This window comes from Streptomyces sp. NPDC086023 (assembly GCF_044540325.1).
In the GTDB taxonomy this organism is placed as follows: Bacteria; Actinomycetota; Actinomycetes; order Streptomycetales; family Streptomycetaceae; genus Streptomyces.
On sequence record NZ_JBITRX010000002.1, the window covers coordinates 340,063 to 397,094 of the forward strand.

The 57,032-nt window shown below is 72.8% G+C and carries 49 protein-coding genes, 3 pseudogenes and 1 riboswitch (2 of these 53 only partly in view); of the genes and pseudogenes, 31 read left to right on the plus strand and 21 right to left on the minus strand.

What is annotated here, in order from left to right:
• A protein-coding gene (locus ACIF6F_RS04855) for an ABC-F family ATP-binding cassette domain-containing protein (protein WP_399941273.1) crosses the window boundary here: on the plus strand, nt 1-713 show its end. The gene continues 925 nt to the left of window position 1, outside the view; the window shows 713 of its 1,638 coding nt (coding positions 926-1,638); the start codon falls outside the window, past its left edge; it ends in the stop codon at nt 711-713.
• A 76-nt stretch (nt 714-789) separates the two neighbouring features.
• Here the strand turns inward: ACIF6F_RS04855 and ACIF6F_RS04860 are convergent, their stop codons facing one another.
• The 5 genes from ACIF6F_RS04860 to ACIF6F_RS04880 form a co-directional block, all read right to left on the minus strand.
• Entirely contained in the window at nt 790-1,563 is a 774-nt protein-coding gene (locus tag ACIF6F_RS04860) for an SDR family NAD(P)-dependent oxidoreductase (protein WP_399941275.1), read from the minus strand.
• Nucleotides 1,560-2,729 carry an MAB_1171c family putative transporter gene (locus ACIF6F_RS04865; RefSeq protein WP_399941277.1) on the minus strand — a complete coding sequence of 390 codons (1,170 nt, stop codon included), beginning with the start codon at nt 2,727-2,729 and terminating at the stop codon, nt 1,560-1,562. The genes ACIF6F_RS04860 and ACIF6F_RS04865 overlap by 4 nt, the downstream gene beginning before the upstream one ends.
• Nucleotides 2,719-3,249, minus strand: coding sequence for a hypothetical protein (locus ACIF6F_RS04870; RefSeq protein ID WP_399941279.1), 531 nt, complete (start codon nt 3,247-3,249; stop codon nt 2,719-2,721). Before ACIF6F_RS04870 ends, ACIF6F_RS04865 begins: the two co-directional genes overlap by 11 nt.
• A gap of 407 nt (nt 3,250-3,656) precedes the next feature.
• Nucleotides 3,657-6,110 carry a Tex family protein gene (locus ACIF6F_RS04875; protein ID WP_399941282.1) on the minus strand — a complete coding sequence of 818 codons (2,454 nt, stop codon included), beginning with the start codon at nt 6,108-6,110 and terminating at the stop codon, nt 3,657-3,659.
• 175 nt (nt 6,111-6,285) lie between these two features.
• Nucleotides 6,286-7,179, minus strand: a complete 894-nt coding sequence (locus ACIF6F_RS04880; RefSeq protein ID WP_399941285.1) for a hypothetical protein — start codon at nt 7,177-7,179, stop codon at nt 6,286-6,288.
• A gap of 714 nt (nt 7,180-7,893) precedes the next feature.
• Here ACIF6F_RS04880 and ACIF6F_RS04885 point away from each other — a divergent pair.
• The 3 genes from ACIF6F_RS04885 to ACIF6F_RS04895 all read left to right on the plus strand — a co-directional run bounded on the left by ACIF6F_RS04885 (nt 7,894) and on the right by ACIF6F_RS04895 (nt 10,801).
• Nucleotides 7,894-8,442, plus strand: coding sequence for a DinB family protein (locus ACIF6F_RS04885; RefSeq protein WP_399942152.1), 549 nt, complete (start codon nt 7,894-7,896; stop codon nt 8,440-8,442).
• 651 nt (nt 8,443-9,093) lie between these two features.
• The gene (locus ACIF6F_RS04890) at nt 9,094-10,068 is read left to right on the plus strand and encodes a GlxA family transcriptional regulator (RefSeq protein ID WP_399941288.1); all 975 of its coding nucleotides are present in this window, start codon (nt 9,094-9,096) and stop codon (nt 10,066-10,068) included.
• Between the two features lie 97 nt (nt 10,069-10,165).
• Complete coding sequence (locus ACIF6F_RS04895) at nt 10,166-10,801, plus strand: DJ-1/PfpI family protein (protein ID WP_399941289.1); 636 nt, start codon at nt 10,166-10,168, stop codon at nt 10,799-10,801.
• A gap of 37 nt (nt 10,802-10,838) precedes the next feature.
• On the opposite strand, the gene ACIF6F_RS04900 is transcribed toward ACIF6F_RS04895, so the two are convergent.
• Nucleotides 10,839-11,633 (minus strand): enoyl-CoA hydratase/isomerase family protein, encoded by a 795-nt coding sequence (locus tag ACIF6F_RS04900; protein ID WP_399941292.1) that lies wholly within the window; start codon nt 11,631-11,633, stop codon nt 10,839-10,841.
• A 75-nt stretch (nt 11,634-11,708) separates the two neighbouring features.
• Between ACIF6F_RS04900 and ACIF6F_RS04905 the strand changes: the two genes are divergently transcribed.
• A complete protein-coding gene (locus tag ACIF6F_RS04905) occupies nt 11,709-12,410 on the plus strand; it encodes an HdeD family acid-resistance protein (RefSeq protein ID WP_399941293.1) in 702 nt (233 codons plus the stop codon).
• A gap of 130 nt (nt 12,411-12,540) precedes the next feature.
• Nucleotides 12,541-12,990 (plus strand): ATP-binding protein, encoded by a 450-nt coding sequence (locus tag ACIF6F_RS04910; protein ID WP_399942155.1) that lies wholly within the window; start codon nt 12,541-12,543, stop codon nt 12,988-12,990.
• Nucleotides 12,991-13,097: 107 nt separating this feature from the next.
• Here the strand turns inward: ACIF6F_RS04910 and idi are convergent, their stop codons facing one another.
• Together idi and ACIF6F_RS04920 are read right to left on the minus strand one after the other, a co-directional pair.
• Nucleotides 13,098-13,694: an isopentenyl-diphosphate Delta-isomerase gene (idi, locus tag ACIF6F_RS04915; RefSeq protein ID WP_399941296.1), complete on the minus strand. Its 597-nt coding sequence runs from the start codon at nt 13,692-13,694 to the stop codon at nt 13,098-13,100.
• A gap of 184 nt (nt 13,695-13,878) precedes the next feature.
• Entirely contained in the window at nt 13,879-15,111 is a 1,233-nt protein-coding gene (locus ACIF6F_RS04920) for a bifunctional class I SAM-dependent methyltransferase/N-acetyltransferase (protein WP_399942158.1), read from the minus strand.
• A gap of 525 nt (nt 15,112-15,636) precedes the next feature.
• Here ACIF6F_RS04920 and ACIF6F_RS04925 point away from each other — a divergent pair.
• The 16 genes from ACIF6F_RS04925 to ACIF6F_RS05000 all read left to right on the plus strand — a co-directional run bounded on the left by ACIF6F_RS04925 (nt 15,637) and on the right by ACIF6F_RS05000 (nt 35,263).
• Nucleotides 15,637-17,406, plus strand: coding sequence for a DUF5941 domain-containing protein (locus tag ACIF6F_RS04925; RefSeq protein WP_399942161.1), 1,770 nt, complete (start codon nt 15,637-15,639; stop codon nt 17,404-17,406).
• Entirely contained in the window at nt 17,403-18,155 is a 753-nt protein-coding gene (locus tag ACIF6F_RS04930) for a sugar phosphate nucleotidyltransferase (RefSeq protein ID WP_399941298.1), read from the plus strand. Before ACIF6F_RS04925 ends, ACIF6F_RS04930 begins: the two co-directional genes overlap by 4 nt.
• Nucleotides 18,143-19,204: an iron-containing alcohol dehydrogenase family protein gene (locus ACIF6F_RS04935; protein WP_399941300.1), complete on the plus strand. Its 1,062-nt coding sequence runs from the start codon at nt 18,143-18,145 to the stop codon at nt 19,202-19,204. Before ACIF6F_RS04930 ends, ACIF6F_RS04935 begins: the two co-directional genes overlap by 13 nt.
• On the plus strand, nt 19,182-19,961 hold the full coding sequence (locus ACIF6F_RS04940; protein WP_399941303.1) for a CDP-alcohol phosphatidyltransferase family protein: 780 nt from the start codon (nt 19,182-19,184) through the stop codon (nt 19,959-19,961). Before ACIF6F_RS04935 ends, ACIF6F_RS04940 begins: the two co-directional genes overlap by 23 nt.
• A gap of 35 nt (nt 19,962-19,996) precedes the next feature.
• Nucleotides 19,997-20,845 (plus strand): glycosyltransferase family 2 protein, encoded by an 849-nt coding sequence (locus tag ACIF6F_RS04945; protein ID WP_399942164.1) that lies wholly within the window; start codon nt 19,997-19,999, stop codon nt 20,843-20,845.
• A 99-nt stretch (nt 20,846-20,944) separates the two neighbouring features.
• Nucleotides 20,945-21,874 (plus strand): ABC transporter permease, encoded by a 930-nt coding sequence (locus ACIF6F_RS04950; RefSeq protein ID WP_399941306.1) that lies wholly within the window; start codon nt 20,945-20,947, stop codon nt 21,872-21,874.
• Nucleotides 21,867-22,652 (plus strand): ABC transporter ATP-binding protein, encoded by a 786-nt coding sequence (locus ACIF6F_RS04955; protein WP_399941309.1) that lies wholly within the window; start codon nt 21,867-21,869, stop codon nt 22,650-22,652. Before ACIF6F_RS04950 ends, ACIF6F_RS04955 begins: the two co-directional genes overlap by 8 nt.
• Nucleotides 22,653-23,022: 370 nt before the next feature.
• Nucleotides 23,023-23,943 carry a squalene synthase HpnC gene (hpnC, locus tag ACIF6F_RS04960; protein ID WP_399941312.1) on the plus strand — a complete coding sequence of 307 codons (921 nt, stop codon included), beginning with the start codon at nt 23,023-23,025 and terminating at the stop codon, nt 23,941-23,943.
• A complete protein-coding gene (hpnD, locus tag ACIF6F_RS04965) occupies nt 23,940-24,890 on the plus strand; it encodes a presqualene diphosphate synthase HpnD (RefSeq protein ID WP_399941315.1) in 951 nt (316 codons plus the stop codon). The genes hpnC and hpnD overlap by 4 nt, the downstream gene beginning before the upstream one ends.
• Nucleotides 24,891-25,098: 208 nt before the next feature.
• Nucleotides 25,099-26,523: a hydroxysqualene dehydroxylase HpnE gene (hpnE, locus tag ACIF6F_RS04970; protein WP_399941318.1), complete on the plus strand. Its 1,425-nt coding sequence runs from the start codon at nt 25,099-25,101 to the stop codon at nt 26,521-26,523.
• A gap of 47 nt (nt 26,524-26,570) precedes the next feature.
• Entirely contained in the window at nt 26,571-27,653 is a 1,083-nt protein-coding gene (locus ACIF6F_RS04975) for a polyprenyl synthetase family protein (protein ID WP_399941321.1), read from the plus strand.
• Nucleotides 27,654-27,765: 112 nt separating this feature from the next.
• Nucleotides 27,766-30,129 (plus strand): squalene--hopene cyclase, encoded by a 2,364-nt coding sequence (gene shc / locus ACIF6F_RS04980; protein WP_399941324.1) that lies wholly within the window; start codon nt 27,766-27,768, stop codon nt 30,127-30,129.
• Complete coding sequence (locus ACIF6F_RS04985; protein WP_399941327.1) at nt 30,129-30,863, plus strand: 1-hydroxy-2-methyl-2-butenyl 4-diphosphate reductase; 735 nt, start codon at nt 30,129-30,131, stop codon at nt 30,861-30,863. Before shc ends, ACIF6F_RS04985 begins: the two co-directional genes overlap by 1 nt.
• Nucleotides 30,864-30,868: 5 nt before the next feature.
• Nucleotides 30,869-31,891 (plus strand): adenosyl-hopene transferase HpnH, encoded by a 1,023-nt coding sequence (gene hpnH, locus ACIF6F_RS04990; protein WP_399941329.1) that lies wholly within the window; start codon nt 30,869-30,871, stop codon nt 31,889-31,891.
• A 31-nt stretch (nt 31,892-31,922) separates the two neighbouring features.
• Nucleotides 31,923-33,860, plus strand: a complete 1,938-nt coding sequence (gene dxs, locus ACIF6F_RS04995) for a 1-deoxy-D-xylulose-5-phosphate synthase (RefSeq protein WP_399941332.1) — start codon at nt 31,923-31,925, stop codon at nt 33,858-33,860.
• Nucleotides 33,857-35,263, plus strand: coding sequence for an aspartate aminotransferase family protein (locus ACIF6F_RS05000; protein WP_399941334.1), 1,407 nt, complete (start codon nt 33,857-33,859; stop codon nt 35,261-35,263). The genes dxs and ACIF6F_RS05000 overlap by 4 nt, the downstream gene beginning before the upstream one ends.
• A 112-nt stretch (nt 35,264-35,375) precedes the next feature.
• Here the strand turns inward: ACIF6F_RS05000 and ACIF6F_RS05005 are convergent, their stop codons facing one another.
• Complete coding sequence (locus ACIF6F_RS05005) at nt 35,376-36,182, minus strand: tyrosine-protein phosphatase (RefSeq protein ID WP_399941337.1); 807 nt, start codon at nt 36,180-36,182, stop codon at nt 35,376-35,378.
• Nucleotides 36,183-36,495: 313 nt separating this feature from the next.
• A riboswitch (cyclic di-AMP (ydaO/yuaA leader) is annotated at nt 36,496-36,653 on the plus strand.
• Between the two features lie 4 nt (nt 36,654-36,657).
• Here ACIF6F_RS05005 and ACIF6F_RS05010 point away from each other — a divergent pair.
• From ACIF6F_RS05010 to ACIF6F_RS05020, 3 genes are all read left to right on the plus strand, one after another.
• Complete coding sequence (locus ACIF6F_RS05010) at nt 36,658-37,641, plus strand: peptidoglycan DD-metalloendopeptidase family protein (protein ID WP_399941340.1); 984 nt, start codon at nt 36,658-36,660, stop codon at nt 37,639-37,641.
• Nucleotides 37,642-37,827: 186 nt separating this feature from the next.
• Nucleotides 37,828-38,637, plus strand: a complete 810-nt coding sequence (locus tag ACIF6F_RS05015; RefSeq protein WP_399941342.1) for an SGNH/GDSL hydrolase family protein — start codon at nt 37,828-37,830, stop codon at nt 38,635-38,637.
• Between the two features lie 285 nt (nt 38,638-38,922).
• Nucleotides 38,923-40,104 (plus strand): MBL fold metallo-hydrolase, encoded by a 1,182-nt coding sequence (locus ACIF6F_RS05020; RefSeq protein WP_399941344.1) that lies wholly within the window; start codon nt 38,923-38,925, stop codon nt 40,102-40,104.
• 77 nt (nt 40,105-40,181) lie between these two features.
• Here ACIF6F_RS05020 and ACIF6F_RS05025 read toward each other — a convergent pair whose 3' ends face one another.
• The 4 genes from ACIF6F_RS05025 to ACIF6F_RS05040 all read right to left on the minus strand — a co-directional run bounded on the left by ACIF6F_RS05025 (nt 40,182) and on the right by ACIF6F_RS05040 (nt 44,517).
• A complete protein-coding gene (locus ACIF6F_RS05025; RefSeq protein ID WP_399941347.1) occupies nt 40,182-40,445 on the minus strand; it encodes a phosphopantetheine-binding protein in 264 nt (87 codons plus the stop codon).
• Nucleotides 40,446-40,506: 61 nt separating this feature from the next.
• Nucleotides 40,507-41,505, minus strand: coding sequence for a beta-ketoacyl-ACP synthase III (locus ACIF6F_RS05030; RefSeq protein WP_399941348.1), 999 nt, complete (start codon nt 41,503-41,505; stop codon nt 40,507-40,509).
• 115 nt (nt 41,506-41,620) lie between these two features.
• Nucleotides 41,621-42,658, minus strand: a complete 1,038-nt coding sequence (locus ACIF6F_RS05035) for a 3-oxoacyl-ACP synthase III family protein (protein ID WP_399941350.1) — start codon at nt 42,656-42,658, stop codon at nt 41,621-41,623.
• Entirely contained in the window at nt 42,655-44,517 is a 1,863-nt protein-coding gene (locus ACIF6F_RS05040; RefSeq protein WP_399941353.1) for a ThiF family adenylyltransferase, read from the minus strand. The genes ACIF6F_RS05035 and ACIF6F_RS05040 overlap by 4 nt, the downstream gene beginning before the upstream one ends.
• A gap of 528 nt (nt 44,518-45,045) precedes the next feature.
• Between ACIF6F_RS05040 and ACIF6F_RS05045 the strand changes: the two genes are divergently transcribed.
• The 3 genes and pseudogenes from ACIF6F_RS05045 to ACIF6F_RS05055 all read left to right on the plus strand — a co-directional run bounded on the left by ACIF6F_RS05045 (nt 45,046) and on the right by ACIF6F_RS05055 (nt 46,504).
• Nucleotides 45,046-45,555 (plus strand): hypothetical protein, encoded by a 510-nt coding sequence (locus ACIF6F_RS05045; protein WP_399941355.1) that lies wholly within the window; start codon nt 45,046-45,048, stop codon nt 45,553-45,555.
• An 86-nt stretch (nt 45,556-45,641) separates the two neighbouring features.
• A pseudogene (locus tag ACIF6F_RS05050) lies at nt 45,642-46,129 on the plus strand (SPFH domain-containing protein); the annotation flags it as partial.
• A complete protein-coding gene (locus tag ACIF6F_RS05055; protein WP_399942216.1) occupies nt 46,130-46,504 on the plus strand; it encodes a hypothetical protein in 375 nt (124 codons plus the stop codon).
• Nucleotides 46,505-46,889: 385 nt separating this feature from the next.
• Here ACIF6F_RS05055 and ACIF6F_RS05060 read toward each other — a convergent pair whose 3' ends face one another.
• From ACIF6F_RS05060 to ACIF6F_RS05080, 5 genes and pseudogenes are all read right to left on the minus strand, one after another.
• Nucleotides 46,890-47,168, minus strand: a complete 279-nt coding sequence (locus ACIF6F_RS05060; protein ID WP_399942166.1) for an Imm1 family immunity protein — start codon at nt 47,166-47,168, stop codon at nt 46,890-46,892.
• Nucleotides 47,050-47,391, minus strand: a complete 342-nt coding sequence (locus ACIF6F_RS05065; protein ID WP_399941358.1) for a hypothetical protein — start codon at nt 47,389-47,391, stop codon at nt 47,050-47,052. Before ACIF6F_RS05065 ends, ACIF6F_RS05060 begins: the two co-directional genes overlap by 119 nt.
• A 45-nt stretch (nt 47,392-47,436) precedes the next feature.
• The gene (locus ACIF6F_RS05070) at nt 47,437-47,922 is read right to left on the minus strand and encodes an Imm1 family immunity protein (RefSeq protein ID WP_399941360.1); all 486 of its coding nucleotides are present in this window, start codon (nt 47,920-47,922) and stop codon (nt 47,437-47,439) included.
• Nucleotides 47,919-49,703 (minus strand): DddA-like double-stranded DNA deaminase toxin, encoded by a 1,785-nt coding sequence (locus ACIF6F_RS05075; RefSeq protein ID WP_399941363.1) that lies wholly within the window; start codon nt 49,701-49,703, stop codon nt 47,919-47,921. The genes ACIF6F_RS05070 and ACIF6F_RS05075 overlap by 4 nt, the downstream gene beginning before the upstream one ends.
• 280 nt (nt 49,704-49,983) lie before the next feature.
• Nucleotides 49,984-50,463: pseudogene (locus ACIF6F_RS05080) on the minus strand (tyrosine-type recombinase/integrase); the annotation flags it as partial.
• A 17-nt stretch (nt 50,464-50,480) separates the two neighbouring features.
• On the opposite strand from ACIF6F_RS05080, the pseudogene ACIF6F_RS05085 reads away from it, so the two are divergent.
• Both ACIF6F_RS05085 and ACIF6F_RS05090 read left to right on the plus strand, forming a co-directional pair.
• A pseudogene (locus tag ACIF6F_RS05085) lies at nt 50,481-51,063 on the plus strand (flotillin domain-containing protein); the annotation flags it as partial.
• 397 nt (nt 51,064-51,460) lie between these two features.
• Nucleotides 51,461-54,130, plus strand: a complete 2,670-nt coding sequence (locus ACIF6F_RS05090; protein ID WP_399941366.1) for an FAD/NAD(P)-binding protein — start codon at nt 51,461-51,463, stop codon at nt 54,128-54,130.
• A 72-nt stretch (nt 54,131-54,202) separates the two neighbouring features.
• On the opposite strand, the gene ACIF6F_RS05095 is transcribed toward ACIF6F_RS05090, so the two are convergent.
• The 3 genes from ACIF6F_RS05095 to ACIF6F_RS05105 form a co-directional block, all read right to left on the minus strand.
• Nucleotides 54,203-54,622, minus strand: coding sequence for a VOC family protein (locus ACIF6F_RS05095; RefSeq protein WP_399941369.1), 420 nt, complete (start codon nt 54,620-54,622; stop codon nt 54,203-54,205).
• 125 nt (nt 54,623-54,747) lie between these two features.
• Nucleotides 54,748-55,986 carry an RNA polymerase sigma factor gene (locus tag ACIF6F_RS05100; protein ID WP_399941372.1) on the minus strand — a complete coding sequence of 413 codons (1,239 nt, stop codon included), beginning with the start codon at nt 55,984-55,986 and terminating at the stop codon, nt 54,748-54,750.
• Complete coding sequence (locus ACIF6F_RS05105; RefSeq protein WP_399941375.1) at nt 55,983-56,417, minus strand: YciI family protein; 435 nt, start codon at nt 56,415-56,417, stop codon at nt 55,983-55,985. The genes ACIF6F_RS05100 and ACIF6F_RS05105 overlap by 4 nt, the downstream gene beginning before the upstream one ends.
• Before the next feature lie 394 nt (nt 56,418-56,811).
• On the opposite strand from ACIF6F_RS05105, the gene ACIF6F_RS05110 reads away from it, so the two are divergent.
• Nucleotides 56,812-57,032, plus strand: partial view of an ABC-F family ATP-binding cassette domain-containing protein gene (locus tag ACIF6F_RS05110; RefSeq protein ID WP_399941378.1) — the beginning only. It continues 1,693 nt past the right edge of the window; 221 of the gene's 1,914 nt are visible here — the first part of the coding sequence; the start codon lies at nt 56,812-56,814; the stop codon falls past the right edge of the window.

Consider the following 57,032-nt stretch of genomic DNA (forward strand, 5'->3'; position numbering starts at 1 on the left):
AGCAGGCCGCCAAGGCCCGCCAGACCCAGCGCGCCATCGAGCGCCTGGAGGTCGTGGACGAGCCCCGCAAGGAGTGGGAGCTGCGGATGGAGATCGCCGCGGCCCCGCGCTCCGGCTCCGTCGTCGCCGTCCTCCGCGAGGCCGAGGTGCGCCGCGGCGACTTCACCTTCGGACCGGTCAGCCTCCAGCTCGACTGGGCCGACCGCGTCGCCATCACCGGAGCCAACGGCGCCGGCAAGTCCACCCTGCTCGGCGCGCTCCTCGGCCGCCTGCCGCTCGACTCCGGCACGGCCACCCTCGGCTCCGGCGTGCTCGTCGGCGAGGTCGACCAGGCCCGCGGGCTCTTCCTCGGCGACGACTCGCTCCTGGACGCCTTCTGCGCGGCCGTCCCCGACATGGAGCCGGCCGACGTCAGGACGCTGCTCGCCAAGTTCGGCCTGAAGGCGGTGCACGTCCTGCGCCCCGCCGCCACCCTCTCGCCCGGCGAGCGCACCCGCGCCGCCCTCGCCCTGCTCCAGGGGCGCGGGGTGAACCTGCTGGTGCTGGACGAGCCGACGAACCACCTCGACCTGCCGGCCATCGAGCAGCTGGAGTCCGCGCTGGCGGTATACGAGGGCACGCTCCTGCTGGTCACCCACGACCGCCGGATGCTGGACGCCGTCCACACCACCCGCCGCCTGGAGGTCGCGGACGGCAAGGTGACCGAGCTGTAGGCCTCTCGGGGTACGCCGAGGACCCCGGGGCCGCCCGGGCCGTCGCAGGCCCGGGCGGAACAGGGGCGCCCGCCCCTCAGACCCCCGCCGGGGGCCTCCGCGTACGGGCCATCCGCCGCGCCACCAGGTTCCGCGGCAGATGCCGCACCGCCTGCGCGTACACCCGGTACCGCCAGCCCGTGATGCTCAGCGGCCGCCGCAGGGCCAGGTCGCGCAGCGCCCGGGCCACCACCGCGTCGGCCTCCAGCCACACCGCGTCCCGTAGCGCGCTCACGTCCATCCCGGCCCGCTCCTGGAACTCGGTCCGCGTGAAGCCCGGCACCACGGCCAGCACCCGCACCCCGTACGGCTCCAGGTCCACCCGCAGCGATTCGCTGAAGGCCGTCACCCAGGCCTTGGCCGCGCCGTACGTCCCCGTCGGCAGCAGCCCCGCCACCGAGGCCACGTTCAGCACCGCACCCCGGCGCCGCTCCCGCAGCCCCGGCACCACCGCGTGCGTCAGCCGCAGCGGCACCCGGACCAGCAGGTCCAGCATCCGCTCCTCGTCCTCGACCGGGCTGTACGGGAACGGCGCCGGCAGCCCGAAGCCCGCGTTGTTGACCAGCACGTCCACCGGCCGCCCGGCATCCGCCAGCCGCACCTCGACGGCCTCCCGGGCCACCGGGTCCAGCAGGTCCGCCGGCAGCACCTCCACGGACACCCCGAAGCCGTCCCGCAGCTCCCCGGCCACGGACTCCAGGCGCGCCTTGTCCCGGGCGACCAGCACCAGGTCGCAGCCCTTGGCGGCGAATCCGCGCGCGAAGGCCGCGCCGAGGCCGGCGCTGGCCCCGGTGATCAGAACGGTGGTCACGACACTTCCACTTCCGGTGCGAAGGACAGGGTGGCCGGGCCGGCGTAGGCATCGGCCACGTCGACGAGGAAACGTTTCTCGCTCTCAAGGTCGCTGCCGTCGATCGCCGCCGCGGTGAACGTGGAGGCGCCCGGCTGCAGCCCCTCGGCCTTCGCCCGCCGCGCCTCCTTGATCACACAGGCCAGCACGGCCGCCTCGCGGCGCGGGTGCGGGACGCCGGCCGCGGCGACGTGCTCGCGGGCCAGCTCCGGGACGCCCGGGGCCACGTACTCGTTCAGCATCAGCACCGCGTCCCGCGTCTCGATCACCTTGCGGTAGACCAGCAGGTCGCGGGCGACCGGCGGCCACACCAGCTCCAGCAGCCGGGACGCCCGCGGCTTGTGCAGCGCCACGTGCGGCACCGCCTCCACCAGGTCCCGCCACAGCGGCCACAGCTGCCAGGCCGTGGACACGTCACCCGCGGTGCGGCGCAGCACGTACAGCGTCGGTACGAAGATGGCCGCGGCCCGCAGCAGGCCGTGCACGTTCATCAGCAGCGGCAGCGCAGGCAGGGCCCAGGTGGACCCGAGCGTGGCCTTCAGCAGGTACACGAACCAGAACAGCCCCGCCAGCGCCGTGCCCAGCCCGAACAGCCGCAGCCCCGCCGCCAGTCCGGGGCTGTCGGTGCGCCGCCCGTACCGCCAGCACACGAACACGCAGACCGTGTTGGCCAGCAGGTGCGCGAACATCAGCGTCAGCCAGTACGCCAGCGACGGCACCGGGTCCCCGCCGGGCGGCATGCCGTGCACCGTGTGCGGCGGTGCCAGCAGGTCGAGGGCCACCATCGTGCCCAGCAGCGCCACCGTCATCACGCACGAGGCGAGCTGGAGGTTCCGCCCCCGGGTGGTCGTGGCCACGAAGTACAGCACCGCGCCCGCCGACAGAACACCCGTCAGGTTCCGCGTGAGGCCCACCGCGTGGGCGTAGTCCGGGTACTGCGCGGCCGCTTCGAGCACGGCCGGCAGGTTCAGCGTCATCGCGGCCGCGGCCGTGGCCACCGCCAGCCACAGCCCGCGCTGCAAGGGGTCGCGCACGGCCGAGGGGGCGCGCAGCAGCACGGCCGCCCACAGGACCACCACGCTCGGTACGGCGAGCCAGTCGCCGATCGCGGTCAGCTCATCCGCCATGGGACAGCCTCACCGCGACCGGGGAGAGCCGCATGCCGCTCTGGGGCGCCCGTACCCCCATCGCCGACTCCAGCTTCTCCAGCGTCCCCTGGGGCGCGGCGGCCGGGGCGAGCCCGGACTGGATGCGGATCATGCTCGCGAGCATCTCCGCCTCCTGCTCCTGCCGGGTCGTGTAGTTGGTACGGCCCAGGATCACCGGCGCGTCGCCGGCGACGTCCTCACCCTCCAGGGAGTTGTGGCCGAACAGGATGTGGCCCAGCTCGTGGAGCACGATGTGCTCCTGGTGCAGGCGCGAGGTCTGGGCCTCGTAGAAGACGTAGTCCACGGTGGCCGTCCCGACCCAGAGACCGCACACCCCCGACTCGGCCGCCTCCTTGGGCAGCGGGTGCAGCTTGATGGGACGGCCGCGGCGGTCGGCCACGCGGGCGCACAGGCCGTCGAGGGAGAACGGATGCGAGAGGTCGAGCTGGCCGAGAATCGCCTCGCATCGTTTGCGCAGTTTGAGTTGCCCGTATGGCATGTGTTCCCTCTTCGGACCCTTCCTCGGGCAGCGTCGATAGGCATGTGGGGAGAGTGTCATGACGTCCTGAGCCTTCAAGGCGGCCTCTGGGAGTGTGGTCCTCAGGGGAGTACGGGGTGCCGTCCCCCGACCATTGCGGACGGTCTCACCGTCATCCCTACAGATCTTGCTGCCCAGTTGGCAAGACCCACCCGAAGCCGACGGTTTCGTTCCAGCCACCTGTTCCGGTGGGGGACGGGTGTGCGGGCGCGCCGCGTTGCCCGGGAGGCAAAACGACGGGCCGGGGCACGGAACCCGCAGGTCCCGTGCCCCGGCCCGGACAGGGCTCGTACGTCAGCCCGTACGCCGTCACGGCGGGCCCGGGCACGCGGGGGCGGGCCCGAGCCCGCCCACGTGCCCGGCCCCGCTCAGCGCCGGCCGCGGCCCTCCTGGTCGCCCGTGAGGCCCGCGCGGCGCAGGGCGTCCGCCATCGCGCTGTTCGACGGCGCGGGAGCGGAGTCCCGGCGCGCACCGCCCCGGCCGCCGGCCCCGCCGCCACCGCGCTGCTGCGGCGGACGGCCGCCCTGGCCGCCGCGGTCACCACCGCGGCCGCCCCGGTCGCCGCCCCGGTCGCCGCCGCGCGCACCCCGGTCGCCCCGCTCGCCGCGGCCGGGGGCGCCGCCGGACTGGTCCGCGCCGGCCTCGTCGTCCAGCCGCAGCGTCAGCGAGATGCGCTTGCGCGGGATGTCCACGTCCATGACCTTCACCCGCACGATGTCGCCCGGCTTCACCACGTCCCGCGGGTCCTTCACGAACGTCTTCGACATCGCCGAGACGTGCACCAGACCGTCCTGGTGGACGCCGATGTCCACGAACGCGCCGAAGGCCGCCACGTTCGTCACCACGCCCTCCAGCACCATCCCGGCCGCCAGGTCGCCGATCTTCTCCACACCCTCCTTGAAGGTGGCCGTCTTGAACGCCGGACGCGGGTCGCGCCCCGGCTTCTCCAGCTCGCGCAGGATGTCCGTGACCGTCGGCAGCCCGAAGGCCTCCGTCACGAACTCGTCCGGCCGCAGCGACCGCAGCACCGAGGTGTTCCCGATCAGCGCGGCCACCTCGCCGCCCGCCTTCTTCCCCATCGCCCGCACCACCGGGTACGCCTCGGGGTGCACGCTGGAGGCGTCCAGCGGGTCCTCGCCGTCGCGGATCCGCAGGAAGCCCGCACACTGCTCGTACGCCTTCGGGCCCAGCCGCGCCACGTCCTTCAGCGACTTCCGGCTGCGGAACGGCCCGTTCGCGTCGCGGTGGGCCACGATGTTCTCCGCCAGGCCGCCGCTGATGCCCGACACCCGGGCGAGCAGCGGGGCGGAGGCGGTGTTGACGTCCACGCCCACGCCGTTCACGCAGTCCTCGACCACCGCGTCGAGGGAGCGCGACAGCTTCACCTCGGACAGGTCGTGCTGGTACTGGCCGACACCGATCGACTTCGGGTCGATCTTGACCAGTTCGGCCAGGGGGTCCTGCAGCCGGCGGGCGATGGACACCGCGCCGCGCAGCGAGACGTCCAGACCGGGCAGCTCCTGCGAGGCGAAGGCGGAGGCCGAGTACACCGACGCGCCCGCCTCCGAGACCATCACCTTCGTGAGCTTCAGCTCCGGGTGCCGGGTGATCAGGTCGGCGGCCAGCTTGTCGGTCTCCCGTGAGGCCGTGCCGTTGCCGATCGCGACCAGCTCGACCGCGTGCTCCTTCGCCAGCCGCGTCAGCTTCGCGAGGGACTCGTCCCACTTGTTGGCCGGTACGTGCGGGTACACGGTGTCCGTCGCCACCACCTTGCCGGTGGCGTCGACCACGGCCACCTTCACACCCGTGCGGTAGCCCGGGTCCAGGCCGAGCGTGGCGCGCGTACCGGCCGGGGCGGCCAGCAGCAGGTCGCGCAGGTTCGCCGCGAAGACCCGCACCGCCTCGTCCTCCGCCGCCTGCCGCAGCCGCAGCCGCAGGTCGATGCCCAGGTGCACCAGGATCTTGGTGCGCCAGGCCCACCGCACCGTGTCCGCCAGCCACTTGTCGCCGGGACGGCCCCGGTCCACGATCCCGAAGCGGTGCGCGACCAGTCCCTCGTACGAGGACGGGCCGGGCGTCTCGGACGGCTCCTCCGGCTCCAGCGTGAGGTCGAGGACCTCCTCCTTCTCGCCGCGCAGCATGGCGAGCACCCGGTGCGAGGGCAGCGCCGTGAACGGCTCGGCGAAGTCGAAGTAGTCGGCGAACTTCGCGCCCGCCTCCTCCTTGCCGTCCCGCACCTTCGCCGACAGCCGCCCGCGCGTCCACATCCGCTCGCGCAGCTCGCCGATCAGGTCGGCGTCCTCGCCGAAGCGCTCGGTGAGGATGGCCCGCGCCCCTTCGAGGGCGGCGGCCGGGTCGGCCACGCCCTTGTCCGCGTCCACGAACGCGGCCGCCGCGGCGGCCGGTTCCACCGACGGGTCGGCGAGCAGGCCCTCGGCCAACGGCTCCAGACCGGCCTCGCGCGCGATCTGCGCCTTGGTGCGCCGCTTGGGCTTGAAGGGCAGGTAGATGTCCTCCAGGCGGGCCTTGGTGTCGGCCGCCAGGATCCGGGCCTCCAGCTCGGCGTCGAGCTTGCCCTGCTCCCGCACCGAGTCGAGGATCGCCCTGCGCCGGTCCTCCAGCTCCCGCAGGTACCGCAGTCGCTCCTCCAGCGTGCGCAGCTGGGCGTCGTCGAGCATCTCGGTCGCTTCCTTGCGGTAGCGAGCGATGAACGGCACCGTCGAGCCGCCGTCGAGCAGCTCGACGGCGGCCTTCACCTGCCGCTCCCGTACGCCGAGCTCCTCGGCGATCCGGCCTTCGATGGACTGGGTGGCTGCCGTCACGTTCCGTTACCGCCTTCTCGCTGAACTTGAGGGCAGCATTGTGGCAGGTGCGGTGCAGGGGAGGGGTAAGGCGGGCGGGGGAGGTTGGCCCTTGCCGGGGGGCGGGGGCCGGGGGCTGGGGGCCGGGGAGCCGGGCACCTGGGGAGCTGGAGAGCTGGAGAGCCTGGGGTCGTGGTCAGTCCTTGCCGAGCAGACCGGCGGGGAAGGCCCCGGCCGTCACCAGCCTGAGGGCGAAGCCCTGGCCGAGCTCCGTGAGACGGGCCACGCCCTCGGCGCCGAGGTGTGCGTACGGGGCGAGGTCGAGCTCGTCGGTACGGTCCTCAAGCTCCGCGCGCAGCCGGACGCCCGCCTCGGTCAACTCCCCTTCGGGGCCGAGCAGTCCGCGCCCGCGCAGCCGCGCGGCGGCCGCGTCCAGGTCGTCCTGGCTCCAGCCGCGCGTGCTGAGCAGCCAGCGCGTCGACATGCCCTTGCCGGTCGCGGTGTGGCTGACCAGAGCCTCCACCGGGTCCAGACCCGCGGCGAGCAGGGCCGCGAGGTGCCCGTCGCCCCGGTGCTCGCGCAGCAGGGTCGCGGCGTGCCAGTACGCGAGGTGCGGCTCCTCGGGGACCGGGAGGTCGGCGTGCGCCGCGTACAGGGTGCGGGCGTGCCGGGTGCAGCCCTCGGCGGCGCGCAGCGCCAGCCCGGCGGCCTCGGCCAGCTCCGGCGAGGCGATCACCTCGTCGCCGAGCAGCCGCCGCAAGGTGGTGTCGGCGACCCGCAGCCGGGTTGCCAGCACCTGGTCGGGGGAGGCCACGGTCCAGGCGGCGGGCAGGTGCCGACTGATCATGCCGTGGCTGAAGTTGTAGAAGGCCGCCGCCACGGCGCCGGCTCCCACGGCCCCCATCGCCGCGGCCCGGCCCACGAGGTAGGCCGCGTTGTGGTCCTCGAACCCGAGCGCCGCGAATTGCTGGGCGTAGTCGGGTGAGAAGTAGTGCGCCGAGTGGAACGGGTTGACGGCGGAGTGATGACACCGCCGCGCGTCGCGGGTGGTGGGGGTGGTGGGGGTGGGGGGCGCGGAGGGTGTGGTCATGGAGGCACGTTACCGACTGGTTGGTATGTGGGGAAGGGGGCGTGGGCGGCTTCGGGTGTCTGAGGAGTGCGGGGGTGTGGGGGTGGGCCGAGCCGGGGGCATCCCACGCACGCACCCGGCGCAGGGGTGGGCCGGGGGCATCCGCAGGGGGCCTCTCTCGGGATGGGTCCTGGAGCCACCCGCCACTTGAGGGTGTTTCCGGGGCGGGGCGGGGTGTCAAGGGCGCTCCGCTGCGCTCCGCGTCGCCTGCGGCGATTCCACTTCGTTCCACCCTTGACACCCCGCCCCGCCCCGGGCGGACTACGAGTGGCGGGAGGCTCCAGGGGGGACGGTCAGGGGGCAACGAGACAAGGGACCGGTGGCGGCGGGAGCGTCCCCGGTGGCTCCGCCACCCGGCGGACGGCCGGGAGCCCGGTGTCGGCACCCGGGCCCGGAAGCGGGGCGGGCCCCCGCCCCACGGGGCGGACGCGTCCCCGTCCGTAGGCCCCCCACTCGCATAGCGGCTTCCGGGCCGTCTGCGCCCCTTCATAAGCCGCCGACGATCGCTACGCGCTTCTCACGTCTCAGCGGCTGGAGGGCCATGGGTGGTGAGGGCAGCCGCCCATGACCGGTAGGCGGACATCGGTGGGAAATGCGCGGTGGCGAGCGGGATGGGATGGCAGAGTCGGGGATCGGCTCTCCACGGAGTCGATTTGTGTGAACCGGGGGAAGGCGATGGGCGTGGCAGGCGGTGATTGGCAGGGATTGGCTCTGGGCCTCTTCCGGCGAGTTCGGATGGAACTGACGCGGTCAGTGGAGGGCTTGGGGGAAGAGGCACTCAACTGGCGGCCGTCGTCCGACAGCAACAGCACGGCCTGGCTCGTCTGGCACATCGCGCGAGGTCAAGACCGCAACCTGTCGGAGGTCATCGGCCGACCGCAACTCTGGTTGTCGGACGGGTGGGCTGACCGATTCGGCCGGCCTGCGGACCCGTCGGACACGGGATTCGGTCACTCGACCGACGAGATGAACGCCTTCCTCAACCCGGGCGGCCCTCTCCTGCTCTCATATCTCGATTCTGTGCACCAACTGGCAGAGAACTACTTGGCGTCCGCCCCTGCGGAGGACCTCCACCGCATTGCGCCCAGTCCCACGCTCGGCACCGCCGACACCGTCGAGCTCCGTCTCCAGGGCCAGATCGCGGACTCCTTCGCCCACCTGGGCCAGATCGGCACCCTCCGCGGCCTGATGCCCAAGTCCCACGAGTCGGCCAACAGCCGCTGAGATCTCCGCAGGGCGTAGCGATCGCTGGCGGCATCTCCCAGCCCGAGACGGCCGGCCGCCGCCAGACGACAGAAGCGCGTAGCGGTCGCTGGCGGCCTATGTCCGGCCCAAGACGGCCGTGTGTCGCCGTGGGGCAGGAGCGCGTAGCGATCGTTGGCGGCTTATGAAGGGGCACAGACGGCCCTGAGGTCGCTGAAATCCGCCGGTGGGCCTATGGACGCTGTCGCGTCCGCCCCTTGGGGCGTGGCCGGGCCCCGGTGCCGGGGGCACGCACTCGGTACCGGAATACATGAGGAGTGGCCAGGGCGTCTTTCCTGGGGTTGTCCGCCGAGGTCTTTGCCTTCCGGGCCGGGGTGGCCTGTCAAGGGTGGAACGAAGTGGAATCGCCGCAGGCGACGCGACGAAGGAGCGCCCTTGACAGGGTGCCCCGGCCCGGAAACCCTCGGTCGGCGGACGGCCCCAGATACGTCCGGTTCGCTGAGACCGGCCCAGGGGATACTGCCCTGCCTGCCCCCGCCCACCTCCCCGCTCCGGCCCGGGAGGTACCCCCGTACTCCCGCCCGCCTCACCCCGTGCCCCGCGGGAACGCTTGGCAGGAAAGGTGGGAAGCGCGTCGTTGCGGCCATCTCGTCACCACCCCACGATGGAGACATGGCGAAGCGAACCGTGCTGGTCGTGCTCTTCGACGGGGTACAGAGTCTTGATGTCAGCGGGCCCGTGGAGGTGTTCGCCGGCGCCTCCGTCGGGCGCCCCGGTGACGGGTACGAGATCCGTACCGCCTCCCTCGGCGGAGCACCCGTGCGCACCTCCAGCGGGCTCACCCTGGTACCCGACCTCGACCTCGCCGACCTCGACCTCGCCGACGCCCCCCGCCCCCACACGCTCCTCGTGCCCGGCGGTCCCGGCACGCGGAACATCGACCCGCGCCTGGCCGACTGGCTCCGCGAGCGGGGCCCGGGCACCCCGCGCCTGATGTCGGTGTGCAGTGGCGCCCTGCTGCTGGCGGCGGCCGGGCTCCTCGACGGGCGCCGCGCCACCTCGCACTGGACGGTCTGCGACCAGCTGGCCCGCGAGCACCCCGAGGTGGACGTGGACCCGGACCCGATCTTCGTGCGCGACGGCAACGTCGCCACCTCGGCCGGGGTCACGGCGGGCATCGACCTGGCCCTCGCCCTGGTCGAGGAGGACCACGGGCGGGAGCTCGCGCTGAGCATCGCCCGCCACCTCGTCGTCTTCCTGCGCCGCCCCGGCAACCAGGCGCAGTTCAGCGCCCAGCTCGCTGCGCAGACCGCGCAGCGGGAACCACTGCGCGACGTGCAGCGGTGGATCGGCGAGCACCCGGGCTCCGATCTGTCCGTCGAGGCGCTCGCCGCCCGGGCACGGCTCTCACCGCGCCACTTCGCCCGCGCCTTCCAGGCCGAGACGGGGGTGACGCCCGGCCGGTACGTGGAACGGATCCGGATCGAGCACGCCCGGCGCCTGCTGGAGGACAGCACCGAAGGGATCGCACAGATCTCCCGCACCTGCGGCTACGGCACCCCCGAGGCGCTGCGCCGAGCCTTCGTGAAGACCCTGGGCCAGTCGCCGGCCGAGTACCGCCGCCGCTTCAGCCCCACGTCGCACTAGTGACGCGCCCCCAGTCTCACCAATCTCACCCATCCCCTCAACCTCACCAGTCCCACCAAGCGCACCACCCCAACCCACTCCATCAGGAGGCCCCACCGTGCAGATCGCGATCGTGCTCTTCGACCGCTTCACCGCCCTCGACGCAGTCGGCCCCTACGAGATCCTCAGCCGCCTCCCGGGCTCCGAGACGGTGTTCGTCGCCGAGCAGGCCGGGCCGGTGCGCAACGACAACAGCTCCCTCGCCCTGATCGCCGACCGCACCCTCTCCGAGGTGCCGAACCCCGACATCGTCATCGTGCCCGGCGGACCCGGCCAGACCCCGCAGATGGAGAACGCCGTGCTGTTGGACTGGCTGCGCTCGGCCGACGCCACCAGCACCTGGACCACCTCCGTGTGCACCGGGTCGCTGCTGCTGGCCGCGGCCGGCCTGCTGAAGGGGCGCCGCGCAGCCTCGCACTGGCTGGCCCTGGAGACGCTCCGCGGCTACGGCGCCGAGCCGACCGGCGAACGCGTGGTCACCGACGGCAAGTACGTGACCGCCGCCGGTGTCTCCTCCGGCATCGACATGGGCCTGACGCTGCTCGGCCGGATGGCGGGCGACCGCGCGGCCCAGGCCGTCCAGCTGCTCACGGAGTACGACCCGCAGCCCCCGTACGACGCGGGCTCGCCCGACAAGGCGCCCGCCGACCTGGTCGAGGAGTGGCGCGCGAAGTCCCGCTTCCTCCTCCAGTAGCCCACCCCGCCAGTAGCCCACACCGTCCCGACGGGGGTCAGACGGTCCAGGTGAAGCGCGGTGCCCTGCGCTCCAGGAAGGCGGCGACACCCTCGGCGGTGTCGTCGCTTCCGCGCGCCTGTTCCGCCCAGTACGCGTCGCGGTCGGTGCGGCCGTTGGCGAACTCCTTCGCCGCGGCCTGCGTCAGCTGCGAGCGGGACGCGAGGGTACGGGTGAACTCGCCCACCCGCTTGGCCAGTTCCCCGACCGGTAGCACCTCGTCCACCAGCCCCGTCCGCAGGGCCCGTGCCGTGCCGACCAACTCACCGGAGAACAGTAGGTACTTGGCGGTGGACGGGCCGACCAGGTCGGCGAGCCGGCGCGTCGAGCCGGACGGGTAGACGATGCCGAGCTTCGCCGGGGTGATCCCGAAGGCGGCGCCCTCCTCGGCGAACCTGAGGTCGCAGGCCACGGCCAGCTGGCAGCCGCCGCCGACGCAGTAGCCCCGGATCGCGGCGATCGTCGGCTTGGGGAACGTGGCCAGGGCCTCCTCGGCGGCGAGCGCGAGCCGCTGCGGGGTGTCGTCGTCGCGCAGGCCCGAGATGTCCGCCCCGGCGCAGAAGGTCTCGCCGGCGCCGGTCAGCACGAGGGCGCGTACCGCCGAGTCGGCGGCCAGCTCGTCGAGGAGTCCGGGCAGCCGGGCCCACATCGCCGCGGTCATGGCGTTCCGCTTCGCGGGGTGGGCGATGACGACGGTGGCCACGCCGTCGGTGACCGCGTGCCTCAGCTCGGCCTCCGGGCGGGGCGGCGGCGGGTCCCGGCGCTCGTCCTGACTCTCTTCCTCGCGGTCCATGCGCCGGATGCTATCCCGGCCGGCCGCTCCTATGATCAAGGGAGTCCGGCGGGGGGTCTGGGAGGAGACGCGCCGATGGCCCCTGACCGAGCCGACCGCCCCGCGAACGGCAACCGCGGCGACGGAGGCGACACCACCCCCGCCCCCACCTCCACGCCCACCCCCGACGACGTCCGCCGACAGGGCCGGCGCCTGCGCCGGAGCTTCGGGCTGCTCGCCGCACTCGGGGCGGTCCTGGTCGTGGCCGGCCTCGTCGGCCTCGTCTACACCGGGGTCGCGTCGCTGACCTCGATGTTCCTGTTCGGCTGGCTGCTGCTGATCGGCGGCGTGGTCGGGCTGGTCCAGGCGTTCCAGTCGCGCAAGAGCAGCTTCTTCTGGCTGGCCGTGGTGGTGGCCGCGGTGAACCTGGCCGCGGGCTTCGTGATCCTGCGCCGCCCCGAGGCGACCGCCGAGGCCCTGACCATGTTCGCCGCCCTGCTGTTCCTCGTCGGCGGGGTGTTCCGTCTGGTGGGCGCCCTGGTGGTGCGGGGGCCGCAGTTCGGGCTGGCGCTGGTGCAGGGCGCCTTCGGGATCCTGCTCGGCTTCCTCGTTCTCAGCCGTTGGCCGGACGACAGCCTGTACGTGATCGGTACGTTCTTCTCGATCGCCCTGCTCTTCGACGGGCTGAGCCTGCTCGCGGTGAGCCTGGGCGCACGCAAGGCGCTCAGCCTCGCGGACAGCCCCGGCCCGGTGGCCGGGAAGGGCGGCGCGGAAGATCAGGAGCGGTCGAACAACTGACGCTGTCATAAGCCAGCGGTCAAAAGGTGTCCGAATGGCGCTGACTTCTGGTCAGGCTCCCGGCCCGGTCCCTCTCCTTCCCCACCCTTGAGCTGTGGAGACGATCGAGCGTGAAGACGGGGGCCGGGACATGGACGCACCACCCCCGACCGTGCCCCCCACATTTGAGGGAGTCTGGCGGTTCACCGCACCCGCCACTGAAGAATCCGTTCCGCAGGCCCGCCGCGCCGTACGCGACCTGCTCGCCCGCCAGGCCGTCGGAGCCTCGGAGGACCTGGTCTACTCGCTGCTGCTGATCGTGTCCGAACTGGTCACGAACTCGGTGCGGCACGCGGCCCTGCTCTCGCCCGAGGTGGCCGTCGAGGTGGCCATCGGCGCGGCCTGGGTACGGGTGGCCGTCGAGGACAACCACCCGTACCGGCCCAAGGCCCTGGAGGCGGATTTCGGCCAGACCGGCGGCCGGGGCCTGCTGCTCGTCCGGGAGATCACCGCCCTCTCCGGCGGCACCTGCGACGTCGAGCACACGGCCGGGGGCGGCAAGGTCATCTGGGCGGCCCTGCCGCTCTCCGCGATGCTCTGAGGGCACGGTGCGCCGAGGCGTACGTCCGCCGGGCCGAGCCCACCGCGCCCCGAACGGACCTCATCGGCCGTACCGTCCCCAGCCGCCGGGTCCCGGCGGCCCCGGCCTCACCAGCCCGCCGCGTCCCCCGTGAGCTCGCGGATCGCGGGACGCGCCGCGTCGAGCACGGTCATGAACCACGCGGAGAACGGGTCCTCCGCGTGCCGCTTGGCCAGCTCGTCCGCGGTGACGAACGCGGTGTCGGCGATCTCCTCCGGATCCGGCCGCACCGGCTCCTGCGCGAGTCCCACGAACAGGTGGTTGTACTCCTGCTCCACCAGACCCGAGGCCGGGTCGGGGTGGTTGTAGCGGACGGTGCCCGCCTGCGCGAGCAGCGAGGGCGACAGCCCCAGCTCCTCGTACGTGCGGCGGGCCGCCGCGGCGAACGGCGACTCACCCGGGTAGGGGTGGCCGCAGCAGGTGTTCGACCAGACGCCGGGGGAGTGGTACTTCCCGAGGGCCCGCTGCTGGAGCAGCAGCCGCCCCTTCTCGTCGAAGAGGAACACGGAGAAGGCCCGGTGCAGCCGGCCGGGCGCCTGGTGTGCGGAGAGCTTCTCCGCGGTGCCGATGGTGTTGCCCGACTCGTCGACCAGTTCGAGCATGATCGGCTCGGGGGCGGTGCCGTTGGACGCGCTGCTCGCGGCGGTGGCTGAGGTGATCGGCATAACCATCCTTCGCTTCGGTCTTCGGCCTTCAGTCTGCCGTACCCGAGCGTCTTGTCCGCACTTCGGTGATCCGCGCATGTCTGCCCCCCGCCGCGTGCTATGCGACGGGGGGCAGACCCCCGGGCCGGAGGCCGGCCCCGGCCCTCAGGGGCCCGGGCCGCAGCCCCGGACCGGCTGCCACGCCTCAGACGCCGAACGGCCCCGCATACGCCAGCGTCCCCGCCGGCACGGCCGCGGAGCCGTCCAGGACGAGCGCCATCAGGTACTCGTCCGGTACGTCGAACGGCGCCCGGATCCCGTACCGCGAGGCCCGGACGAACCCGAACCGCGGGTAGTAGTCGGGATGCCCGAGCACCAGCACCAGCGGCTCACCGGCCGCCCGTGCCGCGTCGAGCAGCGCCGTCACCACCGCGCTCCCGGCACCCTGCCGCTGCGAGCCCGGCAGGCTCGCCACCGGCGCCAGCGCGAGGGCCGGGACCCCGTCGACGTGGCAGCGGGTCAGCAGCGCGTGCGCGGCCACCGACCCGTCGGGCGCCTCGGCGACGTACGACAGCCCGGGCAGCCAGGCACCGTCCTCCCGCAGCGCGTCCACCAGGTCGGCCTCCATCGGAGTCTCGAAGGCGGCCGCGTGCACGGCGTGTACGGCGGCCCGGTCGTCCGCCCGCTCGGGCCGCACCCGCCACCGCGTGCCCCACGGCCGCAGCACGTACCCGGTGTAGCCGTAGTCGCCGCCGTGTTCGCGCCGCACGGCGATCTCCTCGCGGGTGGCGGCGAGTGCCGCCGCCATCCCGGGCGCGGAGGGGTCGGCCGTGTCGGCGCGGGCGGCGAGCGGCCCGAAGTACTCGTCCCAGTCGGACTCGGGCTGCGGGACCACCGCCACCACCTGGTAGCCGGCGGCGGCCGCGGCCGCCCGGTTCCGGTCCCCGGTGCGCAGCGGGCAGTGCGGGTCCCAGAAGGCGCGCGCCGCCGGGGACGGCTCGTCGACGGTCCACTCGCACTCGGTCAGCACGAGCGTCCCGCCGGGCGCGAGCAGCCGGCGCCACGTGGCCAGCGCGGTGTCGAAGCCTGGGGGCACCGCCCAGCGGTAGCTGGGGGAGTACGCGGAGCTCTCGGCCCAGACGAGGTCGAAGGAACCATCCGGAAAGGGGACGTCCGCCATGTCCGCCTTGACGGTGCGGATCCGTCCGTCGAGCCCGCGGGCGCGGGCCTCGGCCCGCAGCTCGTCGAGGAACGGCTCGTGCAGGTCGACGGCGGTCACCTCGGCGCCGGCCTCGGCGGCGAGGAGCAGTGCGGAGCGGCCGGGACCGCAGCCCAGGTCCAGGATCCGCGGCCGCTCGGGGAGCGGTCCGGCCAGGGAGAGCAGCCGGCGGGTGGTGGCGTCGGAGCCGGGGCCCTGCCGGGGCAGCCCGTGGTGCAGCTCGAAGAACGCCTCCCAGAAAGCAGGAGAGGAGGAGGCGGGAGGAGCGGCAGAAGAAGAGGAGGATGACGAAGAAGAGGACGCGGAAGCGTCGTGGGTGTTGTCGGTCAACGTGAACCCTAGGAAAGGGGGCTCCGGCCGACGGCCCTCCGCGCGGGTCGCCGAGAAGCGACGTACCGCGGTCGGATCAGGCCTGGCCGGACACCCGGAGGATGGGGATGAACCGGTCGGCACCACGCGTGGTGGCGCACATCACGACGGTCATCAACCCACCTCCTTCATCACGTTCACGGTTCCGGCGCGACGCACCCGGTGTACGGGGGCGTCCGGGAACCGAGCCTAACATCCCCGGGGTTTGTCCCCGGGACGGCGTATCGACCATGATGATCACGAGGGCCGCCGAGCCGGAGATCGTCGGATTGTCGGGGCGTAAACGGGCGGTGAACGTCCGCTTCCTCTCATCCGATAGCCTCTGCCGACGTGCAGCCCGCCCCCTGGGGCGCCCGTCCCAAGGAGTGAGTCCGTCTGTCGACCGCCATCCTCACCGGCCCGCCGGTACCCGGATCGCCGCTCGAAGGCGATCTGCGTGCCCTCGGCTTCGACGTACGGATCGCCGCCGGCCCCGGTGACACCGGAGCTCTGCTGGCCGCAGTCCCCGCGGGGGAGCGCGTCGCGGTGGTGGACAGCCGTTTCACCGGCCACCGGCACGCGCTGCGCCTCGCCCTGACCGACCCCCGCTTCGCCGCGGCCGCGGTCCCGGGCGCCCTCGGCGTCCAGCCCGCCGCCCGCCCCGGCCTCGACCGGGCGCTGGCCCGGGCCACCGCGCCCGCGCACAGCCTGCCGGACGAGCTGGCCGAGGTCATCGAGGCCGGCGGCACGGCCGTGCAGCGCCCCGAGCTGGGCACCCTCGTCGCCGCCGTGCCCGAGTCCCGCGCCGAGCGGGAGGTCGCGGACGCCGCGGTCGCCGCCGTGGACGACGAGGCGGTGCGGCTGCGCACCGCGGTGAAGTCCCGTGACGGCTTCTTCACCACCTTCTTCATCAGCCCGTACTCGCGCTACATCGCCCGCTGGTGCGCGCGCCGCGGTCTGACCCCGAACCAGGTCACCACCGCCTCGCTGGTCACCGCGCTGGTCGCGGCCGGCTGCGCCGCCACCGGCGAGCGCTGGAGCTACGTCACCGCGGGCGTGCTGCTGCTGGTCTCGTTCGTGCTCGACTGCACCGACGGCCAGCTGGCCCGCTACTCGCTCCAGTACTCGACGCTGGGCGCCTGGCTCGACGCCACCTTCGACCGGGCCAAGGAGTACTCCTTCTACGCCGGTCTGGCGCTCGGCGCGGCCCGCAACGGCGACGACGTGTGGGCGCTGGCGCTCGGCGCGATGATCCTGATGACCTGCCGGCACGTGGTCGACTTCGCCTTCAACGAGGCCAACCACGACGCGACGGCGAACACCAGCCCCACCGCGGCGCTCTCGGACCGGCTCGACAGCGTCGGATGGACGGTCTGGGCCCGGCGGATGATCATCCTGCCGATCGGCGAGCGCTGGGCGATGATCGCGGTCCTGACCGCGTTCACCACCCCCCGCATCACGTTCTACGCCCTGCTGGTCGGCTGCGCCTTCGGCGCCCTCTACACCACGGCCGGCCGCGTCCTGCGCTCGCTCACCCGCAAGGCGAAGCGGACCGAGCGCGCCGCGCGGGCCCTGTACGACCTGACCGACTCCGGCCCGCTGGCCGAGCCGGCTGCCCGCGCGGTGCGGCTCCCCGGCCCCGCCGTCGCCCCCGCGCTGCTCGCCGCCCTGCTGATCACCGGTGCCGCCCTGTGGCTGCCGTTCGGCAGCAGCACGCTCGTCCCCTTCGCGGCCGGCTACGTCCTGCTCGCCGGGGTCGCGGTCTCCCGGCCCCTCGCCGGACCCCTGGACTGGCTGGTCCCGCCCCTGTTCCGGGCCGCCGAGTACGGCACCGTCCTGGTCCTGGCCGCCAAGGCCGGGGTGAACGGCGCCCTCCCCGCGGCTTTCGGGCTGGTGGCGGCGGTCGCCTACCATCACTACGACACGGTGTACCGCATCCGCGGTGGCACCGGCGCGCCCCCGCACTGGCTGGTGCGGACGACCGGCGGCCACGAGGGCCGGGTCCTGCTGACCGTGGTCCTCGCCGCAGTCCTCGCGCACACGGACTTCCCCGTCGCGCTCACGGCCCTGGCCGTGTTCGTGGCACTCGTGGTGCTCGTGGAGAGCATCCGCTTCTGGGTCTCTTCCGGAGCACCCGCCGTACATGACGAAGGAGAACCAGCATGATCGGCCTTGTACTCGCCGCCGGTGCCGGACGCCGTCTGCGTCCCTACACCGACACCCTCCCCAAGGCCCTCGTGCCCGTCGGCCCCGAGGGCCAGGAGGAGAGCCTCACGGTCCTCGACCTGACCCTGGGCAACTTCGCCGAGGTCGGGCTGACCGACGTCGCCATCGTCGTCGGCTACCGCAAGGAGGCCGTGTACGAGCGCAAGGCCGCGCTGGAGGCCAAGTACGGCCTGAACATCACGCTGATCGACAACGACAAGGCCGAGGAGTGGAACAACGCCTACTCCCTGTGGTGCGCGCGTGAGGTCCTCAAGCAGGGCGTGATCCTCGCCAACGGCGACACCGTCCACCCGGTCTCCGTCGAGCAGACCCTGCTCGCCGCCCGCGGCAACGGCCAGAAGATCATCCTCGCCCTCGACACGGTCAAGAACCTGGCCGACGAGGAGATGAAGGTCATCACCGCCGACGGCAAGGGCGTCCAGAAGATCACCAAGCTGATGGACCCGGCCACCGCGACCGGCGAGTACATCGGCGTCACCCTGATCGAGCCGGAGGCCGCCGAGGCCCTCGCCGACGCGCTGAAGGCGACCTTCGAGCGCGACCCCGACCTGTACTACGAGGACGGCTACCAGCACCTCGTCAACGACGGCTTCACGATCGACGTGGCCCCGATCGGCGACGTCCAGTGGGTCGAGATCGACAACCACGACGACCTCGCCAAGGGCCGGAAGATCGCATGCCAGTACTGACGCGGCTGATCCCGTCGCCGGTCGTCGTCGACATCTCCCGCGGCGCCATGGACGACCTGGCCGGCCTCCTGGCCGACCAGCGGATCTCGGCGTCGGGGAAGCTGGCGATCGCGATCAGCGGCGGGTCCGGCCAGGCGCTGCGCGCCAAGCTGGAGCCCGTACTCCCGCACGCCGACTGGTACCCGGTCGTCGACGGCACGATCGACTCCGCGGTCAAGCTCGCCGACGACATAAAGGGCCGCCGGTACGACGCCGTGGTCGGCCTGGGCGGCGGCAAGATCATCGACGTGGCGAAGTACGCCGCGGCGCGGGTCGGCCTGCCCATGGTGGCCGTGGCCACCAACCTCTCCCACGACGGCATCTGCTCGCCCGTGTCCATCCTGGACAACGACAACGGGCGCGGTTCCTACGGCGTGCCCACCCCGATCGCGATGGTCATCGACCTCGACGTGATCCGGGACGCGCCGGCCCGGTTCATCCGGGCCGGCATCGGCGACGCGATCTCCAACATCTCCGCCATCGCGGACTGGGAGCTGTCGCACGAGATCACCGGCGAGGCGGTGGACGGCCTGGCGGCCGCCATGGCCCGCACCGCCGGCGAGTCCGTGCTGCGGCACCCGGGCGGCTGCGGGGACGACGAGTTCCTCACCGTGCTCTCCGAGGCGCTGGTGCTCTCCGGCATCGCCATGTCGATCAGCGGCGACAGCCGCCCCTCGTCCGGGGCCTGCCACGAGATCAGCCACGCCTTCGACCTGCTCTACCCGGGGCGCTCTGCGCTCCACGGCGAGCAGGTGGGCCTGGGCGCGGCCTTCGCCATGTACCTGAGGGGCTCCCGCGAGCAGGCCGGCCTCTTCACGCAGGTGCTGCGCAACCACGGGCTGCCCGTGCTGCCCGAGGAGATCGGGTTCAGCGTGGACGAGTTCGTCGCCGCCGTCGAGTACGCCCCCCAGACCCGTCCGGGACGCTTCACGATCCTGGAGCACCTCAACCTGTCCGTCGCCGAGATCAGGGACGCCTACTCCGACTATGCCAAGACCATCGGTAGCTGAACTCCGCCCGGTCGTGCACCCCCCGGGTGTGAAGGACCGGCGCAGCGGTGAGCACTGGGGCGGCCGCCTGTACATGCGCGAGGTCTCCCTGCGCATCACCCGTGTCCTGGTGGGCACGAAGGTCACCCCGAACCAGCTGACCTACCTGATGACGCTCGCGGGCGTCCTCGCCCTCCCCGCCCTGCTGGTGCCGGGCATCTGGGGCGCGGTGCTCGGCGTGGCCGCGGTCCAGCTGTACCTGCTGCTCGACTGCGTCGACGGCGAGGTGGCCCGCTGGAAGAAGCAGTACAGCCTGTCCGGGGTGTACCTGGACCGGGTCGGCGCGTACCTGTGCGACGCGGCGGTCCTGGTCGGCATGGGCCTGCGCGCCGCCGACCTGTGGGGCGGCGGCCGGATCGACTGGCTGTGGGCCTTCCTCGGCACCCTCGCGGCGCTCGGCGCCATCCTGATCAAGGCCGAGACGGACCTGGTCGGCGTCGCCCGCCACCAGGCGGGCATGGAGCCCGTCAAGGAGGCGGCGGCGGAGCCGCGGTCCTCCGGCGTGGCGCTGGCCCGCCGGGCCGCGGCGGCGCTGAAGTTCCACCGGCTGATCCTCGGCATCGAGGCGTCGCTGCTGATCCTGGTGCTGGCCGTGCTGGACCAGATGCGGGGCGACCTGTTCTACACCCGGCTCGGTGTCGCCGTACTGGCCGGCATCGCGCTCCTCCAGACGGTGCTGCACCTGGTGTCCGTCCTGGCCTCCAGCAGGCTCCGGTGAGCGCCGGCCTGCGCGTCGGCGCGGTGGTCATCACCATGGGCAACCGCCCCGACGAGCTGAAGGCGCTGCTCGACTCGGTCGCCCGCCAGGAGGGCGATCCGGTCGAGGTGGTCGTGGTCGGCCAGGGCGTGAAGGCCTCCGAGCTGGTGCCCGCGGGCGTGCGCGCCGTGGACCTGCCGGAGAACCTCGGCATCCCCGGCGGCCGGAACGTGGGCATCGAGGCCTTCGGCCCGGGCGGTTCCGACGTCGACCTGCTGCTGTTCCTCGACGACGACGGGCTGCTGCCCCGCACGGACACCGCCGAGCTGTGCCGGCAGGCCTTCGCGGAGGACCCGGAGCTGGGCATCGTCAGCTTCCGGATCGCCGACCCCGACACGGGTGTCACGCAGCGCCGCCACGTGCCGCGGCTGCGCGCGTCGGACCCGATGCGCTCCTCGCGGGTGACCACCTTCCTCGGCGGCGCCAACGCGGTCCGCACGAAGGTGTTCCAGGAGGTCGGTCCGCTGCCCGGCGAGTTCTTCTACGCGCACGAGGAGACGGACCTGGCCTGGCGGGCCCTCGACGCCGGCTGGCTGATCGACTACCGCGCCGACATGGTCCTGTTCCACCCGACGACCGCGCCCTCCCGGCACGCGGTGTACCACCGGATGGTGGCCCGCAACCGGGTCTGGCTGGCCCGCCGGAACCTGCCCGCGCCGCTGGTCCCCGTGTACGTGGGCGTCTGGCTGCTCCTGACGCTGCTGCGCAGGCCCTCGGCCGCGGCCCTCAAGGCCTGGTTCGGAGGCTTCCGCGAGGGATGGTCCACGCCGTGCGGCCCGCGTCGTCCCATGAAGTGGCGGACCGTGTGGCGGCTGACCCGGCTGGGCCGACCTCCCGTCATCTGACAAGCTCGGTTCTGGGAGCATGGGCGTACTCCCGGGACCAGGCGTCCGACCGCCACACGCCCGACCGGCCGCGCATCTTGAAGACGAAAGTTTCAACTTGTGAGTGACACAACCCATGACGGCGCCCTCGCCACGAGCAAGCCGCCGTCTCCCGACGCCGGGCTGAGCGCCGCGGAACTCGCGGCGAAGTACGGCCTGTCGGTGAGCGGTGCCCGACCGGGGCTCGGAGAGTACGTCCGGCAGCTGTGGGGCAGGCGCCACTTCATCGTCGCGTTCTCGCGGGCGAAGCTGATGGCGCAGTACAGCCAGGCCAAGCTCGGCCAGATCTGGCAGGTCGCTACCCCGCTGCTCAACGCGTTCGTCTACTACCTGATCTTCGGGCTCATCCTGAACGCGGGCAAGGACATGCCCAAGGACGTGTACATCCCGTTCCTGGTGATGGGCATCTTCGTCTTCACGTTCACCCAGAGCTCGGTGATGGCCGGCGTCCGCGCGATCTCGGGCAACCTCGGCCTGGTGCGGGCGCTGCACTTCCCGCGCGCCTCGCTGCCCATCTCCTTCTCGCTCCAGCAGCTCCAGCAGCTCCTGTACTCGATGATCGTGGTCTTCGCGGTCGCCGTGGCCTTCGGGAACTACCCGCAGCTGTCCTGGCTGCTGGTGATCCCCGCGCTGTTCCTGCAGTTCGTGTTCAACACCGGGCTCGCGATGGTCATGGCGCGGGCGGGAGCGAAGACCCCGGACCTGGCGCAGCTGATGCCGTTCGTCATGCGCACCTGGATGTACGCGTCCGGCGTGATGTTCTCCATCAGCGTGTACCTGAAGGACAAGCCGGCCTGGATCGCCGACGTCCTGCAGTGGAACCCCGCGGCCATCTACATGGACCTGATCCGCTTCGCCCTGATCGACGGGTACGACTCCAGCTACCTGCCCCCGCACGTGTGGGCCTTCGCGGTCGGCTGGGCCGTGCTGATCGGCCTCGGCGGTTTCGTGTACTTCTGGAAGGCTGAGGAGCGTTACGGCCGTGGCTGAGAACAACCGGGCGGCCGTCCCCACGGTCATCGCGGACAACGTCCACATCGTCTACCGCGTCAACGCCGGCGGCGGCGGCAAGGGCAGCGCCACGGCGGCGATGAGCAAGATACTCCGCCGCAGGAAGACGGGCGACGCCCCGGGCGTGCGCAAGGTGCACGCCGTGCGCGGCGTCTCCTTCACGGCGTACAAGGGCGAGGCCATCGGCCTCATCGGCACCAACGGCTCGGGCAAGTCGACGCTGCTGCGCGCCATCGCCGGCCTGCTGCCGTGCGAGTCGGGCAAGGTCTACACCGACGGCCAGCCCTCGCTGCTGGGCGTGAACGCGGCGCTGATGAACGACCTGACCGGCGAGCGGAACGTGATGCTCGGCGGCCTCGCGATGGGCATGTCGCGCGAGGAGATCAAGGAGCGCTACCAGGGGATCGTCGACTTCTCGGGCATCAACGAGAAGGGCGACTTCATCACCCTGCCGATGCGCACCTACTCCTCCGGCATGGCGGCGCGCCTGCGGTTCTCGATCGCCGCGGCGAAGAACCACGACGTGCTGATGATCGACGAGGCGCTGGCCACCGGTGACCGCCGCTTCCAGATCCGCTCCGAGGAGCGGATCCGCGAACTGCGCAAGGAGGCGGGCACCGTCTTCCTCGTCAGCCACAGCAACAAGTCGATCAGGGACACCTGCGACCGCGTGCTCTGGCTGGAGAAGGGCGAGCTGCTGATGGACGGCCCCACGGACGAGGTCGTCAAGGCGTACGAGAAGGAGACCGGCCGCTAGGGCCGTGTCCCCACGACACCCGGCCGGCCAGGGCCGTGTCCCCACGACACCGCCCCCACCGGTCACTCCGGCACCACCACCGGCCCCCGCCGCGGCCCGCGGCGGGGGCCGCCGTGCGACATTCGGTCACCGGACGGACACCCGGCAGGGCCGAAAAGCGTTGTACAACGTAAGCTGTACCGGTGCTGATTCGTGGCAAGTGGGGCGGTTTCCCCGCATGTAAGCGGCGGCCCTCGCCGGGCGGACCGGCGGCGTGTCCGAAATAGGATGTTTTGGGTCGGCAGTGTAGAACGGGAGATGTGACGGCAATGGCTACGGGAATTCTCCGGCCCCCAGGCGCGCGAGCCGTCCCCGCCCCGGGCGGCGGGCGGTGACCGCGGGGCCCGGCATCCGGCCCCCGTCCGACACGGCACACACCCGCGCCACCCTCGGCAAGGCAGCGGAGGAGAACTTCCCCGTCGCCCCGTTCTTCGTCCCCGCCGCCTGGCGCGAGGGACTCATGGCCGTATACGGGTACGCCCGCCTCGTCGACGACATCGGCGACGGCGACCTCGCCCCCGGCGGCCGCGACGCCGCGCTGCTCGGCGTCGCCCCGGACCGCGCCGACGACCGCCTCGCCGTACTCGACGCCTTCGAGGCGGACCTGCGGCGCGTGTTCGACGGCACCCCCCGGCACCCGCTCCTCCAGGCCCTCCAGCCCGTGGTGGACCGCCACGGGCTCACCCCGGAGCCGTTCCTCGGGCTGATCGAGGCCAACCGGCAGGACCAGCGGGTGACCCGCTACGCCACGTACGAGGAGCTCGCCGCCTACTGCGAGCTGTCCGCCAACCCCGTGGGCCGGCTCGTGCTGTCCCTCACCGGCACCGGCACCCCCGAGCGGATCCGCCGCTCCGACGAGATCTGCACCGCGCTCCAGATCGTCGAGCACCTCCAGGACGTCGCCGAGGACCTCGGCCGCGACCGGATCTACCTCCCCGCCGAGGACATGGAACGCTTCCGCGTCGCCGAGGCCGACCTCGCCCGTCCCACCGCCAACGCCTCCGTGCGCTCGCTCGTCGCCTTCGAGGCCGAGCGCGCCCGCCGGCTGCTGAATGAAGGAACCCCGCTCGTGGGTAGCGTCCACGGCAGGCTCCGGCTGCTGCTCGCCGGGTTCGTCGCAGGGGGGCGCGCCGCGCTGTGCGCCGTGGCCGACGCGGGGTTCGATGTGCTGTCCAGTTCGCCCAAGCCCGCCAAGCTCCGCCTGGTGCGCGAGGTGGGCGCCGTCCTGCGCACTGCGCCGAGAGAGGGGTGAGCCCGACCGTGGAGGGAACCTCGCACGCGTCCGGAGCGGTACTCGCCGCGTACAGCTACTGCGAGGCAGTGACCGGCACCCAGGCGCGCAACTTCGCCTACGGCATCCGGCTGCTGCCCACCGAGAAGCGCCAGGCCATGTCGGCCCTGTACGCCTTCTCCCGGCGGGTCGACGACATCGGCGACGGCACGCTCGCGCCCGCGGCGAAGCTCGCGCGCCTGGAGGACACCCGGGCGCTGCTCGGCCGGATCCGCGACGGCGGGGTCGACGAGGACGACACCGACCCGGTCGCCGTCGCCCTCGCCCACGCCGCCCGCCGCTTCCCCATCCCGCTGGGCGGCCTCGACGAGCTGATCGACGGCGTGCTCATGGACGTCCGCGGCGAGACGTACGAGACCTGGGACGACCTCGCGGTCTACTGCCGGTGCGTCGCCGGGGCCATCGGCCGCCTCTCCCTGGGCGTGTTCGGCACCCAGCCCGGCGCACCCGACGCCGAGCGCGCCGCCGAGTACGCCGACACCCTCGGCCTCGCGCTCCAACTCACCAACATCCTGCGGGACGTTCGCGAGGACGCGGGCAACGGCCGCACCTACCTGCCGGCCGAGGACCTCGCCAAGTTCGGCTGCGCGGAGGGCTTCGGCTCGGGCCGCGCCCCCGCCGGCTCCGACTTCCCGGGCCTGGTCCACCACGAAGTGCGGCGCGCCCGCGCCCTCTTCGCCGAGGGCTACCGGCTGCTGCCCATGCTCGACCGGCGCAGCGGCGCCTGCGTGGCGGCCATGGCCGGCATCTACCGCCGCCTCCTCGACCGCATCGAGCGCGACCCGGCGGCCGTCCTGCGCGGCCGCGTCTCACTGCCGGGCCACGAGAAGGCGTACGTCGCCGTGCGCGGCCTCTCCGGCCTCGACGCGCGGACCATCTCACGCCGGAGCACGAGGAGGCGGGCCTGACCGTGACGTACCCCACCGTGCAGTCCCCGCCCCGCGGCGCCGACCCCCACGGGCCCGCCGCCCCGGCTCGCGCGCACGTACGGGCGGACCGTACCGCCGCCCGGGCAACCGGCCGCCCGGCCGCGGCGTCTTCGCGTACGTCCGGCGCGACCGCGGCCCTGCCGGGCACCGGCCGGACCGTACCGCCGGCGGCGGGAGGAGAGGACGCGTGAGCGACAACCGTGCCGTCGTCGTCGGCGGCGGCCTCGCCGGGGTCACCGCAGCACTCGAACTCGCCGACGCGGGGCTGGAGGTCACCCTCCTCGAAGGCCGGCCGCGCCTCGGCGGCCTCGCCTTCTCCTTCAAGCGCGGCGAGCTGACCGTCGACAACGGCCAGCACGTCTACCTGCGCTGCTGCACCGCCTACCGGTGGTTCCTCGACCGCGTCGGCGGCGCCCACCTCGCCCCGCTCCAGGACCGGCTCGACGTACCCGTCCTCGACGTCGCCCACCCCAAGGGCCCCCGGCTCGGCCGGCTGCGCCGCACCGCCCTGCCCGTCCCCCTGCACCTCGGCCGCTCGCTGGCCGCCTACCCGCACCTCAGCCTGCGCGAGCGCGCCGCCGTCGGCCGTGCCGCCCTCGCCCTGCGCTCCCTCGACCCGGCCGACCCGGCCCTGGACGGCGTGGACTTCGCCACCTGGCTCGGCCGCCACGGGCAGTCCGCGCGCAGCGTCGAGGCCCTGTGGGACCTCATCGGCATCGCCACCCTCAACGCCACCGCCGACCGGTCCTCCCTCGGGCTGGCCGCGATGGTCTTCAAGACCGCGCTGCTCACCGAACCCGGCGCCGCCGACATCGGCTGGGCCCACGTCCCGCTCGGCGAGCTCCACGACACCCTGGCCCGCAAGGCCCTCGACACCGCCGGGGTCACCACCGAACTGCGCTCCCGCGTCGGCGCCGTCTCCCGTACCGGGGACGGAAACTGGCGGGTCGTCACCGAATCGGGCGCCCTGGAGGCCGGCACCGTCGTGCTCGCCGTACCGCAGCGCGAGGCCCACGCCCTGCTGCCGCACGGCGCCCTCGACGACGCGGACACCCTCCTCGACATCGGTACCGCCCCCATCCTCAACGTGCACGTCGTATACGACCGCAAGGTGCTCAGGCAGCCCTTCTTCGCGGCCCTCGGAACCCCCGTCCAGTGGGTGTTCGACCGCACGGACGCCTCCGGGCTCACCGACGGCGGCCAGTACCTGGCCCTGTCCCAGTCCGCCGCCCAGGACGACATCGACGAACCCGTCTCCGTCCTGCGCCGCAAGTACCTCCCCGAACTGGAACGCCTGCTGCCCGCCGCACGCGGCGCGAAGGTACGGGACTTCTTCGTCACCCGGGAGCGCACGGCTACCTTCGCCCCCACCCCCGGCGTCGGACGGCTGCGCCCCGGCCCCCGCACCAAGGCCCCCGGCATCCACCTGGCCGGCGCGTGGACCGCCACCGGGTGGCCCGCGACGATGGAGGGCGCCGTGCGCAGCGGCGTCGGCGCGGCGCACACCGCTCTCACCGAGCTGGGCCGCCACCATGAACTTCCCCCTGGCTGCGCCGGGGGGACCCCCACTTCCGGCAGCGCCGGAGGCACCTCCGGCAGGAGCGCGGCATGACGATCAGCACGACGAGCACGTCACGTACAGGAACAAGAGGAGAGCCAGTGAACCCGGGGAACCCGGCTGTCGAGAACGCCCGCGCAGGGAACGCGGAGCGGACGGACGTGATCGCGCTGCTGGAGCGCGGACGCGAGCTGTCCTCGCCCGTACTGCGCGCGGCCGTCGACCGGCTCGCACCGCCCATGGACACCGTCGCGGCCTACCACTTCGGGTGGATCGACGCCGAGGGCCGCCCGTCGGCCGGCGACGGCGGCAAGGCGGTGCGCCCCGCGCTCGCGCTCATCTCCGCGGAGGTCGCGGGCGCCGCGGCCGAGGTCGGCATCCCCGGCGCCGTGGCCGTGGAGCTCGTCCACAACTTCTCGCTGCTGCACGACGACCTGATGGACGGCGACGAGCAGCGCCGCCACCGCGACACCGTCTGGAAGGTGCACGGCCCGGCCCAGGCCATCCTCGTCGGCGACGCCCTCTTCGCGCTGGCCAACGAGATCCTGCTGGAGCTCGGCACGGTCGAGGCCGGCCGCGCCACCCGCCGCCTGACCACCGCCACCCGCAAGCTCATCGACGGCCAGGCCCAGGACATCTCCTACGAGCACCGCGAGCGCGTCAGCGTCGCGGAGTGCCTGGAGATGGAGGGCAACAAGACCGGCGCCCTGCTGGCCTGCGCGGTGTCGATCGGCGCGGTGCTCGGCGGCGCGGACGACCGCACCGCCGACAAGCTGGAGGAGTACGGCTACCACCTCGGCCTCGCCTTCCAGGCGGTGGACGACCTGCTCGGCATCTGGGGCGACCCGGAGTCCACCGGCAAGCAGACCTGGAGCGACCTGCGCCAGCGCAAGAAGTCCCTGCCCGTGGTCGCGGCCCTCGCCGCCGGCGGCCCGGCCTCCGAGCGGCTCGGCGAGCTGCTCGCAGCCGACGCCAAGAGCAGCGACCTCGACAGCTTCTCCGAGGAGGAGTTCGCCGCCCGGGCCGCCCTCATCGAGGAGGCCGGCGGCCGCCGCTGGACCGAGGAGGAGGCCCGGCGCCAGCACGCCGTCGCCATCGCCGCCCTCGACGAGGTGCAGATGGAGCAGAAGGTCCGCGATCAGCTCGTGGCGCTGGCGGACTTCGTCGTCGTGCGCAAGAGATGATCACCTCCGGGAGATGAATCGCGAGTCGCCGGCCGGCGCCACCTGCTCTTGACCCGGCGCCGGCCGACGTCGGACCCCAGCACAGCAGAGGACACTGCACGAAGGGGAAGCCATGACAGCGACGACCGACGGAGGCGCCGGCCCGGCGGGGCCGGGCGCCGAATCGGCCGGCAGGAGCGAAGCGGCACGGCTCGGCGCGCCCGCCCCCGCGGCGGGCGCCGGACCCGGTCCGGACGGGCCGGCGGACCGGGCCGCCCCGGAGGTGGTGCGCGAGGCCGTCGAGCGGGCCACCGGGCACCTGCTCGCCCGGCAGGACCCGGCCGGCTGGTGGAAGGGTGACCTGGAGACCAACGTCACCATGGACGCCGAGGACCTGCTGCTGCGCCAGTTCCTCGGCATCAGGGACGAGGCCACCACCCGGGCCGCCGCGCTCTTCATCCGGGGCGAGCAGCGCCCGGACGGCACCTGGGCCACCTTCCACGGCGGCCCGTCCGAACTGTCCGCCACCGTCGAGGCGTACGTCGCCCTCCGGCTGGCCGGGGACGCCCCCGACGCGCCGCACATGGCCCGCGCCTCCGCCTGGATCCGCGCCAACGGCGGCATCGCCCGGGCCCGCGTGTTCACCAGGATCTGGCTCGCCCTGTTCGGCTGGTGGCGCTGGGAGGACCTGCCCGAGCTGCCCCCCGAGCTGATCTACCTGCCCCCCTGGTTCCCGCTCAACATCTACGACTTCGGCTGCTGGGCCCGGCAGACGATCGTGCCGCTCACCGTGGTCTCCGCCAAGCGGCCGGTGCGCCCCGCCCCCTTCACGCTCGACGAGCTGCACACCGACGCCCGGAACCCCAACCCGCCGCGGCCCCTCGACCCGCCCACCACCTGGGACGGCTTCTTCCAGCGGATGGACAAGGCCCTCCACGTCTACCACCGGCTGGCGCCGCGCAGACTGCGCCGGGCGGCCATGAACACGGCCGCCCGCTGGATCATCGAACGCCAGGAGAACGACGGCTGCTGGGGCGGCATCCAGCCTCCCGCCGTCTACTCCGTCATCGCCCTCCACCTCCTCGGCTACGACCTGGAGCACCCGGTGATGAGGGCCGGGCTGGAGTCCCTCGACCGGTTCGCCGTCTGGCGCGAGGACGGCGCCCGCATGATCGAGGCCTGCCAGTCGCCCGTCTGGGACACCTGCCTGGCCGCCATCGCCCTCGCCGACGCAGGGCTGCCCCCGGACCACCCGGCGCTGGTCAAGGCCGCCGACTGGATGCTGGACGAGGAGATCGAGCGGCCCGGCGACTGGACCGTACGCCGCCCCGGTCTCGCCCCCGGCGGCTGGGCCTTCGAGTTCCACAACGACAACTACCCCGACATCGACGACACCGCCGAGGTGGTGCTGGCACTGCGCCGGATCAGGCACCCGCAGCCCGCCCGCGTCGAGGGGGCCATCCGGCGGGGCGTCAGCTGGAACCTCGGGATGCAGTCGAAGAACGGCGGCTGGGGCGCCTTCGACGCCGACAACACCAGCCCCTACCCCAACCGGCTGCCCTTCTGCGACTTCGGCGAGGTCGTCGACCCGCCCTCGGCCGACGTCACCGCCCACGTGGTGGAGATGCTGGCCGTCGAGGGCCGGGCCCACCACCCGCGCACCCGGCGCGGCGTCGAGTGGCTGCTCGCGGAGCAGGAGCCGGACGGCTCCTGGTTCGGCCGCTGGGGAACCAACTACGTGTACGGGACCGGCTCCGTGGTCCCCGCGCTCGTGGCCGCCGGGATCGCCCCCGGGCACCCCGCGGTGCGCCGCGCGGTCGGCTGGCTGGAATCCGTACAGAACGAGGACGGCGGCTGGGGCGAGGACCAGCGCTCGTACCACGACAGGAGCTGGGCCGGCCGCGGCGAGTCCACCGCCTCGCAGACCGCCTGGGCGCTGCTCGCCCTGCTGGCGGCGGGGGAGCGGGACGGCAAGGCCGTCCAGCGCGGCGTCGCCTTCCTCACCGGCACGCAGCGGCCCGACGGCTCCTGGGACGAGCCGCACTTCACCGGCACCGGATTCCCCTGGGACTTCTCCATCAACTACCACCTGTACCGGCAGGTCTTCCCGCTCACCGCGCTCGGCCGCTACCTGTACGGGGAGCCGTTCGCCCCCGGCGGTACGGGCGGCCGCGCGGCAGTGCGGGCCGACGGGACCGCGCCCCCGGCCGGCGCGGGCCCTGCCCCGGTACGGGATGCGGCCGAGCCCGCTCGCGGAACCGCCTCCGGCGGGGAGGAGCCGGCGGGGGCCGGGGCCTTGGGCACGGGATCGCCCGGCACGGCGGCCCCTGGCCCGGCGGCCCCGGGCACGGTGGCGCCTGGCCCGCCGGCTCCCGGCCCGGCGGCACCGAGTGCGGCGCCGGCCGCCCAGGACCCCGCGGGGCGCGGGCACGTGGCGCCCGTGCCGGGTGACGCCGTGCCGCCGCGTGCCGCACCGGTCGTGGACGGCGGGGTCTGATGGCCGGCGGAGGCAGGTCCGACCCGGGGCGGCAGGCGGCGGACGGCGATCCCGTGCCCCCGTTGCTCGTCGCCTGTGCGCTCGGCATCGAGCGCCTCGCGCTGCGCGGCGGCGCGCGCCGCGGGGCGGACGGCCCGCTGACCGTCCTGCGGACCGGCATGGGGCCGCTGGCGGCCGAGCGGGCCGTGGCCCGGGCCCTCGTGGCCCCCGGCATGGCGGGGGCGGCCGTCGTCGCCACCGGGTTCTGCGCCGGGCTGCTGCCCGGCATGCACCCCGGGGACCTGGTCGTCGCCGAACGCACCCGCGACCCCCGGGGCGACGTCGTCTGCGACGGCACCGCCGCGCTCGCCGAGGCGCTGGCCGCGGCCGTACCCGGCCGCACCGTCCACACCGGTGTGCTGACCGGCTCGGACCACGTCGTCCGCGGCCCGGAACGCGCCGAACTGCAGGCCTCCGGTGCCATCGCGGTGGACATGGAGTCGGCCGCCACGCTGTGGACGGCGGTCCACGCACCGGCCGGCCCCGCTGCGCCCGCCGGGCACCCGGCACACCCGGCCCCCCACACCGCCGGACGGCGCCCGGTTGCGGCCGTCCGGGTGATCGTGGACGCTCCGGAGCATGAGCTCGTCCGAATCGGCACGGTACGCGGTGGAATATCGGCCTTCCGTGTCCTTCGTGCCGTCCTTCCCGTTTTCCATGACTGGCACCGTTCTTCGCTGCTCCCCAGGAGGTGAGCCAGATGGCCATGCCGCTGCGACAGTCCATCAGGGTCGGGACCTATCTCTTCGAACAGAAGCTCCGCAAGCGTGAGAAGTTCCCGCTCATCGTCGAGCTGGAGCCGCTCTACGCCTGCAACCTGAAATGCGAGGGCTGCGGCAAGATCCAGCACCCGGCGGGCGTGCTCAAGCAGCGGATGCCGGTCGCGCAGGCGGTCGGCGCCGTGCTGGAGTCGGGCGCGCCGATGGTGTCCATCGCGGGCGGCGAGCCGCTGATGCACCCGCAGATCCACGAGATCGTCCGGCAGCTGGTGGCCAGGCGGAAGTACGTCTTCCTGTGCACCAACGCGCTGCTGCTGCGCAAGAAGATCGAGGACTTCCGCCCCTCGCCGTACTTCGCCTTCGCCGTGCACATCGACGGCCTCCGCGAGCGCCACGACGAGTCCGTCGCCAAGGAAGGCGTCTTCGACGAGGCGGTGGCGGCCATCAAGGAGGCCAAGCGCCGGGGCTTCCGTGTCACCACGAACTCGACCTTCTTCAACACGGACACCCCCCAGACCGTCATCGAGGTGCTCAACTTCCTCAACGACGACCTCCAGGTCGACGAGATGATGATCTCGCCGGCCTACGCCTACGAGAAGGCGCCCGACCAGGAGCACTTCCTCGGGGTCGAGCAGACCCGCGAGCTGTTCAGGAAGGCCTTCGCGGGCGGCAACCGGCGCCGCTGGCGGCTCAACCACTCGCCGCTCTTCCTCGACTTCCTGGAGGGCAAGGCGGACTTCCCCTGCACGGCCTGGGCCATCCCCAACTACTCCCTCTTCGGCTGGCAGCGGCCCTGCTACCTGATGAGCGACGGCTACGTGCCCACGTACCGCGAGCTCGTCGAGGACACCGACTGGGACAAGTACGGCCGCGGCAAGGACCCCCGGTGCGCCAACTGCATGGCGCACTGCGGCTACGAGCCGACCGCCGTCCTCGCCACCATGGGTTCCCTCAAGGAGTCCCTGCGCGCCGCCCGCGAGACGGTCTCGGGCAACCGCGACTGAGGAGCGGCACACGATCACCAGGGGGACCAGCATGTCGATTCTCGAAGGGATCCGGGGACCGCGCGACCTGAAAGCGGTTCCCGGCGAGCACCTGGCCGAACTCGCCCAGGAAATCCGGCAATTCCTGATCCAAGCCGTCGCGAGGACCGGCGGCCACCTCGGACCCAATCTCGGCGTGGTCGAACTGACCATGGCCCTGCACCGCGTGTTCGATTCGCCGGTGGACCGCATTCTCTGGGACACCGGCCACCAGAGTTACGTGCACAAACTGCTCACCGGCCGTCAGGACTTCTCGAAACTCCGCGGAAAGGGCGGACTCTCCGGATATCCGTCGCGCGCGGAATCCGAACACGACGTCATCGAGAACTCGCACGCCTCCACCGTCCTCGGCTGGGCCGACGGCCTCGCCAAGGCCCGGCAGCTGCGCGACGGCTCCGGCCACGTCGTCGCCGTCACCGGCGACGGCGCCCTCACCGGCGGCATGGCCTGGGAGGCGCTCAACAACATCGCGGCCGCCGACCGCCCGCTCGTCATCGTCGTCAACGACAACGAGCGCAGCTACGGCCCCACCATCGGCGGACTCGCCGGTCACCTGGCCGCCCTGCGCACCGCCGACGGCTACGAGCGCCTCCTGGCCCGGGGCCGGGACCTCCTGGAGCGCACGCCCGTCGTGGGCAAGCCCCTCTACGGGGGCCTGCACGGGGCGAAGAAGGGCCTCAAGGACGCCGTCGCGCCCCAGGGCCTGTTCGAGGACCTGGGCCTGAAGTACATCGGCCCGGTCGACGGGCACGACACCGAGGCGCTGGAGGCCGCGCTGCACCGGGCCAAACGATTCCGCGGCCCGGTCCTCGTGCACTGCATCACCGAGAAGGGGCGCGGCTGCCCGCCCGCCCTCGCCGACGAGGCCGACCGCTTCCACACCGTCGGCGTCATCGACCCCGGCACCGGGCTGCCACTGGAGGCCCCCGTGCCCTCCTGGACCTCCGCCTTCGGCGAGGAGCTGGCCCGGATCGGGGCCGAACGGGCCGACGTGGTCGCCGTCACCGCGGCGATGCTCCACCCCGTCGGCTTCACCGAGTTCGCCGCCCGCTTCCCCGACCGCGTCTGGGACGTCGGCATCGCCGAGCAGCACGCGGCCACCTCGGCCGCCGGTCTGGCCGCCGGCGGACTCCACCCGGTCGTCGCCGTCTACGCCACCTTCCTCAACCGGGCCTTCGACCAGGTCCTGATGGACGTGGCCCTGCACGGGTGCGGCGTCACCTTCGTCCTGGACCGGGCCGGCGTCACCGGCACCGACGGCCCCTCCCACAACGGCATGTGGGACCTGTCGGTCCTCCAGGTCGTTCCCGGCCTGCGCATCGCCGCCCCCCGCGACGCCGGCCAGCTCCGCGCCCAGCTGCGCGAGGCCCTCGACGTCTCCGACGCGCCGACCGTGCTGCGCTTCCCCAAGGAGGCCGTCGGACCCCCGGTGCCCGCGGCCGGCCGCGTCGGCGGCATGGACCTGCTGCTGCGCGCCGCACCGGGCCGGGAGGACGTGCTGATCGTCTCCGCGGGCGTGATGGCCCCGGTCTGCCTCGGCGCCGCCGAGCTGCTCGCCGCCCGGGGCGTCTCCTGCACCGTGGTGGACCCGCGCTGGGTCAAGCCGCTCGACGAGGCCCTCGTACCCATGGCCGCCCGGCACCGCCTGGTCGCCGTGGTCGAGGACAACAGCCGCACCGGTGGCGTGGGCTGGGCCGTCGCCCAGCAGCTGCGGGACGCGGGGACCGACGTACCGCTGCGGTCCTTCGGGATCCCCGAGCGGTTCCTCGCGCACGCCAAGCGCGGCGAGGTGCTCGCCGACATCGGGCTGACCCCGGTCGAGATCGCCGGGAGCATCGCCCGGGCCCTGGGGGGCCAGGAACAGCGTGACGGGACCGCGGCGGCACTCCGCGGCCAGGCCGGCGCGCCCGAGGAGGAGAACACCGCATGACACAGGACCCCACGGCCGCGGGGAAGGGCTTCGACCTCGGCCGGCTGCTCGCCGAACGCGGTGGGGAGCGGTACGAACTGCACGCCCGCCACCTCAACCACCAGCTGCCCCGCATGCTGCACACCATCGGCTTCGACAAGGTCTACGAGCGGGCCGAGGGCGCCCACTTCTGGGACGCCGAGGGCCACGACCACCTCGACATGCTGGCCGGCTTCGGCGTGATGGGCCTGGGCCGGCACCACCCGGTGGTCCGCAAGGCGCTGCACGACGTGCTCGACGCCTCGCTGGCCGACCTGACCCGCTTCGACTGCCAGCCGCTGCCGGGACTGCTGGCCGAGCGGCTGCTCTCGTACAGCCCCCACCTGGACCGGGTGTTCTTCGGCAACAGCGGCACCGAGGCCGTGGAGACCGCGCTGAAGTTCGCCCGCTACGCCACCGGCCGGCCCAGGGTGCTCTACTGCACCCACGCCTTCCACGGCCTGACCGCCGGCTCCCTCTCGGTCAACGGCGAGAGCGGCTTCCGCGACGGGTTCGCCCCGCTGCTGCCCGACACCGCGGTGCCGCTCGGGGACCTCGGTGCCCTGGAGCGGGAGCTGCGCCACGGGGACGTGGCCGCCCTGATCGTCGAGCCGGTCCAGGGCAAGGGGGTGTACCCGGCGCCGCCCGGCTACCTGCGGGCCGCGCAGGAGCTGCTGCACCGGCACCGGGCCCTGCTGATCGCCGACGAGGTGCAGACCGGCCTCGGCAGGACCGGGGACTTCTACGCGTACCAGCACGAGGCGGGCGTGGAGCCCGACCTGGTGTGCGTGGCGAAGGCGCTCTCGGGCGGGTACGTGCCGGTGGGCGCCACCCTCGGCAAGGACTGGATCTTCAAGAAGGTGTACTCGTCCATGGACCGGGTACTGGTGCACTCGGCCAGCTTCGGGTCCAACGCGCAGGCGATGGCGGCCGGGCTCGCGGTCCTCGCCGTGATGGACGACGAGGGGCTGGTGGCGCACGCGCGGGCGATGGGCGACCTGCTGCGCGGGCGGCTCGCCGCCATGGTCGGCGAGTACGAGCTGCTGCACGAGGTCCGCGGCCGGGGGCTGATGATCGGCATCGAGTTCGGACGGCCCTCGTCGCTGGGGCTGCGCAGCCGGTGGACGATGCTCCAGGCGGCCCGCAAGGGACTCTTCGCGCAGATGGTGGTCGTCCCGCTGCTGCAGAAGCACCGGATCCTGACGCAGGTCTCCGGCGACCACCTCGAAGTGATCAAGCTCATTCCGCCGCTGGTGATCGACGAGGCGGACGTGGAGCGGTTCGTCGCCGCCTTCCGGGACGTGATGGACGAGGCCCACGGCGGCGGCTCGCTGATGTGGGACTTCGGGCGGACGCTGGTGAAGCAGGCGGTCGCGGGGCGCTGAGCAGGGCGGCGCGGCCGTACGGACCCGGGCGGGCGCGGCGTGCGGACGGGCGGGGGCCGCACCCCCGCCCGCATCCGTGACCGCCTGCGGGTCCGCGCCGTCTGGCGGGGCGTCAGGCCAGCAGGCGCTCGCGCAGCCGGTCCAGGGTGTCCGGGCCCAGGGCCAGGCCCTCGGCCAGGTAGCCGTCGACCCCGCCCCAGACCTCGTCGATGGTGGCGAAGGCCGCCTCCAGGTACTCGGCCCGCGCGTCGAAGAGCGGGCTGAGCAGCGCCATCACCTCGGGGGAGCGGGCCTCGGGGGCGTCGCTGCCGCGCCGGACGCGGTAGCGGCGGTGCGGCGCGTTCGACTCCAGGTAGTCCGTGACGATGGCCCCGCGCTCCACGCCGAGCGCGAGCAGGGTGACCGCGATGGAGAGGCCGGCCCGGTCCTTGCCGGCCGCGCAGTGCATCAGCGCGGGGACGCTGTCCTCGGCGAGGGCGTGCACCACCCTGCTGTGCTCGGCTGTGCGCTCCTTGATCATCTTGCGGTACGAGGCGGACATGCGCGCCGCGGCCCGGCCGTCGCCCAGGACCTCCTCCAGCTGGGTCAGGTCGCCGTCGCGGACCATCGTCCAGAACTCCTTGCCGTCGGCCGGGTCGGAGAGCGGGATGTTGACGTTGCGCACGCCCGGCAGTTCGACGTCGGGGCCTTCGAGCGCCTTGTCGGCGGCGTTGCGGAAGTCGAAGACGGTGTGCAGTCCGAGCGATGCGAGGTATTGCGCATCGGTATCGGTGGCATGTGCCAGATGTCCGCTTCGGAACAGACGCCCCGTTCGCATCCTCCGCCCGTCTGTGGTCGGAAGTCCGCCCACGTCGCGGAAGTTGCGCACGCCGGTCAGCTCCGGCTCGGTCGACGGCGCCTGGGGTATCTGCTGGGTCACGTGGGGGCTCCTGGCGGCTCGGGGGACATGTCCGAATTGCACTACTTGGCGTCAAGTTACCGCAATGAGGCGGCAGATGTGCGACCTCCTCGTGAGGCAGATCATACGGTGACCGTCCGTGGCTGCGATGGAATCCTGAATTCCGCTGTGGTGCTGGCTGTTACGCGTCCGCAATGGACGGAGTGTGACGGGAATTCCGTCGATCATTCATCCGGGTGATTCCCAAGGGGAATTCACGGCTTGTTCCGCCTGAGGGCGCTGGATTACCGTCGCCCCCGATCCGGGTGGAACGCCGAATCCTGCCGCCGCCCGGAAACCGCACCCGACCACTCGTGCGGCAGGAGCGGGGGAACCAGGTAAGCCGCCGGGCGCGATCTTCTCGCAGCCGGCTCGGGGTGAAGCCGCACGTGTGCGGCCGGGCATCTCCAGCCCGAACCCGACAGCTCACCTCGCAGGCGCCGGAGAGGAATGCGCCATGCCCGGAAAGGGTAAGCACCGCCGCCCCAAGTCCAGCCCGATAAGCCGCGGTTTCGTCGCCGCCGGTACCGGCGGCGCCGCCCTCGCGCTGCCGCTGATGGGGGCCTCCGGAGCCCACGCCGCCGGGCCGGCCGCCGCCCCCCAGGCGCTGCCCGCCCAGGCCGCCCAGGCCGCCCGCACCGCTCCGGCCGCCGCCCCCGCCGCGGCCCCGCAGGCCGCCCCCGCCACGTACACCGTGGTGGCCGGCGACCACCTCTCCAAGATCGCGTACGAGCACCACCTGAGCGGCGGCTGGCAGAAGCTGTACGCCGACAACCGCGAGGCCGTCGGCGGCAACCCCTCCCTGATCCACCCCGGCCTGGAGCTGACCCTCGGCGCCGCGGCCGCGCCGAAGGCGGCCGAGGCCCCGGCGAAGCCCGCGGCCGCGCCCAAGCCGGCGAAGAAGGCCCCGGAGAAGACCCGGAAGAAGGCCGTCCGGAAGGCCGAGCCCAAGGCCGTCGCCGAGGACACCGGCGCCGACCGGTCCGCGGCCACCGCCAGCCGCTCCACCCAGCGCTCCGCCACCGCGGTGAGCGGCGCCGGGTTCGTCGCCCCGGTCAGCGGCGGCATCAGCACCTCCTACCGGGCCGGCGGCGGCATGTGGGCCAGCGGCTACCACACGGGCGTCGACTTCTCGGTCGGCTCCGGCACCACCGTCCGCGCGGTCGGCGCGGGCACCGTGGTCTCCGCCGGCTGGGGCGGCGCGTACGGCAACGAGGTGATCATCCGGCACGAGGACGGCCGCTACTCCCAGTACGCCCACCTGTCCTCGCTCAACGTCTCCGCGGGCCAGTCGGTCGGCGCCGGCGACAGCATCGGCCTCTCCGGCTCCACGGGCAACTCCACCGGCCCGCACCTGCACTTCGAGATCCGCACGGGTCCGAGCTACGGCGACGACATCGACCCGCTGGCCTACCTCCGGGACAAGGGCGTCAGCGTCTGAGCCGCTTCCGCCGGCGCGCCCCGCGAGGCCGGCGCGTCCACCGAGGCAGCCGTACGACCGGGTCCCGAGGGGGGTCCCGGTCGTACGGCTGTTTTCGGCCAAACTGACCGGGTGGTCCAGATCACCCCGCGTCAACCCCTTCCTACGGTCGCGTAGGTCACACCCTTCGGTGAAGGATGTGCTCCCGTGGCAGGAGAATCGACACCTTCAACAGCAACGGCACCCGTAACCACCCTCCCCGTCGGCTCGTACGCCGCGATCGGGGACAGCTTCACCGAGGGCGTCGGAGACCCCGGTCCCGACGGCGCGTTCCTCGGCTGGGCCGACCGGCTGGCGGTGCTGCTCGCCGACCGCCGCGACGAGCACGACTTCCGGTACGCCAACCTCGCCGTACGCGGCAGGCTGTTGGACCAGATCGTGGCCGAGCAGGTCCCCCGGGCCAAGGAGCTCGCGCCCGACCTGGTCACCTTCTGTGCCGGCGGCAACGACATCATCCGCCCCGGCAGCGACCCCGACGCCGTCGCCGAGCGGTTCGAGGCGGCCGTCGCCGACCTCACCGGCGTCGTGCCCACCGTCATGATCACCACGGGCTTCGACACCCGCGGCGTACCCGTCCTGCGCCACCTGCGCGGCAAGGTCGCCACGTACACCGCGCACGTCCGCTCGATCGCCGACCGGTACGGCTGCCCCGTCCTCGACCTCTGGTCGCTGAAGTCCGTACAGGACCGGCGGGCCTGGGACGACGACCGGCTCCACCTGTCCCCGGAGGGCCACACCCGGGTTGCGCTGCGCGCCGCCCAGGTCCTCGGCCTGGAGGTGCCTGCCGACCCGGACCAGCCCTGGCCGCCGATGGAGCCCCGCGGCTCCGCCGAGGTCACCCGCGACAACATCCAGTGGGCGCGCGAGCACCTCGTACCGTGGATCGGCCGGCGGCTTCGCGGCGAGTCCTCCGGTGACCACGTCGAGCCGAAGCGGCCCGACCTGCTCCCCCTGTAGCGGAGCGGCCGGCACGGCACCGCTCCGGGTGGGCGCGCCCGTACGGGAGAGGGGCGCGCCCGGCCCGGGGACGGCTTCCGCGGCTTCCGCGGCTTCCGTGGGGAAGCCCGTCGGGGAAGCGCGCGGGACGCAGCCGGGGGAGCGACGGGGGCAGCCGGGGGAAGCGCGGGAGGCAGGCGGGGGAGCGGAGGCGTCCGTTTCGCGTGGCGCGGCCGGAATCCTTCGGCGCGCGCGCACGTTGGGAAGGGCAGAGCACACCCACGTCCCATCGTCACAGGAGGCGCCTTGACCGGCTCCCGTCCCCTGCGCGCAGGGCTGCGCGCGCTGCGGCCCGAAGCCTTCGGCGCGGACCCGTCCGGAGAGCGGATGGAGCGGATCCGCCGTTCCCCGCACTTCGCCGACGGCGTCTTCCAGAACCCGGTGGGCACCCGGGAGCGGCCGAGCGGCTCGGCGCTCGAATTCGCCAAGATCTACTTCCGCAAGGAGGAGCGGGTCCGGCGCACGCCCAGCGCGCCCATCCCCGTGCACCCCACCACCCTGGCCGACATCGCCCGGCCGCCGGCCACCGGCCTGCGGCTGACCTGGATGGGCCACTCCAGCGTGCTCGCGGAGATCGACGGCCACCGCGTGCTCTTCGACCCCGTCTGGGGCGACCGCTGCTCTCCCTTCCCCTTCGCGGGGCCCAAGCGGCTGCACGCGGTGCCGGTGCCGCTGGCCGCCCTCGGCCCGGTGGACGTGGTCGTGATCTCCCACGACCACTACGACCACCTCGACCTGCCGACGATCAAGGCGCTGGCCGCCACCGACACCGTCTTCGCCGTCCCCCTGGGCGTCGGCGCCCACCTGGAGCGCTGGGGCGTGCCGGCCGACCGGCTGCGCGAACTGGACTGGCACGAGAGCACCAAGGTCGGCGGACTGACGCTCACCGCGACCCCGGCCCGGCACTTCTGCGGCCGCGGCCTGCGCAACACCCAGCACACCCTGTGGGCCTCCTGGGTGGTGGCCGGCGACGAGCACCGCATCTACCACAGCGGCGACACGGGCTACTTCCCCGGCTTCGCCGAGATCGGCGCCGCCCACGGCCCCTTCGACGCCACGATGATCCAGATCGGCGCGTACAGCGAGTTCTGGCCGGACATCCACATGACCCCGGAAGAGGGCATGCGGGCCCACCTGGACCTCCAGGGCGGCCGGCCGCACGGCGTGCTGCTGCCGATCCACTGGGGCACCTTCAACCTCGCCCCCCACGCGTGGTCGGAACCGGGCGAGTGGACGGCTGAAGAGGGCGAGGGCGCGGGCCAGCCGGTCGCGTCTCCGCGCCCGGGCGAGCCCTTCGAGCCCGCCGGCACGCTGCCCGTGGACCCCTGGTGGCGTCCGATCGCCCACCCGTGGCGCCGTCCGAAGGTGGTGGATGTGGCGCCGAGCGAGCCTCAGGTCGGCGATCTGGACCTGGCCGGCGAGCGGTGACGCCGGATGCCGTGCTCGTGCAATCACTGATCACGGGCGCCCGGGTGGCCGGCCTCCGGGTCGAGGACTGATCACGGTCACGTCGCGGGCGTGGGCGCAGGCCCTGGCGAGTTCAGCGCGGCCAGTGCCTGCGCCGCCTCCTGGAGAGTCTGGTCGGGGTGGAGGAGGCCTTCGGGCACGGGAGTGCCCAGTCGCTCTTCGAGGATGAGGCCGAGTTCGACGAGGGCGAGGGAGTCGACGGCCGTCTCCCCGAGCGGTGTGTGGGCGCCGGCACTGCCGGGCGGGGTGTCGAACTTGGTCACGAGGGTGTCGACGAGGGCGGCCAGGACGGCGTCGGACATGGAGGTTCCTTTCCGGAGAGGGGTGTTGTGGTGAGCGGGTGTCCCGGTGGACGGGGCGCTCTCAGAGCACGGGCAGGTCCGGCCAGGTGAGTGCGGCGGCGCCCCAGGTGGCTCCGCCGCCGAACGCGGTCAGGACGACCCGGTCGCCCTTGCGGAGCCTGCCCGTGCTGTGGCCGTCGGTCATGGCCAGGGGGATCGAGGCCGCGGCGGTGTTCCCCACGCGGTCGATGTTGACCAGCGCGCGCTGCGGAGGCAGGTTCAGCTTCTCCGCCACGGCGCGCAGGATGCGGCTGTTGGCCTGGTGGCCGATGAGGTGGTCGACGTCCTCGACGCTCCAGCCGACGTCGTCCAGGACGCTGCGCGTGGACTGCGCCATGTGCCGTACGGCGGCCGTGAACACCGGGGCGCCCTGCATCCGGAAGTACGGATCGTCCGGGCCGCCGTCGCCGTGGGCGCCTGGCGCGCCGCGGCCTCCGCGCACGGTGATGAGGTCGGCCATGGTCCCGTCGCTGCCGAGGTGCATGGCCTCCAGCGATCCCGGCTCGCCGGGTTCGCCGGCCCGCAGCAGCACCGCTCCCGCGCCGTCTCCGAAGATGACGCCGGTGGTGCGATCGGCCGGGTCGAGGAGGGTGCTGAACGTCTCCGCACCGATGACCAGGGCCCGGCGGGCGGCCCCTGCCTGTACGGCCGTGGCAGCGGCGTGCAGCGCGTAGAGGAAGCCGGTGCACACGGCCGAGACGTCGTAGGCGGCGACGCCCGTCAGCCCGAGCTTCGTGGCGACGGTGGGCGCCGTGGCGGGGCACGGCCGGTCGGGTGTGGTGGTGGCGACGACGACCAGGTCCGCCAGCTCCTCGCCGGCGTTCTCCAGTGCACGGCGCCCTGCCCGGGCCGCCAGGTCGCTGGTGGTCGTACCCGGGTCGACGTGATGGCGGCGGGCGATGCCCGTCCGGGTACGGATCCACTCGTCGGTGGTGTCGAAGCGCAGGGCCAGGTCGTGGTTGGTGACGACGCGGGGCGGGAGGTGTCCTGCGACCGCGGCGACGACCGCTGTCCGAGTCATGGGGGAGGGAAGCCTTCGCGTGGTGGGTGGGGGGCGAGTGAGTGGCTGAACGGTTGGTCGGGAACGGCCGCGGCGCGTGGACGGCGCCGGGTGGCGTGCGGCGTACCGCGAGGGCTCAGGGCTGGCGCAGCACGAGGGTTCCCCAGTGGAACCCCGCCCCGATCCCGCAGATGACGGAGGTGTCCCCCGGGCGGAGCCCCCCGCTGCCGACGACGCGGTGCAGGGCCGTGAACACGCCCGCCGATCCGGTGTTGCCCAGTTCGTCCAGCGTGACCGGCATGCGGGACGCGGGAACGCCGAGCCGGTGCTGTGCGGCCTGCAGGATGTTGAGGTTGGCCTGGTGGAGGAAGTAGTGGTCGATGTCCTGAGGGGTCAGGCCCGCCCGTTCGACGGCGTTGCCGATGCTTTCGGGCAGTCGGGTGGTCGCGGTGTCCCAGACGGCCCGGCCGTCCATGACGACGTAGTGGCCGCCGGAGGCGACGCTGTCCGCGCTGGTGGGCCGACGGGACCCGCCGGCGGGCACCTGGACGGCGTAGGACAGTTCGGATCCGATGTCGTACGCGAGGAGCCCGGCCCCCTCGGTTCCGGTGCGGCTGAGCACCACGGCCGCGGCCGCGTCCCCGAAGAACACGCCGGCGGTGCGGTCGGTGGGGCTGACGATGCGCGAGGCACAGTCGGCCCCGACGACCAGGACCTGCCGCAAGCAGGGGTTCTGCAGCAGGTGGGCGGCCATCAGCAGGGCATGGATGCCCGACGCGCAGGCGGCCTGGGACACGTCCAGGGCGAGCGCTCGCCGCGCCCCGAGGGCGTCCTTGAGCATGACGGACGTGGAGGGCATCGGCTGGTCCTGGGTGTAGCTCGCCACGATGACGGCGTCCAGGTCCCGCGCGTCGGTCCCCGAGGCCCGCAGGGCCGGCAGGGCAGCAGCGAGACACATGTCCGAGGTCGCGAGGTCCGGTGCGAGCCGCCGCCGCTCGCGGATGCCCGTGCGCGAGGTGATCCAGTCGCCGTTGCGGTGCGTGACCCGGGTGACCTCCTCGTTGGTGACGACGGTCGGCGGGACGTGGAGGCCGCTCCCGGTGATGGCGAAGGACCCCGACGGACCGGTTCCCGTATGGGAGGCCGCCGTGTCGGGGAGCAGGCGGGTGCTCATGCCAGGACGCTCCGCTCCGCCGAGGTCAGGACGGCGAGATCGGCGTAGAAGCGTCCCGACGGGCGGGGGAGCCCCAGCAGGATGCGCCTGGCCGCCTCCGCGGTGAGCGCACCGCCCAGCGCGACCCCGGACGCCAGTTGCGGCCAGCTGCTCAACGTGGTCCCGAGGCGGGCGATCGAGGCCTCCAGCTCGGCACTGATGCCGTTCCGGTCGACCATGGCCAGGATGACGTCGACCTTCTCCTGCGGCGAAAGGTCCTTGAGATCCTCGGACGTGGTGTCGCCGAGGATCCCGTGCAGGAGCGGACGGTCCGGCTCCAGGTCGAAGCGCTCCACGTCCAGCAGGCCCCGGTCGTTGGCGTCCATGACCACGGGGACACGCAGCCGCCGTGCCCACTCCCGGGCCGCGAGCTTGACCCGCGGGTCGTCGCACTCCTCGACGAGCAGATCGACGCTCCCGTGCCCGCCGGTGAAGAACTCCGCCATCGACGCGCCGTCCAGGCCCCGGGGAAAGATCTCGATGTCGAGCCAGGGGTCGATCTCCGCCATCTGCCGGGCGGCGATCACACACTTGTTGAGACCCAGGTGATGCACCCCGGCCCGGAGCCGGTTCAGGTTGGAGACGCTGAGCGTGTCGAAATCCGCCAGCTTGTAGGCGCCGGCAACGCCCTCCATGGCGAAGGTGAGCGCGGCACTGCTGCCCACCGACAGGCCGATGATGCCGACCCGGCGTCCCAGCAGGTGCCGCTGCTGTGGCCGTTCGATGCGCCCGCGGTTGCGGTCGGTGCGCACCAGCCGGAACTCCTCGCGGGGGAGCAGGTGTACGAGCCGTCCGGACCAGGGGTACCACACCCAGGTCCCGTACTCCCGCAGGGACCGTCCCGCCAGCTGGCCGGCGACGGCTCTCTCGACACCCTCCGGGGAGCGGCGCAGTGCCGGTTCGCGACAGGTGACCAGTTCCACCAGCTGCTCCGCGACGGTGTCCGCCACCTCCCGCACCCTGCCCGAAGCCAGCAGGGCCTCGAAGGCCGCGGCGTCCCCGGGCTGCCGCAGGTCGAACAGGTCGGGCCGCCAGCACGGCTCGTCCCCGTTCGTCCCGGTGACGGCGGGCCCGGCGACCGGGCCGGCAGCGGCACCCGCAGCGGCACCCGCAGCGCCTTCGCCCCGTTCCGCCGCGTCGATGTCCGACGCGGGCCTCACCAGCCCGGGGAACGTGTCCTCCAGTTCGTCGACGAGGGCGCCGTACGAGCCGGAACCGTCCGTGGACCGGTGCATCATGACCACGACGTCTTCCGTGTACTGCGCCACGTACCGGCGGGTGCCCGCGACGTGCCGGAAGCCGAACTGCGCGTGGAAGAGGTCCTGCCCGTCCGCCGTGCCGGACGTGCCGACCATGGCCTTGGCCCCCAGGTAATGGGCCGCAGCGATGGCCATTGCGTTGAGGTGGACGCCGAGGCCGAGCTTGCGCGCCCTGTGCTCCACGACCAGACGGCTGTGCTCGAACGTTTCTGCCGCGCTGAGGCCGTGCGACAGCAGGAAATCCCGGTATTGCTCCTCGCCCAGGAAAGAACGTGTCTGGAACAGCTCGCCCGCCTCCGGCGTGCACAACCGGACGTAGCCCAGCGGGGGGCCGTCGGCATGGCGCCTCGCCACGAAATGCCAAGCGCCGTAGTCCAGTTCCTGGTCGTCGGTGTAGACCCCCAGCCCCTTGCGGAACTCGGGCCGCCGGCCGTGGTCGAAGAGAATGCGGGCCCGCAGCTGCCGGACGCGTTCGGCCACGACTTCGCAGCCGGGCCCGCGATCCAGGTGGAAGGCGGTCACCAGCCATCCGGCGTCGGTCGGAACCGTCTGAGTGGGCACGAGGGCCTCCCCCAATCATCAGCTCACCATCGGAACTGACATCCATTGCTGTCGGCGTGGAAAACGATCAAGGGCCGGCATCGTTACGGCACGTGCATGCGAACTGGTGGTCGAGGTGCAGCCTTACGGGTGGTGAGGTCGACAGGGGGCGCACGCTGGCGTGACCGAGGGCGCGCGACGGGCCCTGACGGCAGAGACGTGCGGAGTCGCCCCGGCCGACTCAACCCACTCGGCCGCCCGGCTGAAGTCCGGCGCGCGCTGTCCGTCGAACGCCTGCGGACCCCACCAGCGCACCCGGGCCCACCTTTCCGCGCTCTCCGCGCCCCCCACGCCCCCGCCACGCCCCCCGCGGCACGACGGGGGCGTCACCCTGAGGGGCCGTCTCCCGCGCAGCCGACGGGGGCAGCAGAAGGGCGGCGGCATCAAGAGGGCGTAAAGATTGCCGACGGCAGGCAATGTGCGCGTGGGCATCCTCTTGACAGCCTGGCGTTGTCCGGCGGGAACGGTGGCCAGACGGGGGAGGTGCACATGGGCTTGTTTCTGGGTCTCGGCATCGGGGGGCTCGTGCTGCTCGCCGTCTCGCTGGTGTTCGACGGGGTACTCGAAGGGGTCTTCGAGGGTGCCCTGGACGGACTGTTCGACGGGTGGCTGTCGCTTCCGGTGGTCGCGGGCTTCGTTTCGATGCTCGGTTTCACGGGGGCGATCGTGCTCGGGTCCACCGGACTCGGGCCCGGAGCGGCAGCCGCTGCGGGGGCCGCGGCCGGAGCGGGCGCGGGCTGGGCGACGTACCGCTTCAGCCGCGCCCTGCTCCGGCACGGCGGCGGGAGTGCCCCGCACCAGGCGGAACTCGTCGGTTCGGCGGGCCGGGTGGTCACCGCCATCCCGGCCGGCGGTTTCGGCGAGGTACTGCTGTCGCTGGGAGGGCAGCCGGTGAAGTACGCCGCGACCGCCGACGCCCCGCTGGAGCGGGGGAGCGAGGTCTGGGTGACGGCCACGCCCTCGACGACCTCGGTCACCGTCCGCGCCGTCGAACGCTGAGCAGCACCGGCGAATCCTTTCGCCTCGCTTTCGTCGTTCGTGTTCACCACTGATCCGCCCCGTTCCGGGAGCCAGGGGGAGCCATCATGAGTCCAGTCGTCATCGCGGTCGCGGGAGTCGTCGTACTCCTCGTCCTGCTCGCCCTCGTCGTCGTCACCCGGTACAAGGTCGCGGGTCCCAGCGAGGCGTTCATCATCACCGGCCGGCGCGGCAAGCAGGCCACCGACCCGGACACCGGGCAGGTGTTCACCGACAACAGCGGCCAGAAGGTCGTGGTCGGCGGCGGGGTGTTCGTCGTGCCGTTCGTGCAGCAGCGCTACACCCTCGACCTGTCCAGCCGCCACATTCCCGTCGCCGTCCGGGGCGCGGTCACGCTGCGCGGCATCAAGGCCCACCTCGAAGGCGTCGCGATCGTCAAGGTCGGCGGCACCGAGGACGCCATCCGGGCCGCCGCCCAGCGGTTCCTCCAGCAGCAGGACGGCATCGTCGGCTCATCCGCGACCGCGCCGCGTTCGCCGGACAGGTCGCCGAGGAAGCTGAGGCCAGCCTGTCCGGACAAGGCCTGGTGCTGGACGTGGGCATCGCCGCCGCCTACACCCACCAGCGTCTAGACCCCACCACGTTCCCTCCCCAGCTCGCTCTCGCCCTCGACTTCATGGGCGCCGGAGAAGTCGTGCGCGAGCTGTGCTTCCTCGCCGTCGCCACCCGCAACCGTGGCAAAGAAGGCGCCCTCGCCGACGAAGCCGTTACAGAGGCCCTGTACGACATCATCGACTGCGAGCCCGAGGCCGAACGGATCTACGTGCTCGGACAGGTCGACTACAACAACAAGGCCAGCATGCAGATGCTGGATCGCTTCAACTTCCGTCAGCTCACACAAGGCGTTCCCCCGCCCAGAGGCGACCAGCGCCTTGGGTGGTGGCTCCACATCATCGACCCTCCCCAATAGGGCCACCACGGACCACCCGCCGCTCACCCAACTACCCTGAGCCGGGTGAGCGGCGCCCCAGACCCCCGACGCGATCCTCGACGCCTGGCTCGCCAAAAGCTACGTCCGCGCCGACGGCCAGCCCGTGGCCGGCCGCGCCTGGGACGACGACACCGTCTCCGGTACACCGCCGCCCTCGCCGAATGGCCGGTCCACCCGGCCGGGCAGGCGCCATACGACCAGTCCTGGTTCGCCTGCATCGGCCCCCGCGTCTGGCACGTACTACCCTTGGCGCCCCAGTAACCCTGCCACCCACCCTTTCGAGCTCAGCGTCACGCTCGTGGTCGACTGAGAGTGCCCCGTGCTAGATGACGGCACGGGGCACTATTTGATTCCCAGAAATTAGTCATACACTTTGATCAAGCAGGAGCCAATCGATGCATTTCGGTCGGTCGCCCGTGCGGGCGCGGCAGAATTCCTCCTGCGCTTCTCGGACCTTGGCGATCGGAATGGCGGCATCTGGGGGGAGTGCGTCGGCGTTCCCGAGTCCATGATCAATCGAGGGTCTACTGAGGGGGGGTTTTACTTCCTGAGGTCCAGATGAACCTGGAAATATGATCCTCGCCTGACCCTTCGACAGGTTCCAGAAGGTACCAACGAAGAGCGCCGTAGCCGGTTTTGGTATTCACGCTGACGTAGAGGCAGTTACTTTCCCATCGCTCATCGGTCTCTTCCGGATACTTTCCCTTGACGATGCTGACGACGGCCTTCTCGGGTATGATCGAAAAGCCGTCCGGAGTCGCAGATCCTTGCGGAAGGTCCTCCATGATGTGGTTGACAAGTGCGTCGACCTCATCCTCAGACCGGGCGTAGAAAGTGTCTTCATCTGCGGCCGAGGCGACGATCATGCCGAGCCTTGGGTTTTCAGCGCTTCTTCGCCGACATTTCGACCGCTATTCAAGGATGGTGCCATCGAAGTTCCCTTCGATCCATTGGATGCATGTCGGGCGGTCTCCTGTGCCGTTCCTGCAGAACTCTTCGATTGCGGCACGCAAAACTGGAATGGGGAGGGCGCTTGTGCGGTGCATGTAGGTAGGCGTCCAGGGGTCGCTCATGAGTTCCGGGTCGAACGCTAGAGGATCGAGGTTCACCGAGACCCAGATGGAATCTGCGAAATCCTTCCCACCGCTTTCTGCAAGCCGTTCGGCGGTGTCCCCGTCCGCGTACCAGACAAGACCACCGCATCGCCTATCGTGATTCACCGTCACAGTAAGCGAGGCTTCCTTGGGCACAGGGTCCTCAGTCTTGTGGTAGAGGAACGATGAAGTGTCGCAAGTCAGACCGCTACTTCTCATGGTGAGCGCGCGATCGATGGCTGCAGCCACCTCGTGCTCGTTGCGCAGGAAAATGGTCTCATTGATGTGGATGGAGAGAATCAAGGCAGTGGGACCTTCCTTTTGCCTACCAGGGGTACAGCCTTGGCTGCACCAGGGTAGTACACGTTCAGAGTGTGCCCGTCGGGCAGGATCGCCTCGATGGCTCCATAGCAGTTGAGCGCCTTCCTGCAAACTCCTTGACTATTGTTGATGACCACTGTCGCCGTGCTGATTTTGTTTTCTGCCATCCAGGCTGCATATTTCGCCTCGACGTGTGAAGATGGCGGGTATTTGGGTTCCACCCTGGGCTTCTTGAACCCGGGATGATCCGATGTGTAGATCATCTTGTTGGCCTTTACGTACCAGGGATCTGCACTGCCATCGGCCAGCACTTCGCCACTGCGCACCTCGCGGAGGGAATCCGGAAGGGACGAAAGAACTTTGCCGTCGGCACCACGCAGCTGCCCGACTGTCTTGTCTCCCTCGAACCACTTGGGGAGCGCATTCTGGATCTGGACCACCCAGGCGGGGCAGGTCGTGTCGGTGTTGTGGACGAGGACGTCGGTGGTGCCGGTGTTGACGTAGTAGGTGTGGAGGTCGTCGACGGTGAGGTCGTAGGCCGGCTGGAGGCCCGTCCAGTGGCTGGTCTTGCCGACCTGGACCGCCGTACCGACAGGGGTGCGGAGGGCGTCACCGGTGCGGAGGTCGACGGCGTCGATCCAGCGCTTGCGGTTCTCCACCCAATACGGGTGGTGGTCCGTGGAGGTCAGCTCGGAGCCGTCTGAGAGTGTGACGTCCGTGAAGTCGCGGTCGTCGGGTGTGGTGATTGTGCGGGTGACGGGCCGTGGGCCGGACTCGCCGGTGACCGGGTCGGTGGTAGTGACGAGGTCGCCGACTTGGATCTGCTCGATCGGGCGGTGGCTGCCGTCGGCCATGAGGACCTTGGTGCCTGCCGGGAAGCTGTGTGCGGCGGCGCCAACCAGGCATCCGACGGAGCGGGTGAACTTCCTGGACTCGATGAGTGCCTGGATTCCGTCGAGCGCCTTGTCGGCGAGCTTGAGCTTGCCGACGGGCAGGATCCCGATGCCGGCCATCATGCACTGAGCCAGAGTGGGTTCGGTGACGCACTTCTTGATGTCGTTGAGCCCGCTGACCTCCCAGATGAGGGCCTCGAGTGCGGGATCGACCTGCGGCATCTGGATCACGGAGTCGCCGGGGGAGCCGACGCAGGCCATTATCGGGGCCATGGTTTCGCGGGTGGGGTGCGGAATGCACACCCGCTTGGGCTGTTTCGCCTGCTGGCGCTTGCGTTCTTCGGCGGCCTGTCGCCGGGCTTCGGCGATCTCCGCCTCACGCTTGGTGGCGACGGTCGCCCAGGCCTTCTTGGCCATTGCCTCGGCCTGCTCGCGGCTCTTGCCCGCTGCGAGGGCGGAAGCGCGGGCCTGTTCGGCGGAGGCATTGGCTTCGCTGGCGGACTGGCGGGCGTAGCCGGCGGAGAACTCGGCCTCGGCCGCGGAGTCGGCGGCTGCGTTGGCGTCCTGATCGGCCTGGTCGGCCGCGGTACGGGCGGTGGCGGCTGACTTGCGTGCCTCAGAGGCGGACTGTTCGGCTGCGTCAGCCGACCGGTCGGCTGCGGCGGCGTGGCCGGCGGCCTCGGCGGCAGAGGCCTTGGCCTTTTCAGCGGCGTCCTTGGCTTCGGTCGCGGCGTTTTTGGCCTTGAGGGCGGCTTCGACGGCGAGCCAACGGTCGCGTTGGGCCTGGGCAGCGACGGTCTGGCCAATGCTGACCAGTCGCGCGATTTCGGCTCGGTGGTTGGCGGTGAGATCGTCCTTGCGCTTGGCCATGTACTGGCCGACGGTGACGAACTCGTCGGACTCGGCTGCCCCGCATCGCCTCCCGTCCTGGACGGTGCGCCGCGCGATCGTCGGCTGCGCGAGCTGCTGGGCTCGTACGGGGCCCGCCGGCAAAGTGCTCGTCGAACAGGCCGAGCCCGCGGACGAGCAGGCTGCGGAGGGCGGCCTCACCCGGACTGTGCCGGCTTCCCGCGGCGGCGCGGACCTCTCGGTCACGGGCACGAAGCAGCTGACCGGCTCTTTTCCCCCTCAGCGGGTGGGGCGGGCTGGATCAGGGGGCGCCGACGTCGCCCTGCCCCTCGTCGGGGGATGGTCGCCGGCCGCCTTCGGCGACGGTGGCGCAATCGGACCGCGGGTACTGGCTGAGTGCGGCGGCGGTGGTGGTGGCCATGTCGTACATCGGGCTCTGGTCGAGCAGCCTGCGACGCGTGTGGTAGCGCGCGGTGGTGCGCGGGTCGCGGTGATCGGCGGCCTGCTGGATGCGCTCGGCCCGGGCGCTGGGGCGCCCGAAGGCGTGGTTGATGACGGAGTGCTTGAGGGAGTGGGGCGGGAGCCGGTCCGCCTGCGATAGGTCGGCTCGCTGGGCCAGTTTGCGCAGGGTGCGCCACACGGACGGCTCGTCCAGGGGCTTGCCGGTGCGGGTGGCGAAGATGTAGCCCTCGGTGCGGTCGCCGATGAGTTCGCGGATCGCGGCGTCCAGTTCGGGCCCGAGCACCTTGGGCGTCCAGCGCAGGCCCTTGACGCGCACGCGGACGGTGCGATGTCCGTCGGTGTAGCCAACGCCAGGCGGCTCTGACCGACCGCCAGCTCGACACCCAGGTCCGCAAGCCCGCCGACGCCCGCCGCTACGAGGCCGAGCAGCAGGCCGAGGCCCAGCGCATCGCCCGCGTGAAGCAGGCCGAGGCCGAGGCCATCGAGGGCGCCAAGCGCGGCGAGGCCGAGCGCGCCCGCCGCGCCGCCATCGCGGACGCCGTCCGGCTGGAGGGCGACGCCGAGGCCGCCGCCATCGCGGCCCGGGGCACCGCCGAGGCCGAGGCGATGCAGAGGGGCCGACGCGTACGAGCGCTACGGGGACGCGGCCATGGTGCAGATGCTGGTCGACGCCCTGCCCCAGGTGGTCGCAAAGGCGGCCGAACCCCTGTCCGCCATCGACAAGATGACCGTCATCTCCACCGACGGCGCGAACAAGCTCTCGCGGACGGTCGCCGACAACGTCGCCCAGGGCATGGAACTCCTCGGCTCCACCACCGGCGTCGACCTCGCCCAGCTCCTCAAGGGCCTCACAGCACCCAAGCCGGGCCCGGACACCTCCCCGGCCGCGGTCAACGGCAAGATCGCCGTCACGGAATAGCCGCCACGCGGAAGCCGGGGCCCCTTCCCTGGGGAGCGGGCCCCGGCAGCGGCATGCCGCGCGCACGCGGACCCGGGTGGCGTTCCCCGGCGGAGTGCCCCTGCTCGGCACCCGCCGAAGGGTGCGGCGACACGGCGCGGCGATGGTTGCCGGCGCTGAGGGCGGCTTCCCATGGCCGCAATCGGGCCCGACCGCTCTTCGAGCGCTCACGCCCTGCCTCTCGAACAGATCGGGGCGCCGGTTGCGGCCCGTTCCGAGTGGTGCCTGAGTGGTTTTCGAGCGGTTGGTGAGTTCCTCTGGGGGAGAGCTTTTCCTACCTAGCCAGTGGGAAAAGCTCGCGCGAACCGAAGGTGGAGTTGCGTCCCGTCGGCTCCGCCGATCACTTCCGGAGGATCACATGAGTCCAGTTCGTGAGCGGTACACGGTGGCCGTCGTCGGCGCGGGTGCGGCAGGCGCGCTGACCGCCGTCCACCTCTGCGAGACGGCCACGCGCCGCCGGACCCCCATCGACCTGGTCCTGATCGACCCGGCCCCCGAAGCGGGCCGCGGCACCGCCTACTCGACCCGGGATCCCGGGCACCGCCTCAACGTGCCCGCCGGCGGCATGAGCTGCTACCCCGACGACCCCGGCCACTTCGTGCGGTGGCTGTGCCGCCACGGCCAGCCCGGGGTCACGGCAGGCGAGTTCGCGACCCGGTACCGGTACGGCGCCTACCTCGCCGACACCCTCGCCCAGACCATCGTCCGCGCGCACGGCACCGTGTCCGTGCGTCGGCTCGCCATTCGGGCCGAGCACGTCGGCGAAGGCCGGCAGGGCGGGGTGGCGATTCGGCTCGCCGACGGGACGCGGATCGATGCCGATGCCGCCGTCCTGGCCACCGGGCCCGCCGCGCCGACCGCCGGCTGGGCGCCCGAGGAACTGCGCGTCGCCGACCGGTTCATCGCCACGCCCTGGGCCCCCGGTGCCCTGGACGGGCCCCTCGCCGACGACAGCGACGTCCTTCTCGTCGGCTCCGGCCTGACCTCCGTCGACCTCGCGCTCACCCTCGAACGTCCCGGCCGCACCGTGCACACCGTGTCCCGCAACGGTCTGCTGCCCCAGCCGCACACCCTGACCCCGGCCGGCCCCGTGCCCGCCCCCGAGGGCATCCACGACGTCCCGTACGACCGGCTGCGCCGCGTCGTCTACCGCCACATCGCCCGCGCCGTGCGCCTGTACGGCGACTGGCGCCCCGCGCTCGACAGCCTGCGCCCGCACACCGCGCGCCTGTGGAGCCGCCTCACCACCGAGGAGCGCGCCGCATTCCTGCGCCGCGACGGCGCGCTGTGGAACACCCACCGCCACCGCATGGCGCCGGCGACCGGCGAGTCCATCCTGCGCGCCCGCACCGCGCGCCGGCTGGCCCTCCACGCCGGAACCGTCACCAGCGCCGGCGTCCGCGCCGACGGATCGCTCGACGTCGGGCTCTCCGGCGGGCGCGACCTGCACGTGGGCTGGGTCATCGACTGCACGGGGCCCGGCCCGGTTCAGGCCGACCCCCTGTGGCGCTCCCTGTTCGAGGCCGGTACCGCGACGCCGGGCCCGCTCGGCATGGGCGTCGCCACCCTCGACGGGCGCCTGCTCGACGAGCAGGGGACCGCCGTTCTGCCGCTGTACACCCTGGGCGCCCCGCGCCGCGGTGAGCTGTGGGAGACCACCGCCATCCCCGAGATCCGCGTGCAGGCGGCGGCCCTCGGCCAGGAACTGCTCGCACCGCTGGCCCCCCGGCGCCGCACCACGCGCCGCCCCCTCGACGGACACGGCCTCGCCCTCTTCACCCACGCCGAGGCGGCCGCCGCCTACCGCACCGGACTCGACCGGATCCTGAAGGTGCGGGCGGGCGCCGAGGACTCCCTGACCCGCGCGGTCCGCCTCGACCCCGGCTTCGCCCTCGGGCACGCGGCCCTGGCCCTGCTGGGACACGAGTGCGGCGCCGCCGTCGACGTACCCAGGGCCCTGGCGGAGGCGCAGCGCTGTGCCAGGGAGCGCGCGTGTGAACGCGAGCGCTCCTTCGTGGAGGTCGTCACCCGCCGCGTCCACGGGGACGACGGCGACGCGGCCCTCGTACGGCACCTGGAGCACCACCCGGCCGACGCCCTCGCCCTCGCCGTGGCCGTGCCCACCATCGCCTTCTCCGGCGTCGACGACCTCGACGACGACTACGCGCTGCGCCTGGTCGAGCGGACCTCCGCCGCGTACGACGGCCACTGGTTCCACACCTCGCTGCTGGCGTTCCTGCGGCAGGAGCAGGGCCGCCTGCACGAGGCCGGCGAACTCGCCCACCGAGCCCTGGCCGTCGAACCCGCCTCCGGGCACGCGGTGCACGCGCTCGCCCACGTCCACTACGAGAGCGGAGCGCACCGCGCGGGCCGCGACTGGCTGGAACGCTGGGTCGCAGGGCGGGGCCGCGGCGCCGTGCACCGGGCCCACTTCTCCTGGCACATCGCCCTGCACGAACTGGCCCTGGACGACCCCGCCGCCGTACGCAGGCGCTGGTTCACGCAGCTCGCCCCCGGCCGCGTGACCGGCGTACGCGCCCTGGTGGACTCCGGCTCCCTGCTGTGGCGGGCCCGGCTCAGCGACAGCTGGCGCGGCGACCTGCCCGCCGCGGACGTCCTGGACGCGGTGCAGGCGGAGGTCCTGGAACGGCCCGCGACCGCCTTCACGGCCCTGCACTGCGCCATCACCCTCACCGCCGCAGGGGACCTGGCCGCGCTGCGCCGCCTGCGCGACCACGCGGCGGCCGCCGACGAGGTCCAGCGCGAGGTCATCGCCCCCCTGTGCGACGCGTTCGCCGCGCTCGTCGAGGAACGCTTCCGCGAGGCCGCCCGCGGCCTCGACGCGCTGCTGCCGGTGCTGCGCCGGGTCGGCGGCAGCGCGGCGCAGCGCGAGGTCGTCGAGGAGACCCTGCTGTACGCGCTGACGGCGGACGGCCGCTGCGACGCGGCGGCCCGCCTGCTGGACGCCCGCCTGGAACGCACCCAGGCCCCCCGGGACCGCCGGATGCGGGCCGGCCTGCCGGCCTGAGGCAGGCCGGCACGGCGGCTGGCCGGGCTCGCCGCCCGTGCGCCGGGCGGCGCGGTCGCGGCGTGTTCCGGTTCAGGACTGGTGTTCGCCGGCGATGTTGACCATCCACGTGATGCCGAAGCGGTCGGTGCACATGCCGAAGACGTCCCCCCACATCTGCTTCTCCAGGGGGACGGACACGGTGCCGTCGTGGGACAGCTTGTCCCAGTAGCCGCGGAGTTCGTCCGCGTCGTCGCCGCTCAGGCTCACCGCGATGTTGTTGCCGGCGTTCAGCGGCATGCCGGGCGGGTTGTCGGCGCCCATCAGGGTGAAGCCGCGGGGCGTCTCCAGCATGCCGTGCATGATCTTGTCCTCGTATCCCGGGGGCGCCTCGCCCCCGAAGCCGCCGTAGGTGTGGACGGCCAGCTCGCCGCCGAAGACCTCCTGGTAGAACTCCATGGCGGACTTCGCGTCGCCGTCGAAGCTGATGTACGGGTTGAGGCGAGAGGGCACGGTGGCTCCCGATGTGACGGATGGTCGGTTCCGGAAGGTTATGTGCCGGTGGGGCGTGGGCGCGGGACCACGCCGGCGTGGCCGGTTCCGCGTCGCGCGGCCCCGGGCCGGTGCGGCGGTGCCGGTCACGGGTCGAGCCGGGCGGCCCGGGTCTGGAGGTAGCGGCGCTCCGGGAGGCTGAGGGTGGCGCGGGCGGCCGCGCGGTAGGCCTCGGCGGCGCCCTTCGGGTCGCCGGCGCGTTCGAGGAGGTGGCCGCGGACCGCCGACAGGCGGTGGGACCGGGCGAGGCGGGGTTCCAGGGCGGTCAGCGCGGCGAGCCCCGCCTCCGGGCCCTCGACCATCGCCAGGGCGACCGCCCGGCCGAGCTCCGCCATCGGGTCGGGGCCGGGCGACCGGGCCACCAGGACGTCGTAGAGGGCGAGGATCTGGGGCCAGTCCGTCCCCTCCGCGTCCGGGGCCTCGTCGTGCAGCGCGGCGATCGCCGCCTGGAGCTGGTACGGGCCGGGCAGGCCCTCCGTCAGCGCCTCCTCGACCAGGGCGGTCCCCTCGGCGATCGCCGCCCGGTCCCACCGGGTGCGGTCCTGCTCGTCGAGCGGCACCAGCTCGCCGTGCGGCCCGGCGCGGGCCGCGCTGCGCGCCTCGGTGAGCAGCATCAGGGCGAGCAGGCCCGTCACCGCGCCCTCGCGGGGCAGCAGCCGGCGGACGGTGCGGGTCAGGCGGATGGCCTCCCGGGCCAGGTCGGGGCGGTGGAGGGCGGGGCCCGAGGTGGCGGTGTAGCCCTCGTTGAAGATCAGGTAGAGCACCTGGAGCACGGATGCCAGGCGGGCGTCGCGGTCCCCGGGGCCGGGCGGGCGGAAGGTCCGGTCGGCCCCGTGCTCCCTCAGCCGCGCCTTCGCCCGGCTGATCCGCTGGGCCATCGTCGCCTCGGGGACGAGGTGGGCGCGGGCGATCTCCGCCGTGGTCAGCCCGCCCACGGCCCGCAGCGTCAGCGCGACCCGCCCGGCCGGCGGCAGCACCGGGTCGCAGCACAGGAAGAGCAGGGTGAGCGTGTCGTCGTCGGCCGGCGCCGCCCGGACCTCGCGGGGTTCGAGCCGCACCGCCCGTTCCTCGCGCCGGGCCCGGGCCGCCTCGGCCCGCAGCGCGTCCGTGAGGCGCCGGGAGGCCACCCGGATCAGCCAGCCGCGCGGATTGGCCGGCACCCCGTCCCGGGGCCACTGGCCGGCCGCGGCGAGCAGCGCCTCCTGTACGGCGTCCTCGGCGGCGTCGAAGTGCCCGTACCGGCGCACCAGCGCGCCGAGGACCTGCGGCGCGTGCAGCCGCAGCAGGTCCTCGACGTCCCGCGGGCCGGGCCCGGGCCCGGTCAACCGGTCTCGCCCCCGCCCAGCTCGCCGCCACCGGCCTCGTCGATCTCCCGGATGACGACCGGGAAGACGGGGGCGCCGGACGGCGCCGGGCAGCGCGCCACCCGCGCCGCGATCTCCGTCACCCTCTCCAGGCTCTCGCAGTCGAGCACCCAGTACCCGGCGAGCACCTCCTTCGTCTCCCCGTACGGCCCGTCGGTCACGACCGGCCGGCCGTCCGCGTCCGCGGTCACGTGCCGGGTCCTCGCGGGCTCGGTGAGGCCCTGCGCGTCGACCAGTTCCCCGGACTCCGCCAGGTCGTCGTTGATCGCGTTCATGTGGGCGAACATCGCCTTCAGCTCGGACTCGCTCCAGGCCGGGCTGTGTGCCGAGGCCCGGCCGTTCATGGCGTCGTAGTCGGCCTGCGCGCCCTGCACCATCACCAGGTACTTCATGGCGTTCCTCCGTGTGTCGTGCGTCTGCTCCGTCTGGTCCGTCTGTTCCGCCCGCTCCGCCGCTCCGCTCCGTCGTCCGGTCGCGTGCCGCGGGGCCGGTGCACAGGAGACGTCGAAGCCGGTCCGCGATCCTCGACAGCACGCCGGACCTCACCGGTACGGGCGTACGGAATCCCGGCGAAAAGGGCATGCACCCGTCCGGGAGGCTCGGCTACGGTGGGCGCATGGGCAGCTTCCACTTCTTCCTCTGATTCCCGGGACCCGGGACGCCTGACCGTCCGGCCGCGCCCCGAGGCGCGTGTGCGGGGCCCCCGGCGCTCCCACGTGACGTCCCGTGCCCATCGCCGCCGCGCCCCGTCACCCGGGCCGGCCGCACCCACGTCAGGGAAGAACCATGCGCGAACGCGCCCCCCGCCGACCCGCCCCGGCACCCGTCCCCGCCGCCGTCCGGGATCCCGCCCCGGTCCGCGATCCCGCCCCGGCCTCCGCTGCCGCCCCCGCCCGCGGTCCCGCCCCGGGACCCGCCTCCGCCGACGCGCCCGCCGAACGGTCCCAGCTCGCCGTCCGCGGGCTGTCGAAGGAGTTCGGACCTCGCCGGGTCCTCGACCGGGTCTC

Excerpts from the sequence above, each read along its gene's own strand:
- ACIF6F_RS04865 (WP_399941277.1), bottom strand. The coding sequence starts at position 2,729 with ATGGCGGATGAGCTGACCGCGATCGGCGACTGGCTCGCCGTACCGAGC.
- ACIF6F_RS04870 (WP_399941279.1), bottom strand. The coding sequence starts at position 3,249 with ATGCCATACGGGCAACTCAAACTGCGCAAACGATGCGAGGCGATTCTC.
- ACIF6F_RS04880 (WP_399941285.1), bottom strand. The coding sequence starts at position 7,179 with ATGACCACACCCTCCGCGCCCCCCACCCCCACCACCCCCACCACCCGC.
- ACIF6F_RS04885 (WP_399942152.1), top strand. The coding sequence starts at position 7,894 with ATGGGCGTGGCAGGCGGTGATTGGCAGGGATTGGCTCTGGGCCTCTTC.
- ACIF6F_RS04890 (WP_399941288.1), top strand. The coding sequence starts at position 9,094 with ATGGCGAAGCGAACCGTGCTGGTCGTGCTCTTCGACGGGGTACAGAGT.
- ACIF6F_RS04900 (WP_399941292.1), bottom strand. The coding sequence starts at position 11,633 with ATGGACCGCGAGGAAGAGAGTCAGGACGAGCGCCGGGACCCGCCGCCG.
- ACIF6F_RS04905 (WP_399941293.1), top strand. The coding sequence starts at position 11,709 with ATGGCCCCTGACCGAGCCGACCGCCCCGCGAACGGCAACCGCGGCGAC.
- ACIF6F_RS04910 (WP_399942155.1), top strand. The coding sequence starts at position 12,541 with ATGGACGCACCACCCCCGACCGTGCCCCCCACATTTGAGGGAGTCTGG.
- idi (WP_399941296.1), bottom strand. The coding sequence starts at position 13,694 with ATGCCGATCACCTCAGCCACCGCCGCGAGCAGCGCGTCCAACGGCACC.
- ACIF6F_RS04930 (WP_399941298.1), top strand. The coding sequence starts at position 17,403 with ATGATCGGCCTTGTACTCGCCGCCGGTGCCGGACGCCGTCTGCGTCCC.
- ACIF6F_RS04935 (WP_399941300.1), top strand. The coding sequence starts at position 18,143 with ATGCCAGTACTGACGCGGCTGATCCCGTCGCCGGTCGTCGTCGACATC.
- ACIF6F_RS04940 (WP_399941303.1), top strand. The coding sequence starts at position 19,182 with ATGCCAAGACCATCGGTAGCTGAACTCCGCCCGGTCGTGCACCCCCCG.
- ACIF6F_RS04945 (WP_399942164.1), top strand. The coding sequence starts at position 19,997 with ATGGGCAACCGCCCCGACGAGCTGAAGGCGCTGCTCGACTCGGTCGCC.
- shc (WP_399941324.1), top strand. The coding sequence starts at position 27,766 with ATGACAGCGACGACCGACGGAGGCGCCGGCCCGGCGGGGCCGGGCGCC.
- ACIF6F_RS04985 (WP_399941327.1), top strand. The coding sequence starts at position 30,129 with ATGGCCGGCGGAGGCAGGTCCGACCCGGGGCGGCAGGCGGCGGACGGC.
- hpnH (WP_399941329.1), top strand. The coding sequence starts at position 30,869 with ATGGCCATGCCGCTGCGACAGTCCATCAGGGTCGGGACCTATCTCTTC.
- dxs (WP_399941332.1), top strand. The coding sequence starts at position 31,923 with ATGTCGATTCTCGAAGGGATCCGGGGACCGCGCGACCTGAAAGCGGTT.
- ACIF6F_RS05000 (WP_399941334.1), top strand. The coding sequence starts at position 33,857 with ATGACACAGGACCCCACGGCCGCGGGGAAGGGCTTCGACCTCGGCCGG.
- ACIF6F_RS05010 (WP_399941340.1), top strand. The coding sequence starts at position 36,658 with ATGCCCGGAAAGGGTAAGCACCGCCGCCCCAAGTCCAGCCCGATAAGC.
- ACIF6F_RS05025 (WP_399941347.1), bottom strand. The coding sequence starts at position 40,445 with ATGTCCGACGCCGTCCTGGCCGCCCTCGTCGACACCCTCGTGACCAAG.
- ACIF6F_RS05030 (WP_399941348.1), bottom strand. The coding sequence starts at position 41,505 with ATGACTCGGACAGCGGTCGTCGCCGCGGTCGCAGGACACCTCCCGCCC.
- ACIF6F_RS05035 (WP_399941350.1), bottom strand. The coding sequence starts at position 42,658 with ATGAGCACCCGCCTGCTCCCCGACACGGCGGCCTCCCATACGGGAACC.
- ACIF6F_RS05045 (WP_399941355.1), top strand. The coding sequence starts at position 45,046 with ATGGGCTTGTTTCTGGGTCTCGGCATCGGGGGGCTCGTGCTGCTCGCC.
- ACIF6F_RS05065 (WP_399941358.1), bottom strand. The coding sequence starts at position 47,391 with ATGATCGTCGCCTCGGCCGCAGATGAAGACACTTTCTACGCCCGGTCT.
- ACIF6F_RS05075 (WP_399941363.1), bottom strand. The coding sequence starts at position 49,703 with ATGGCCAAGCGCAAGGACGATCTCACCGCCAACCACCGAGCCGAAATC.
- ACIF6F_RS05090 (WP_399941366.1), top strand. The coding sequence starts at position 51,461 with ATGAGTCCAGTTCGTGAGCGGTACACGGTGGCCGTCGTCGGCGCGGGT.
- ACIF6F_RS05105 (WP_399941375.1), bottom strand. The coding sequence starts at position 56,417 with ATGAAGTACCTGGTGATGGTGCAGGGCGCGCAGGCCGACTACGACGCC.